Consider the following 56,429-nt stretch of genomic DNA (forward strand, 5'->3'; position numbering starts at 1 on the left):
TGGGGTTGGCCAGCCGCCTGCCGGCGGTGGGACCGGGTATGTCAGGTCTTGTCAGAGCGCAGCGCCACGTCCGTGGTCAGGACACCAGGCGTTTCGGTTCGGTTTGGTTGACCTCCGACCACAGGGTGTCGAGGGAGAGGCCGAGGACGTCGGCGATCGCCGCGATGGTGGGGAAGGCGGGCGTGGCTACGCGGCCGGACTCGATCTTGCGGAGGGTTTCGGGGGAGACGCCGGCGTCGAGGGCGGTCTGGAGCATGGAGCGCTCGCCGCGGGCGCGGCGAAGTAAGGTGCCGAGGCGCTCGCCGCGCTCGACCTCCGCGGGGGTGAGCGGGAGCCGGACCATGATCCGATGATAGTACCGGGATAATATGGCCGGTATAGTTATTGGATGCACACGAGAGGCCGCGCATGATCGAGATCCTGGACTCCCGCCAGCTGGCCCAAGCCAAGGAATCGGGCGCTCTGGTCGGTGGGATTCTGCAGACGCTGAAGAGCCGGACCGCGGTCGGCACGAATCTGCTGGACATCGACCAGTGGACGAAGGCACTGATCGCCGACGCCGGTGCGCAGTCCTGTTACGTCGACTACGAGGCGTCGTTCGGGCGCGGGCCGTTCGGTCACTACATCTGTACGGCGGTCAACGACGCCGTACTGCACGGAAAGCCGTCCGACTACCAGCTCGCCGACGGGGACCTGCTGACGCTCGATCTCGCCGTCTCCCTGGGAGGGATCGCAGCGGACGCGGCGATCAGCTTCATCGTGGGCGAGTCCAAGGCGCCCGAGGACGTCGCGATGATCAGCGCGACCGAACGCGCACTGGCCGAAGGGATCGCAGCCGCCGTTCCCGGGGCCCGGATCGGTGACATCTCGCGGGCGATCGGCACCGTGCTCGGCGCGGCCGGGTACCCGATCAACACCGAGTTCGGCGGTCACGGCATCGGTTCGACGATGCACCAGGACCCGCACGTCTCGAACACGGGCCGCCCCGGCCGCGGCTACAAGCTCCGCCCCGGCCTGCTGCTCGCCCTCGAACCGTGGGTCATGCAGGACACCGCCGAACTCGTCACCGACGACGACGGCTGGACCCTCCGCAGCATCACCGGCTGCCGCACCGCCCACACCGAACACACCATCGCCATCACCGAGAACGGCCCCGAAATCCTCACCCTCCCGAAGCAGACCCAGGCGTAAGCTCCGGTGCCGTGCTGACGCCGATCCTTGCGACCTCCGACCCGTACACGGCCGCAGACGAGTTCGTCGCCAACGGGTGGACGCTCGTCTACGCGACACCGAAGGACTCCGGTGACCCGATGGCGGTCGTCGAGCTGCACGGCGGGCAGGTGATGCTCGGCGTGGACTCGGAGCAGTTCCTGCCGGCGGCGGCGCGGGACCATCGCGGAGCGGGCGTCCAGTTGTATGTCGAGGTACCCGCTGACGCGATCGAGAAGATTCACGCGGCACATCAAGAGCCGGGGCCGATCGAGCAGCGGCCCTGGGGTGTGCGGTCGTTCGTGGTGCGGTTGGCGGCGTACAACTTCATGATCGCGACCGCGCAGGGCTGACTGTCAGTGGGAGTTCGCGATCTGCTGGGCGGCGTCGTGGACGAGGGTGATGAGTTCGGGTGGGGCGATGACCTGGGCGGCGCCGGCTTGGGCTAGGACGGCGGCTTGGGCTTCGTAGCGGTTCTCGAGGTCGGTGTGGATGATCCACCAGTTGTCGTCCGCGGGGAGCATCGGGGCGGTCGGGCGGAATCGGCGGACGGCGTGGTCGCGAACCTTCAGAACGATCGGGTACGACGGGCGCGAGGCCTGGAACTCGCGCTGGGACTGGGCCCAGTACGCGGCCAGGTCGAAGTCGGCGGGTCTGGTGAAGACGTCGTTGGTGAGCTCGGCCGAGGTCAGGCGGGACAGGCGATAGGTGCGGAGGCGGCCGTCGGTGCGCGCGGCGACCAGGTACCAGGTGCGCGCCTTGGCGACCAGCCCGAGAGGCGAGATCGCGAACGGCCCACGCCGCCGACCGTCGTCGCTGTCGGGCCCGGTGCGATCTCCGGCGGTGGTTTCGCCGTACGTGATTTCCAGGCGGCGTTCCTCCCAGAGGGCTTGGCGGCAGAGGTCGAGCCAGCGTGGGGTTTCGCGGCGGTCGTCCCAGCCGGCGTGGTCGATCAGGAGTCGTTGGCGGGCGTACTCTGCTTCGCGGCGAGTGCCCTCGGGAAGTGATGCGATCAGTTTGGTGACGGCGAGTTCGCTGGAGGCGTCGAGGCCGAGGTCGGCGAGTACGTGGGCGGTCGCGCCGACGAACACCGACATGACCTCCGACGGCGTCAGGCCGGTCAACCGGCTGCGGTAGTCAGGCAGCAGCGTCCACCCGCCGGCGCGCCCGCGGATCGAGTACACCGGGACGCCGGCAAGGCTGAGCGGATCCAGGTCGCGCTGGATCGTGCGCGGCGACACGTCCAGCGCGGCGGACAGTTGCGCGACCGTCGACTGACCGCGGGTCTGCAGGTGCAGCAGCAGTCGGAGGAGCCGTTCGGCGCGCATCCTCCGACTATCTCAAGAAAACAAGCCAGAAGCTGGCGTCTTTTCCTGCCATGGTCGCCACCATGAGTGCAGTTGAGGTGGAAAACCTCTCGATGTCCTACAAGGCTCCGGTTCGCAAGAGCGGGTTGCGGGCGGCGTTCGGTTCGCTGGTACGCCGCGAGTACAAGACCGTCCAGGCCCTCGACGAGGTGTCGTTCACGATCGCCCCGGGCGAGGTCGCGGGGTTCATCGGCCCGAACGGCGCCGGCAAGACCACGACGATGAAGATCCTCTCCGGGATCCTCCACCCGACCAGCGGCGCGGTCCAGGTCCTCGACACGGTCCCGTGGCAACGCCGCTCCGCCTTCCTCAAACGGATCGCGTTCGTGCGGGGCAGCCAACCGGTCGGCGGTTCGCAGGAGCTGACCGTGATGGATTCCCTCGAGTACCAGCGCCTGCTGTACGACGTCCCACGCCCCACGTTCCGCCGTACCCTGGCCGACCTCGAGGCGCTCCTCGAGCTCGACCCGCTGTTCGAGCGCCAACTCCGCGCTCTCAGCCTCGGCGAGCGGATGCGGGTCGGGCTCGCGATGGCGCTGATCTACCGCCCCGAGGTGCTGTTCCTCGACGAGCCGACGATCGGTCTCGACGTCACCGCAGCGGGCCAGATCCGCGAGTTCGTGCGGGAGTACGTCGAGCAGACCGGCGCGACCGTACTCCTGACCAGCCACTACATGGCCGACGTCGAGTCCCTCTGCCCGCGCCTGATCCTGATCGACAAGGGCAAGGTCCAGTACGACGGTCCACTCGCGGAGCTGTCCGCGCGGTTGTCGCCGTACAAACTGATCCGGATCTCCACGCAAGGCGACCCTTCGCCGTTCGGTGAGGTGGTCGACAAGGCGGACGGGCAATGGGTGCTGCGGGTGCCGCGGGACGAGGTCGCTGGTACGACGGGCCGATTGCTGCAGGCGTTGGAGGTCGTGGACCTTGCGGTGGAGGAGCCGCCGTTGGAGAAGGTCATCGACCAGGCGTACCGCGAGGGGCTGCGATGAGAACCGCCGTACTGCTCGGATTCCGGCTCCGTCAGGAGGTGCTGGAGTGGTCGGGCGCGTGGTGGTTCCTGATGACGCTCGTGGTGCAGGCCGTGGTCGCGCCGCTGATCGGGTTGTTCGTGTGGTCCGCGGTCTATCCGGACGATCCGGCGATCGCGCGGTACTACGTCGCGGTCATCCTGGTGACGCTGATGACCGAGTCGTTCGAGCAGCACACGTTTTCCGAACGGATCTACAACGGGACGCTCAGCCACGAGTTGCTCCGCCCACAGCCGGTGGTGGTCGGCGTGATCGGTATGAATCTCGCGATCCGCGCCTGGTTGACGTTGCTCGGGGCACCGATCGTGCTGCTCACCGGGATCGCGTTGCAGGTCGGGTTCGACTGGTGGGCGGTGGCGCGGAGTGCGCCGTACCTCGTGCTCGCCGCCGTGCTCGTTTTCCTGTGGACATTTCTGTTGTCGTTGACGGCGTTCTGGACGGATCGGGTGCATGCGGTGGTGGGGTTCGGTAGCCAGTTGGTGTTCCTGTTCGGCGGTACGGCGGCGCCGATCGGGTTGCTGCCCGACGGGTTGCGCCGGGTCGCGGAGGTGTTGCCGTTCTACGGGATGAGCGGTCTGCCGGCCGAGATCGCCGCCGGCACGCGTGGCGGCGGCGCGCAGGGCTATCAGTTGGTGTGGGTTGTCGTGCTGGTCGGCGTGGTCATGGTCCTGTGGAGAGCCGGCGTCCGTCGGTACACGGCGGTGGGCTCGTGAAACTCCTTCGTTTGCTGGCGGCCGGCTTCTCGATGTCCCTGCGCCGGAGCGTGGCCTTCCGCGTCAACCTCGTCTTCGACGTGCTGCTCGCGTTCACAGGTCTGGGTACGGCGATCGCGGCCGTGCTGATCGTGTTCACCCGCGCCGATACGTTGGCGGGCTGGTCGAAGGCGGAGTTCCTGGTCCTGATCGGCACGTATCAGCTGATCACCGGGCTGCGCACGACGTTCATCGATCCGAACCTGTCGTGGTTCCCCGAGACCGGCATCCGCGAGGGGAAGCTGGACGGCTACCTGTTGCAGCCGGCTCCGAGTTTGTTCCTGTCCAGCTTGTCGTTGTCGTCGCCGCTGCAGCTGATCCAGGTTGTCCTCGGGGTCGGCGTGCTGGCCTGGGGGATCGGGGTCGCTGATCGGTCGCCTGGTGCCGCTGGGGTGATGAGTTGGTTGGTGCTGGTTGTGGCGGGGACGGTGGTGACGTGGGCGTTGAGCGTGCTGCTGGCGTGCTTGGCGTTCTGGGCGCCGAAGCTGCAGTTGGACGTCTTCTACCACTCAGCCTGGCAACTCGGCCGGTACCCGACGGATGTCTTCGCCCGCCCCCTCCGCATCCTCCTCACGTACGTCTTCCCGATGGCGCTCATTGCAAGCGTCCCGTCAACCGCACTGCTCCGCGGCCCTCAATTCGGCGTACTGCTCGCCGGAGTTGCGGCAGCAGCCGGCGCGGCTGCGCTAGCAGCGCTAGCTTGGCGGGCCGGGTTGCGGCGGTACACCGGGGCGACCTCCTGAGTGTGCGCTAAGGACAGGAGGTGTGCCTGATTTGAGGGCGATCCACCGTCTGGGCAGGCGTGCGGGCCGCTATACGTAGACATGTACGTCCTGTTCCTAGCGCCAAAAACAGTGGCTGGACCGAGGGCAGCGGGTTACGGTCGCGGGCATGGTTGATGCCTTGTTCGGGGAGCCTCGATTGGTGGCGGTTTATGACGCGCTGGATCCGGATCGGGGCGATCTGGAGCACTACGCGGCGATCGTGGAGGAGTTCGGCGCCACACAGGTGCTGGATGTGGGGTGCGGGACGGGTGAGTTGGCCTGTCTGCTCGCCAAGGGTGGAGTGGACGTCGTCGGAGTGGATCCGGCGGAGGCTTCGTTGGAGGTTGCTCGGGGCAAGGAGTTTGCGGATCGGGTGCGGTGGATCCACGGGGATGCGACGACGTTGCCGCCCTTGCAGGTGGACCTTGCACTGATGACGGGGAACGTGGCGCAGGTGTTCCTGACGGACGAGGAGTGGTCGGCGACGGTGCGTGGGGTGCATGCCGCATTGGAACCACAAGGCCGGTTCGTGTTCGAGACGCGGGATCCGGCGCGGCGCCAGTGGGAGGAGTGGACCCGCGAGCGCACCCATCAGGTGCGGCAGGTTGCGGGCGGTGAGACGGTGGAGGCCTGGAGCGATCTGCTGTCGGTGGAGCTGCCGTTCGTTTCCTTCCAGGGCACGTACGTGTTCTCGTCGGACGGCGCCGTACTCACCTCGCAGTCCACTCTGCGGTTCCGCGAGCGGGACGAGGTCGAGGAGTCGCTCGTCGCGGCCGGGTTCGTGGTCGACGACGTACGGGAGGCTCCGGATCGGCACGGGAAGGAATGGGTGTTCGTCGCTAGGGCGATGTGAGCAAAGCGGTCAGGGTGTGGTGCGCGGTGCGGGACATGACCGGGTTGGTTTCGACGTAGTACCAGAGGCAACCGATGGCCTGGGCGAACGACCAGCCCATGCCGCGGCGCCACTCCGCGTAGTCGCTGCCGAGCGCGCTGCGGAACGCCTCGCGGGCGGTGGGATCGAGGAGGTTCCACGCCGGCTGCAGATCCATCGCGGGGTCCGAGACCGTGAAGGTGCCGACGTCGATGATGCCGGCCAGGCGGCCGCCCTTCGCCAGCAGGTTGCCCGGCATCAGATCGCGATGCGTCCAGGCGTCCGGTTCGGTACGCGGCGTCGTTCGCAAGTCGGCCCACAGCCGGGCGAGCTCGTCCACGTCGATCATCCCGCGGCTGCGCTCCAGCCCTTCCGCGACGTACTCGTCCTGCGAGGTCAGCACCCCGCCGCGCCACGAGCCCGTGAACACCCGCCCCTCGGTCGGCTGCGCCCGCAGCGCCAGCACGAACCGCGCGAGATCCTCGGCGAAGGCGGTCGACCCGGCGACGTCCGCGTCGTACGCGATCGTGCCGTCAACCCAGGTCTGCACCGCCCACGGCAGCGGATAACCCGAGCCCGGCGCACCGATCGCGATCGGCTCCGGAGTCGGGTACGGCGACATCGCGCACAACCGTCGCGCGGCCTCCGCCTCGTCCTCGAGCTCCTGCCGCACTGTCGTCGCATCACCCGGCAAGATCGGGAACCGGGCGACCAGTCCGTCGCCGATCCGGAACAACGCGTTGACGGTTCCATTCGACGGTACGGCGCGGACCGTGAGCCCGCTCCACTCCGGGAACTGTTCCTTGACGAGCCCTTCGACCAGCTCGACCGTCACGTCCAGTTGCCCCTGATGCATCACGCCCAGAAGTATCCGGGAGTTCCCAGAGCGCCGCACACGATTTAGTTCTCAGTGGGTTGCGAGTGGGCGGGCGCGGTCGGTGGCGAGCCGGATGGCGAAGACCGCCAGGGCGGTGCCGGTGAGGTAGCGGTGGATGCGCATCCAGGTCGGACGGCGGGCGAGGAACACGGCGACCGAGCCTGCGGTGATCACGAAGACGGCGTTCATGGCCACGCCCACCGTGAGTTGGCCCAGGCCGAGGATCAGGCTCTGCAGGCCGAGGTGACCGCGGGACGGGTCCAGGAACTGGGGGAGCAGTGAGATGTAGAGGATCGCGATCTTCGGGTTCAGCAGGCACGTGAGCAGGCCCATGCCGAACAGTTTGCGCGGGCGGTCCGGCTCGAGCTCCTGGGTGGCGAAGACCGACGTACCACCGGGGCGGAACGCGTTCCAGGCGAGCCAGAGCAGGTACGCCGCGCCGGCCAGCTTCAGCGCGACATAGATCTGGGGGACCAGCGCGAACAGGGTCGCGAGGCCCGCGCTTGCCGCGAGCAAGTAGGTGAGGAAGCCGAGCCCGACGCCGGCCAGCGAGATCAGGCCCGCACGGCGGCCCTGGGCGATCGAGCGGGAGATCAGGTAGATCATGTTCGGTCCCGGCACGATCACCAGACCCAGCTCGACCAGAGCGATCCCGAGTAGTGCCTCGTTGCTGACCAGCATTCCGTGTCCCTCCCTCGACGTACTCCGAACCTAACAGCGCTGCCCGATCCGCCGCGGGGGATTCCCGCGAGCTGGAATCCATTCGCCGGTAACACTCACCCTCGGTTAGCGTGGGTGCGTACGCCTATGGTTTGAAGGAGACGGTATGAGCGACAAGTCCAGCGAGCCGGCGGACGATCTGCAGAAGAAGTTTCGGGAAGCGCTCGAGAAGAAGAACGCCGGGAAGCACTCGCATCCGGGATCCGGAGTGCGGGGGCAGGGCGTCGGCGACGCGCACAACGACAAGCAGAAGCGCCAGTTCCGGCGCAAGTCCGGCAGCTGAGTTCCGCCAAACTGTCCATCCATCCGCATGAGCCCCGGGTTGCCGCCCGGGGCTCGACCTTTTCCTCGGATCCCCAGGCCATCACAATCGCCCTCTCCAGGGCGATTGCCGCGGAGGACGTCCGCGCGAAAGCAATTGTGATGGCCTGGCGGTCCGACGACCGCCGTTATCCTCGGTCGGCTGCGGGGTCGGGCCGGCGTGCGTTGAGCAGCTCGACCAGCCGGAGCACCTCCGGATCCCAGCCCATCCGGTGGTTCGCGGCGTCCTCGGCGTTCGCGAAGCCGGTGTGGCTGAGCAGCATCCGGGTGCCGTCGAGCGTCTCGGTCAGCTCGACCTCTACTCGCGTCGGTTCGTCCTCGGTGCCGTCCCACTTCCAGCTGAACACCAGGCGGTGCGGCGGGTCGACCTCCAGGTACGTGCCGCGCACCACATGCGGCCCCATCTCCACGACATAGGAACCACCGGTGCGCACGTCGGCCTGCACCTTCAGTTCGAGTTCGGGGTTCGGGCAGTACCACTGAGCCAGGAGATCGGCACGCGTCCAGGCGTCGTACACGCGACCGATCGTTGCCGGGAGCACCCTTTCGATCCGGATCTCAGTGTCCATCGCCGTCCCCTCGCAGGAGTTCTTCCAACCGGTCCACGGTGCTGTTCCAGTACGTCGTGAGGTCGCCGAGCCACTGCTCCACCTCGGAGAACGCCTCCGGCCGGAGCGAGCACACGACGGTGCGGCCGACCCGACGCCGGCTCACGAGACCGGCGTCGACCAGCACCGTGACGTGCTTGGTCATCGCCGGTGGCGTGATCCGGTGCGGCTCGGCCAGCTCGCCCATCGTCGCGTCGCCCCGACTCAGCCGGCCCACAACAGCCAGCCGAGTCGGGTCCGCGAGCGCTCCGAAGGTCCTCGTCAGCACACGGAATACTTCACCAGTTGGTGAACTGTTGTGTCAAGGACGGACCTCGAACACCAGGTTGAACGGCGTCTGGGCGACCGTGCGGAACCTGCTGAACCCGGCCGCCGTGGTGACGTCCTGGATCCGCGCCGGGCCGGCCTGGGTACCAAGAGCGAGACCAACCGGCTGGGACAGCGAGGCCGGCGTGCACAGCAGTGTTGAGAAGCCGTAGTACGCGCGGCCGACCGGGTTGAGGTTGTCCTCGACTTGGTCGCCGGCCATCGGCTCGACCAGCAGCCAGGTGCCGTCCGGAGCGAGCGCCTCGCGTACGTGCCGGGCCGCGCCGACCGGATCACCCATGTCGTGCAGGGCGTCGAAAGTCGTCACCAGGTCGTACCCGGACCCGCTGAACTTGTCGGCCGCCGCAACCTCGAACGTCACCCGTTCGCCGAGGCCCGCGGCCCGCTGCCGGGCGGTCTCGATCGATGCCTGGTGGTAGTCCGAGCCGGTGAACCGGGACTTCGGAAACGCCTCGGCCATCAGGATCGTGGACGCGCCGTGCCCGCAGCCGATGTCGGCCACCTTCGCGCCACGCTCCAGTTTGGCCACCACGCCGTCCAGCGCGGGCAGCCAGCTGGACAGCAGGTTCGCGTTGTACGACGGCCGGAAGAACCGCTCGCAGCCGACGTGCACGTCGGACGTGTGTTCGTGCCACCCGACGCCGGCGCCGCTCCGCGCGGCCTCGATCGTCTCGGTGGTGTGCTGCACGGTGCCGAGCGCGATCTGGAAGAAGCCGGGCAGGTACGCCGGGCTGTTCGGATCGGTCATCGCCACGGTCTGCTCGGGCGGCAACGTGTAGCGGCCGGTACTCGCGTCGTACTCGACGAATCCTCCCGCGGCCTGCGCGTTGAGCCACTCGCGCGTGTAGTGCTGATCGGTGCTGGTCCGCTCGGCGAGCTCGGCCGGCGTGCTCGGACCGTGGTCGGCAAGCGCCTGGTAGAAGCCGAGCCGGTCGCCCATCACGACCAGTGCCGCGTTCAGCGTCGCCCCCACCTCGTCGACCGCCTTGAAGACGAAGCCCATCAGTTTGTCGCTGTCGATTGCAACAGTCATTCGCTTTCTCCCCCTTGCGATGTGGTACGGCGAACTTAGGCAGCAGCGCCGGACCATCGCATCAGGTGGGGTTCCTGGTGCACACTGCGAGACATGCTCATCGGGCGGGAGGCAGAGCGCCAGGTGATCGAGCAACTGATCGCGGGGGCGCGGGTCGGAGCCGCAGGCGTGCTGCTCATCACCGGCGAGCCTGGCATCGGCAAGACGACGCTGCTGGACGAGGCCGCTGCCCTGGCCGGCGGACTGCAGGTCCTGAGAGCACGCGGTACCGAGGCCGAACGTGAGCTGCCGTTCGCGGCCCTGCTCCAACTCCTACGCCCTGTCCTCGCCGGCCTCGACCGTATCCCCGGACCGCAACGGACAGCGCTCGCATCGGCTTTGGCGCTCGGATCGGGACCCGAGGCAGCCAGCCCGGCGGACCGGTTCGCCGTCGGCGCCGCAACACTCAGCCTGATCTGCCGGTACGCCGAGGACACGCCGCTGGCACTGATCATCGACGACGCGCACCTGCTGGACCGACCATCCGCAGAGGCCTTGTTGTTCGCAGCCCGGCGCCTGGTGGCCGACCCGATCGTCATGCTGATCGCGGCGCGCGTCGACGAACCGCATCCGTTCGAGGCCGACCTGCCCCGGCTGCAACTGGAGGGCATCGGGCTCGAGGCCGCACGGCAGGTCGTGCAGCATCTCCCGAGCGACCTGGTCGAGCAGCTGCACCAGACCGTGGCCGGTAACCCGCTGGCTCTGCTGGAGCTCGCTGATGATCCGGCCCGCTTGCACCGGATGCCACCAGGCGTACCGTTCCCAGTCCCCGCGATGCTCGCAGAAGCCTTTGCCAGCAGGGCAAACCGGCTGAGCCCGGACGCACGCACCGCACTGCTTGTAGCGGCATTGGACGCTGACCTTGGAGCGGTGTCCCGAGTGTGCGCTGAGCTCGGCGTGGACGTCGCCGCGCTGGAGGAGGGCGAGGCAGCCGGTCTGATCGCCATTCGCGACGGTGAGGTCCAGTGGCGGCATCCGCTGGTCCGCTCAGCGATCTACACGAGTGCTGACCCGGCAGCACGTCGTACGGCGCATCGCGCGGTGGCTCTGGCCACACCGGACCAGGACCGGCGGGCGTGGCACTTGTCAGAGGCAGTCCTCGGCGCTGACGACGAGGTGGCAGCCGGACTGGTGCTTGCAGCGGAGCACGCGGCTGCTCGTGGAGCACATGCCGTCGCAGCAACGGCGTACGAGCGTGCTGGGCGGTTGAGCCAGGGACTGCCGGACCGTGCGGTCAGACTGGTCGCGGCGGGGGAAGCGGCCTGGTCGGCGGGACTGGCGGAGCGAGCAGAGGCCTTGCTGGATGATGCGCTGATCTTGCAGCCGCCGTTGCCGGTGCGGATCCGCGCGCAGGAGATTCGTGGCGACATCGAGGTGAAGTGCGGGTCGCCGCGCCGCGCCCGCGACATCCTGGTCGCGGCCGCGGCGGAGTCCACGGACCCGGTCGTCGCCACTGGTCTGCTCGCGGATGCAGTCGCGGCCTGTTTCCGGCTGTGCGACGCCGCAGGCGCGCTGGAGGTGGCGTACGACCTCGACAGCCTGCTGCCGGCGGTCGACCGGCCTGGCCCGCGCATCATCGGCATGCTGGCGAGCGGCGTCGCCAAGGTGCTCGCCGGGAGCGGTGGTACGGACCAGATCCGTGCAGCGATCGCGCTGGCGCCCTCCGACGAGCTGGACCGGGACCGCCGTCGTCAGGTGTGGATGGTGCTGGCTGCGTTGTTCCTCAGGGAGACAGGTACGGGCCGAGCCCTACTGCAGCAGGCCATGCTCGAAAGACGCGAGCAGGTCGCTCTCGGGACGCTGCCGGGTCTCCTGTTCGTGCTGGCCCGCGACGACGCGACAACCGATCGGTGGCCCGATGCGGAGACGTCGTACGACGAGGGGATCCGGCTGTCGCGGGAGACCGGTCAAACGACTGAACTGGCGATGAACCTGGCCGGACTGGCGTGGCTGATGTCCCACCAGGGCAGACCGGAGTGCCAGGAGCTTGCTGTCGAGTCTCTGCGGATCTGTGCGGAGCATGAGATCCGCCTCGGCACGGTGTGGTCGCTGTTCGCGCTGGGAGACCTGGAGTTGGGACGTGGCGATCCGGCGGCGGCGCTACCGCAGTACGAGCGGTTGGTCGACGTACTGGCTGAGTACGGGCTGAAGGATCCGGACCTTTCGCCCGCACCGGAGCTGGTCGAGGTCTACCTGCGCTTGGGGCGGTCGGGCGACGCGAAGCGCGTAGTGAGCGAACACTCGGCACTTGCAGAGGCGAAAGGCCAGCCGTGGTCACTGGCGCGAGCAGCACGCGCGCGGGGTGTCGCCGGTGAGAGCGAGTCGGACTTCGCTCTGGCGCTTGGCTGGCACGAGGAGACGCTGGACGCGTTTGAGCTTGCCCGCACTCGGCTGGCGTACGGCGCTTGGTTGCGACGGGGGCGGAGGCGTGTGGATGCGCGTACGCAGCTGCGGCTCGCTGTGGAGGGTTTCGACGCGCTGGGCGCACTCGGGTGGGCAGACCAGGCGGCAGCGGAGCTCAAGGCGACCGGTGAGACCGCACGGCGTCGTGTTCCGAGCACTGCGGACGACCTGACGCCACAGGAGCGGCAGATCGCCGTACTGCTCGCGGACGGGAACAGCATCCGTGAGGCCGCGGCCAGACTGTTCCTGAGCCCGAAGACCGTCGAATACCACCTCCGCAAGGTCTACGCGAAGCTCGGCATCCATTCGCGCACCGAACTGTCCGAGCACCTCGGACCGTAGGCTGGCTGCATGAGGCAGCCGTTCACGGAAGTCAGCGGAATCGCCCGCCACTGGGGCTTCGAGGACCTCGCGTCCACCGGCCCCGTGCAGCGCCTCACGCTGTTCACCGGCGTACCCGTCCAGCTAGTCACCGGGTACGCCGAGACGCGCGAGCTGCTTGCCCATCCCGACGTGGTGCGCTCGCCGCTGGACGGGCCGCACCGCGACAGCGTCATGGACGACCTGATCGCACGCACCGAGCAGCACATGCTGGGCGCGAACCCGCCGGACCACACGCGGCTGCGCAAACTCGTCGCGGCCGCCTTCACCCGACGCCGGATCGAGGCGCTCGAACCGCGGATCCGGGAGATCGCTACCGGCCTGCTCGACGAGATGGCCGCCGCAGACGAGCCTGTCGACCTCGTGAACGCGTACAGCTACCCGCTCCCGATCACGGTGATCTGCGAGCTGATCGGGATCCCGGCCGTACGGCGGGACGACTTCCGCCGCTGGTCGTCGGTGTTCGTGAACGCCGCCGTGTACACCGCCGAGGAGTACATCGAGGCGATCACCTCGATGCTCGCCTTCGTCCACGAGCTGATCGTGCAGAAGCAGCAGGCGCCGACCGACGACCTGCTGTCCGCCCTGATCGCGACGCGCGACGGCAGCGACCGGCTCAGCGAGGACGAGCTCACCTCGATGGTCTTCCTGCTGCTAGCCGCTGGCCACGAGACCACGGTCAGCCTGATCACCAACGGAGTACACGCTCTGCTCAGGCACCCAGACCAGCTCGAGTTGCTGAAGCGCGAGCCGGAGCGCCTGCCGACGGCCGTGGAAGAGCTCCTTCGGTACGACGGTCCGCTGCAGGCCGCGATCCCGTACGTCGCCCGCGCGCCGATCGACATCGCCGGGCGCCGGATCGAGGCCGGTGAGGTGATCGTGTTCGCGTTGCTCCCGGCGAACCGCGACGTACGAAAGGTCGAGCGCGCGGACGAGCTGGACATCACCCGCACCGATACCGCGCACCTCGCGTTCGGGCATGGCATCCATCACTGCCTCGGCGCCCCGCTCGCGCGGCTGGAGGGCCGGATCGCGCTCGGTCTGCTGTTCGAGCGGTTCCCGCGGCTGCGGCTCGCCGTACCCGAGCAGGATCCGCCGCGGCATCCGAGCCTGCTGATGAACGCGATCCGCGAACTCCCCGTGCTGCTCTGACCCCGGTCAGTCGCATCGCCTGAACATCGGGTGAACGGGCCCGAATCACATCGGTGGGATTGCGGCTCGCTTGACAATCAATGACATCCTTTCCGGGTGACGGAGTTGATGGAGGTCGCGCGACACCTGCTCGGCATTGCGATGGCCTCGCATTGGCTGCTGCTCATCCTGTTCGCCGCCGCGGCGATCGACGCAGTGTTCCCGGTGGTGCCCAGCGAGGGCATGGTGATCACCGCCGGCATGGCCGCGGCCGCCGGTCACCAGAACCTGCTGCTCGTCATCACGGTCGCGATGGCCGGCTCGGTCATCGGCGAGTCCGTCTGCTACTTCCTGGGCCGCGGCTCCGGACCGGCACTGCACCGCTGGATGAAGCGGCAGGAGCGCCGCCAGCGGCTCTACGAGAAGGTGTCGGCCGCGCTGCACTCCCGCGGTGGGCTGATCCTGATGACGGTCCGCTACATCCCGGGCGCCCGGATGGTCGCGACGCTGACTGCGGGCGCCACGCGGTACTCGTTCAAGAAGTTCATCGTCTTCACCTTCGCCGGTGTGACGGTCGCCTACACGTACGTCGCCCTGCTCGGGTACCTCGGCGGTGACGCGTTCGCGCACGACCAGTTGAAGGGGCTCGCGTTCAGCCTGAGCCTCGCCGCGGTGATCGGTCTCGTCGTCGAGACGTCCCGGCGGATCGTCGTGAAGCGCCGCGCGGCGAAGGTCACGGCCGCTTAACGATCCCCGCCCCGGTTTCCGCGCGAGCGCGTGTCCCGCGCGAACCTTTGCAGGCGTTTGTGCGTCAGTAGACCCGTGGTGAGGCCTGGGGCGAACCTCGCGGCCGTCGCGCTTGTAGTCGCGGCGGTGCTGGCCGGATGCGCCGACGTACCGCTGGAAGGCGCTCCCAGCCCCAGCAAATCCACGCCCACCAAACCCACCGTCGCCAAGCCCACGGGTAAGCCGACGCCCAAGCCCAGCACCCCGGCACCTACCCCGAAGCCGCCAGCACCTTCGACGCCGCCTCCGATGAAACCGTCGACGACTCCGACGGGGAAACTGCCCGCAGCGGCTCCGGTACTGCGGTCCTTCCCGGGACGGCTGCCCAACGGCAAGCCGCCGCTGTTCGTCGTCGTCTCCTTCGACGGCGCGGGCGATCTCGCGCTGTGGGCCCGCTGGCGTGCCGTCGCGAAGCAGGTCAACGCGAGGATGACGTTCTTCCTCTCCGGCCCGTACCTCTACCCCGGCGACCGGCGCACCGACTACAAGCCGCCGTACAAGAAACCCGGCGCCTCCGACATCGGCTGGGGTGACACGGCCAGCATCCTCGGCCGGACGAAGGTCCTGCGGGAAGCGATCGCCGAGGGCCACGAGATCGGCACCCACGCGAACGGGCACTTCTGCGGCGCAACCGGCATCGGCCGCTGGACGACCGCGCAATGGACCGCCGAACTGGGCGCGTTCGACAGGATGGTGCGGACCGGCCCGGCACTGGCGGCGGGCAAAGCGGTCGAGCCGCCGTTCGACCCGGCCACCGTGAAGGGCATGCGGACACCGTGCCTCGAGGGCAACCGCCCCGCGTACAGGCTCGCGATGGCGCAGCGCGGCATGCTGTACGACGCCTCTGCGCCCGGGTACATCGCCTGGCCGAAGAAGGCCGACGGCCTGTGGAACTTCCCGCTGGAATCGGTGACGCTGGCCGGCACGGCCAGGAAAACGCTGACGATGGACTACAACCTGTGGTTCGCGCAGACCGAGGCGCGGAAGGCGCCGATCGCCGAGGCGCCCGCGCTGAAGGCACAGGTGCTCGCGACCTACCGGCAGGCGCTCGCGAAGTCGCGCGCGAGCGGCAACCCGCCGCTGTTCCTCGGCAACCACTTCAACCGCTGGAACAACAGCGTGTACTCCGACGCGCTGACCGCCTTCGTGACGGAGACGTGCAAGCAGCCCGACGTACGGTGCGTGTCCAACATGGAGCTGGCGAGCTGGCTCGCGAAGTACGGCGTACCTAGCGGTCAGAACCGCCCGTCATAGCTTGAGGTAGCCGTACGCGCTCTGCCAGGTGCCGCCGTCCTTGATCCGGCCGACGACGAGCCGTTGCAGGCGGGTGTCCTGCGGTAGCTCGTCGAGGTGGTCGGTGCCGTGGGTGCGGAACGTGAAGAAGATCGCGCCGTCCTGGCTGTCGTTCGGCGTCCCGTACGGCGTGAAGCGGCGGCCGAACTTCACCATGTTCGAGTCCTGCGGGAGGTTGTCGAGCAGGTACGGGTCGAGCAACCAGGACCACAGGTTCGCCGTACGCACCGGGTACTCCGGGAAGTACCGCGGGAAGAACTCGCGGGCCTGCTGGAGGCTGTCGTCGACCAGGTCCGGCGTCAGCGGACCGGTCTCCGGGATGTGGACGCCGATGATCCACTCACCGGGCTCGGTGCCGGGCACCGGCTTGTCCTCCGGGACCTGGTGCAGCAGGTACTGCAGACGGCCGAGCGCGTAGATCTGGCCGGTCCAGTGGATCGTCATCCACCAGTGCGTCTCGAGACCGTAGTCGCCGTGGGTACGCCGGTTCACCTTGATCTGCTGCCCGAGGTCGGCGAGCGTCGCCCAGCTGATGTCGTCCGGGATCCCGCGCTCCGCGTGGAACCGGCGGATGTCCGGAACCGTGTCGAGGAACGCCTGGATCGAGTTCCGCGGGTCCTCCGGCATCCGGAACTCCGGCTCCTTGCCGAGCTTCCCGATCGCACCGCGGATCTGGTCCGCGAGCTCCTTCACGACAGCCTGGTCCGGCACGAACGCCTCGGCCGCCTCCCGGTCGACATCGGCGAACCCCAGCAGGCGATATTCCTCGACACTCGTCACTCGTCAACGGTAACCGATCTCAATGAGCCAGAGACTTACGATCTGATGCGCGGACCTCCGCCACTCACCAACCACTGAGAGTTCAGACTGTCTGCGCTCAGCCAGGCGGGCGGAGCGGGCTCTGGCGTGGGTTGGTGAGTGGCGCAGGTCCGCCGCGCCTCAGCGCTCCTCGGCGAGGCCCAGGTAGAGGATCTTCGGGTTGGCGGGGTTGAAGGCCAGCGACGGGATGCCGTCGAAGGTGTTGTGGTTCTTGGTGAGGGCGCCGGTGGAGGGGACGAAGCGGTAGAGGTCGGCGCCGAAGTTCAGGAGGACGTGCCGTAGCTGAAGTAGAGCAGGTCCGGGTCGACCGGTGAGGCCCACATCTTGTTGCCGTTGACCAGGTCGGCCCGGCTCTGGTCCAGCACCTCGCGGAACTTCTGCCCGCCGTCGGTCGACTCCCAGATGAACCGGGTCGACCGGTCCCGGTCGTACCCCTCCATCCACACCTTCGACGGGTCGGCCGGCGACATCGCCAGGCTGAACGCGTTCACCCGCTCGACCGGCCGCGACCGGGTCCACGTCCGCCCGCCGTCGAACGTCACGTACACGCCGTCCGACATGACGCCGGCCACCACGTGATCCGGGTTCCGCGGATCCACCACGGCGTCGTACAGGAAGAGATCAGGCGCCGCCGGTCCGCCGACACGCTGCCAACTCGTGCCGTCGTCGATGGAGTCGTAGAGCTGTCCGTCGCCCGCGACGGCCCGCAGTCGTCCAGGTCGCGCGTCCAGCGCCGCCAGTCCGCCGCCGGCGACCGGCCCGAGGACTGTGGTGACCTGCGAGCCGTGCACGCGATGGATGGGCTGGTCGTTGACGCTGTAGACGTACGCCGAGTCGCCCGGACCCGGCTGTACGTCGTACGTACTCAGGTCGTCCGGTGTCTTGTCGAGCAACTGCCAGCTGCAGCCGGCGTCACTCGAGCGCTGGATCGTCTGCCGGCCGATGCCGATGAGCGTGTTCGGTTCCTGCAGCGCGGCGACCTTCGCGTAGGTGACGGCGCGCAGCGTGCCCGTCGTACCCGCGAGAACCTGGCCGTCCGTCTCGGTGAACGTCACCGATCCGTCGCCGTACACCTTGCCGCAGTGTGGCCGGTTCCAGGACGGGTCGGGGGTTGCGACGGCAGGTGTGGAGAGAACGCTGAGCAGGGCGACGGTCGCGGTGGCGAGGGCGTAGCGGCGTGAGGTCATGCCCTTAGGTGTAAGGGCTGTGACCTCACGGCCACCAGCGCTTGCCGTGGCCGACAAGCGCCATGACGGAAAGCGGTCAGCCGGCGCCTAGCCTGCAGCCGTGTCGATGTGCCGCGCGAGGACCAGGTCGTCGTCGGTGATGCCGCCGGCCTCGTGGCTGCTGACCCGGAACGTGATGGTGGTGTAGCGGATGTCGATGTCCGGGTGGTGGTTCATCGACTCCGCCAACTGCGCGACGGTCGCCACCAGGCGGATGCCGTCCAGGAATGTGTCCCTCTTGACGCTTCGGACCAGCTCGTTGTCGACGACCTTCCACTCCGGGAGGTGGTCGCGCAACGCGAGGTCGATCTGGTCGTCGGTCAAGAGCTCACTCATGCGCTCACTCTAGACCCCCGATGGCGGTGAGAGTGGCGATGACGTCGGTGCGCCAGGCGCGGTAGCGCGCCGGGTCCTCGGTGAACGTGCGCTGGTTGGTCACCACGGCGTCCGCCGTGAGCAGTTCGGCGGCGTGGGCCTTCAGCGCCGCCGGGAGGTCCGGGTTGCTCTGTACGTCGTGCTGCAACTGCCACAGGAGGTTGTAGTCCTCCATTCCGTCGCGGAAGTTCTCCAGCCGGATCGACGCCATCGGGCCGCTCGGTCCGGGGTAGAACATCGACCCGTCACCCGCCGTACCGTTGAACGTCGCTGCCCTCCACGCGGAGAGGATGCCGTCGTTCACCAGCAGTTGGTTGGCGTGGTCGGAGCGGAGCCAGCGGTTGGTCGCGTAGTACAGAACGCCTTCCACACCGGCCTTGTAGGACATTGGCCCGACCAACGTCCGGGCGTCGATCGGCGGGTAGCCGTTGAACCAGTTCGGCAACGGCGAGCCGGTGGCGATGTCCGGGTACCACCAGGCCTGGTCGCCGCGGGCACGGGTTCGCTCGGCGACCGCCTGGTCGTACAGATCCTGCTGCGGCGCCCAGATGTCGACGAGGCCGGCCAGTCCGGTGTCGACGCCCATCGAGTTGTCCCGCAGCGTCGTGAGGATCGGCAGGTCCGGGAACGCCTGCTTCACCGCGGCGAAGGTCTGCTTCGCCGCCTGCAGCAGCGGGCCGTTCGCCTCGTCGAAGCCGTACACATATGCATATTTGTCGACACCAGCTGCGCGGTAGCGGTCCATCGCGGTCCGCAACTGGGCGATCCACGTGTCGATCTGTGCCTGCCAGGTCTCCGGCTTGGACGGGTTGAGCAGACCGGCCCACAGGTAGAACGCGTTGAAGTCACGCAGTCCGTAGTGGTCCCGGATGTACAGAACGTCCTCGACGGGGGTCGGCACGATCACCGGGTTCGCGTTCGAGGGGATGCAGGCGCAGGTGTAGAGCTGGTCCGGCTCGATCTTGTAGTCGTGCAGGAAGGACCAGTACTGGTGCTTGGCCGCCTCCTGCGCCGCCGGGTCGGTGATCCCGTAGAGGTCGTTGACGATCGCGGGCGTGAACTGGAACGTGGTGTTGAGCTTCGGCGCGTCGGGCACCGTCACGGGCCAGACCTTGGCGGCCACGGTCATGGTGCGGGTCCGCTTGCCGGCCGCAGAAAACGCAACCGTCACGTGGTACGTGCCAGGTGCGGCTGTCGCCGCTGCCTTCAGCCGGATCCAGTACGGCTGGAACGTGTCCGCGGGTACGTCGACCGACGTCAGGTCGTCACGGATCGGGTCGGGCGTCCAACCGGCGTACGTGGGTCGGTGGTACACGTTCGTCGGCGTCACGTTCAGCGAACCGACCGGAGCGACCGTGGCCTGCAGCGCGCCTTTGCCGGACACCGACGTGACCTTGGCCTGTACGCCGGTCAGCGGCTCGGCGAACGGCAGTACGACGGCCTGAACGTTCTCGTACTCACCACGGGTCAGCGACACCGTCGGCGCCGTACCGGTCGAGGTGAACGGCAGGTCCTTCGGGTACACCAGCGCCATCGAGTCGGCGGACTCCACACCGAAGTCGGCGCCGCGGTCGTGCGCCCGTGCCTGGATGGTGTTCGACAATCGCGGCACGGTCCGCTGCAACGCGGTGACGCCCGCGTTGAACGGCTGGTACTGCGCATACGTCATCGGCCCCCCGGCGAGCTTCTCCCGCAGGTCCGCGCACTGCGCCTCCGCGGCCCGCACCTGAGTCTTGAGACGCTCGTCCGCCGCCTCATGCCCCAGCGACCGGTCGAGTCCCTTGATCTGGTCCGCAAGCCTGGTCAGTACGCCGTTGAAGTCGACCAGCCGCAGTAGCTGGGCGGCTGCCATGTCGCCGTACGGCGTTTGGTCGTACGGGTAGCTGTCGACGAGCCGGAAGGCGTCGTAGTGACCGATGACGGGCGTCTTGGATCGCGGCATCGAGAAGCTGAGGTAGGCGATCCGGGTGATGTCGACACCGGCGGCCGCGATCGTGCTCATCCGCAGCGTGATCGGCGTCCAGTCGCGGGCCCGGATGGGGTAGTCCATGCCCCACGCCTTGTTCGACTGATCCCGGACGGTGATCCGGCCGACGGTCGTGTAGTCCTGCTCGGTGAAGAAGTCGAAGCCCAGCACGGTGTGGCCGGACCAGTCCGACACCGGGAGGCTCGGCGTTCCGGCGTACAGGTTGATGCCGGACGACGCACTGGCTCCCGGAGTGTTGGACGGGCCAACGGTGAACTTCAGGCCGGAGCTGCCGTGCGTCGGGTCGGCGGTGCGCTCGATCCTGTCGACCTGGGGCAGGGTGACGGTCGCGCCCTGCAGGTCGGTGTCGGACTCGAAGTCCTGGAACACGCCGGCCGGCGCGGCGGCCTGGGCCGTGCCCACCTGAATCAGGCCCGCAAGCACAGTGATTGCTACGAGCAACGAACCGGTCTTCCTCACGAGCTGCTCCTCTCGCCGGAATTACGGTCCTCACCGTAAAGCTGGAGGATGAGCGCGTCAAGGCGTCGCGTGCTGGAAAATGACCGATTGATCGCAGCTGTGCGCAGCTTCGATCAAGGCAGCGACTGGTCCCGGTTACTGGGAGCGACGGGCGCGGGGTGCGGCGAGGTATCCGAGCAGGGCCAGGACCGATCCCGCGGTGACGATCGCGCCGAAGACCCACGGCTGCGGATCGTCGGCGTTGAACGCCAGCAGGGTGCCGCTGATCGCCAGCGCCGTGGCGATACTCATCGTCGCGGCCATCTGACCGGCGCTGGTGTTGCGGCCGGAGTTGCTCTGGTCGGAGAGATCCAGGGTGAGCACCGACAGGCTCGAGGAACTGAGCCCCATGCCGACGCCCGCGAACCCCCAGCCGATCAGGCCGATCCAGGTGGTCGCGTCCGTCCACGCGAGCAGGGACGTCACGGCCAGTCCGAGCGTCATGAACGCCAGTCCGGTCCGCAGTACGGTGACCCGTTCGATCCCGTGCTCACGACCCTGCAACCACGATCCGAACGCCCAGCAGACGCCGGTGATCGACAGCGTCACGCCTGCCCGCGACGGGCTGAAGTTGTGCTGGAGCGTGAGCAGCAGCGGGAGGTACGCGCCGACTCCGGCGAACGCGGCCCCGCCGAGTCCACGGACGGCGACGACCGCGGGGAAGCCGCGTCGTGCGGTGAACGTGCCGGCCGGCATCACGCGTACGGCGGCCCGTCCTAGCACTGCTAGCGCCACGGCAACCGTCGTACCGCCGAGGAAGGGGTGCGCTTCCAGGTGGTCGCCGGCCAGCGTCATCGAGAACAGGGCGACGGATGCGGCGAGGGCCCAGGGGAGTGCGGCACGCCATGCCGCGAGCTCGGCCGCGTCCTCGGCGGTGCGCTCCGGCGCGGGGGCGTCTGCCGATTGACGCATCGCCGGGCGGAGCAGCAGCCAGCTCGGGATCAGCAGGACGAGCGCGCCCAGGAAGACCCAGCGCCACCCGAACTGCTCCGTCACCACACCGGTCAGCACCGGTCCGAGGACCGACGGCAGGATCCACATCGCGGCGAACAACGAGAACATCCGCGGCCGCAGTACGGCGGGCAGCGCGCGGGCGACGAGCACCATCAACGAGACGTCGAGCAGACCTTCGGCCAGACCGCTGAGCAGCCGTCCCGCGATCACCATCGGCATCGCGGTCGCCGTACCGACCAGGAGTTGCGCGAGGGTGAACGAGATCGCGCCCGCGCGCAGGGTCGGGATCGGCCCGCGGCGGTCGGACCAGAGACCGGCGATCGCGAGCGAGATCAGGTAGCTCGCGTTCGGCGCCGCGTTCGCGAGCCCGAAGCTGCCGAGCGCGTCGAACTCACGGACCATCGTGGGCAACGCCGTACCGACCGCGCGGTTCTCGAACGCGCCGAGCGTGACGAGACCGATCACCCCGAGCACCAGCGGCAGGTGCTGTCCGGTGAACAGCTTGGGGCGGGCTTCAGCCGTCGTTATCATGCACGCTATCGTCGAAGTTCAAGTTAGGTTGAAGTCAAGTCGCCCGGTTGCCGGGCAGCCGGAAGATCAGGACCAGGACGCGGAGCACGAGGACCGCGCAGATCACCAGCAGGTTGTAGCCGAACAGCTGGAACAACGTCATCGAGTCGGTGACCTTCGGGCCGCCCGGCGTACCGAGCAGCAGGACCGCCATGATGCCCGCGGTCGCACCTAGCACTGCCAGCAGCGCTTGGTGGAGCAGTCCGGTGAAGTGCCGGCGGTCGCGTTCGTCGGCGAACAGGCGGACATTCACACCGAGCCGGCCGCTCTCCGCCGCGGCCGCGATCCGGTCGATCCGGCGCGGCAGGCGGCGCAACATCGGGAGCAGCGTGGCGAGCTCCTCGGTCGCCGTACGGCGGAGCGCGTCGGGCGCGAGCCGGTCGGTCACGTGCTCGCTGGCGAACTGGCGGGACGCCGCGACCAGGTCGAAGCTGGGGGAGATCCGGGAGATGGTGCCTTCGATCGTGGCGAGTGCGCGGAACACGGCGGCGACCTCGGGCGGTACGCCGAGCTCGTGCGACGTGATGATCTTGAACAGGTCGTTGAACATCGCCGGGCCGAGCGTCACGCCGGCTGCGAGGTGTCTGGTCATGAACTGGCCGACGGAGCGCTCCAGCGCGCGTTCGTCGATGACGTCCGGGCGGTAGACGATCTCCAGCAGGGCATCGGTGGCCGACACCGGGTCGCCGTGGTCGACGGCGAGCAGGAAGCGTTGCAGGGCCTCGCGGGTCGCCGGGTCGAGGCGGCCGACCGAGCCGAAGTCGAGCATGCCGATCCGGCCGTCGGTCAGCAGCAGGAAGTTGCCCGGGTGCGGGTCGGCGTGGAAGACGCCGTCGATCGCCACCTGGCCGAGCAGGCACTCGAACAGCGCGCGTCCGAGGCGGACCGGGTCGAGGCCGCGGTCGGCGATCGCCTCGCCGGCGTTGCCGAGACCGATGCCGTCGAGCCGTTCCATGGTGAGGACGCGGCGGGTGGAGCGCTCCGGATACAGCCGCGGTACGACGAGGTCATTGCTGGCAGCAACGGACTTTCCGGCGGCCACCGTGGTCATGTTGCCGGCCTCGACGGTGAAGTCGAGCTCCTCGCGCATCGCGTCCGCGAACCCGTCGGCGAGCGCTCGCACTCCCATCGAGCGCCCCCAGTCGGTGTTCCGGTCCAGCAGCCTGGCGAGCCTCCGAACGATGTCGAGGTCCCGGTCGACAAGCCCGGCGATCCCAGGCCGCTGAACCTTCACCACTACGTCCGTGCCGTTCGTGAGGCGGGCGGTGTAGACCTGGGCGACCGAGGCGGCGGCGAGCGGTTCTGTGTCGAAGGCGGCGTACAGCTCGGACGGCCGGGCGCCGAGTTCTTCGGTGAGGATCTCCTCGATCTGCGGCCACGGCGCCGGGGTGACCTGGTCCTGGAGACGGCTGAGCTCGGTGGCGACCGACTGGGGGATGATGTCGCTGCGCGTGGACAGCACCTGGCCGAGCTTGACGAACGTGACACCGGCCTCGTCGAGGGCGAGCCGCAGGGACCTGGCCAGCTCGGCCTGGCCAGCCGCGTTCTCCCGGCCGGGACGGCGGCGGCCGCGCAGGTACGGGCCGAGCCCGTGCTTGATCGCGATCCGCAGGATCTGCAGGTACCGCCGGGTGCGCGCGATCCGCCCGCTCAGGTCCCGCCGCAGATCACGGGCCCGCGGCAACGACCCGGTCGGTACCAGCGCCTCCGCCAGCACCAGGAACACCAGGCCGGCGAGCATCGAGCAGAGCACGATCAGCGCCATGAACGCGATCGCGGCGCCGCCTGACCCGGTCCACGGCGGCGTACCGATCATCGCGATCGCCAGCGGCCCGGAGATGCTCAGCGTGATCAACGCACCGACCGCGAGCCGCCCGAGCCCGAACCGCACCCCGAGCAACCGCTGCGAGATCGGCACGAAGACCATCATGAAAATCACGAGATTGACCAGCCGCAACACCACAACGTCCATGTCCGGCACCCTAAGCGCCCAACCGCCCCCACCGACTCACCCACGCGAGTGACCCACCCCCGAGAGCCGAACTTTGAGAAGCCACCAACCGTTTCGGAGCAGTGAAAACGGTTGGTGGCTTCTCAAAGTTGGGCAAAGCGAGTCCCCTGGCTCCGGGTGGGGCCAGGGGGCTCGTGGTGGTGCTGGGGTCAGGCGGGGCGGCGGCGGATCTTGTTGCCCAGCCAGACGATCGGGTCGTACTTGCGGTCGACGACGCGTTCCTTCATCGGGATCAGCGCGTTGTCGGTGATCTTGATGTGCTCGGGGCACACCTCGGTGCAGCACTTGGTGATGTTGCAGAAGCCCAGACCGTGCTGCTCCTGCGCGGCGTGCTGCCGGTCGGCGGCGTCGAGCGGGTGCATGTCCAGCTCGGCGATCCGCATCAGGAACCGCGGACCGGAGAACGACTCCTTGTTCTCCTCGTGGTCACGGATCACGTGGCAGGTGTCCTGGCACAGGAAGCACTCGATGCACTTGCGGAACTCCTGCGAGCGCTCCACGTCCTGCTGCTGCATCCGGTACTCGCCCGGCTTCAGGTCCGCCGGCGGCTTGAAGGCCGGCACCTCGCGCGCCTTCTGGTAGTTGAACGAGACGTCCGTGACCAGGTCCCGGATCACCGGGAAGGTGCGCATCGGCGTGACCGTGACGACCTCGTCCTCGGCGAACGTGTTCATCCGGCACATGCACATCAGCTTCGGCATGCCGTTGATCTCGGCGCTGCACGAGCCGCACTTGCCGGCCTTGCAGTTCCACCGGACCGCCATGTCGGGGGTCTGGGTGGCCTGCAGCCGGTGGATGACGTCGAGGACGACCTCGCCCTCGTTCACCTCGACCTCGTAGTCCTTGAGCTCACCGCCCTCGGAGTCACCCCGCCAGACGCGGAATTTCCCTGTGTAACTCATGTGGCGGGCAACTCCTCTTCAGTCAGGTACTTCTTCAGCTCGTCGAGTTCGAACAGCTCCAGCAGGTCCTCGCGCATCGGGATCTGCTCCTTCTCGGTGACGTTGACGACGCCGTCGGCGTCCAGCGCGCACACCAGCAGCTTCTTGCGCCACTCGGGGTTCATCCCGGGGAAGTCGTCGCGCGTGTGCCCACCACGCGACTCCTGCCGCATCAGCGCCGCCCCGGCCACACACTCCGACACGGTCAGCATGTTGCGCAGGTCGAGCGCGAGGTGCCAGCCCGGGTTGAACTGCCGGTGACCCTCCACCGTCATCTTCGCGATCCGGCTGCGGAACTCGGACAGGCGGCCGAGCGCCTGCTCCATCTCCTCTTCCTTGCGGATGATGCCGACCAGGTCGTTCATCGACTGCTGCAGTTCCTGGTGGATCGTGTACGGGTTCTCGCCGCCCTCGAGCTCGAACGGCGCCAACGCGTCCGCGGCCGCCGCGTCGACGTCCGCCTCGTCGATCTTCGGCCGAGCCGCTCCGAGACCGTCGACGTACATCGCGGCTCCCATCCCGGCCCGCCGCCCGAAGACCAGCAGGTCGGACAGCGAGTTGCCGCCGAGCCGGTTCGAGCCGTGCATGCCGCCGGCAACCTCACCCGCGGCGAACAGGCCCGGTACGACGGACGACGCGGTGTCCGGGTCGACCTCGACGCCGCCCATCACGTAGTGACAGGTCGGACCGACCTCCATCGGCTCCGCGGTGATGTCGACGTCCGCCAGCTCCTTGAACTGGTGGTGCATCGACGGCAGCCGCCGGGTGATCTCCTCGGCCGGGAGCCGGGAGGATACGTCCAGGAAGACACCGCCGTGCGGCGTGCCGCGGCCGGCCTTCACCTCGGAGTTGATGGCGCGGGCGACCTCGTCCCGCGGCAGCAGCTCCGGTGGGCGCCGGTTGTTGTCCGGGTCCTTGTACCAGCGGTCCGCCTCGTCCTCGGTCTCGGCGTACTGCGCCCGGAACACGTCCGGCACGTACTCGAACATGAACCGCTTGCCCTCGGAGTTCTTCAGTACACCGCCGTCGCCGCGGACCGACTCCGTGACCAGGATCCCCTTCACCGACGGCGGCCAGACCATGCCCGTCGGGTGGAACTGGATGAACTCCATGTTGATCAGCGTCGCGCCGGCCCGCATCGCCAGCGCGTGCCCGTCACCGGTGTACTCCCAGGAGTTCGAGGTGACCTTGAAGGACTTGCCGACGCCACCGGTCGCCAGTACGACGGCCGGCGCCTCGAACAGGATGAACCGGCCCGACTCGCGCCAGTACCCGAACGCGCCCGAAATGGCGTCGCCGTCCTTCAGCAACTCGGTGATCGTGCACTCGGCGTACACCTTGAGGTTCGCCTCGTAGTCGCCGGTGGCCTCGAAGTCCTCCTGCTGCAGCGAGACGATCTTCTGCTGCAGGGTGCGGATCAGCTCCAGGCCGGTGCGGTCGCCGACGTGCGCGAGCCGCGGGTAGGTGTGACCGCCGAAGTTGCGCTGGCTGATCCGGCCGTCGGGCGTGCGGTCGAAGAGCGCGCCGTACGTCTCCAGCTCCCAGACCCGGTCCGGCGCCTCCTGCGCGTGCAGTTCGGCCATCCGCCAGTTGTTCAGGAACTTCCCGCCGCGCATCGTGTCGCGGTAGTGGACCTGCCAGTTGTCGTTGGAGTTCGCGTTGCCCATCGCGGCCGCGCAACCGCCCTCGGCCATCACCGTGTGCGCCTTGCCGAACAGCGACTTACAGATGATCGCGGTCTTCTTGCCCTGCTCGCGGGCCTCGATCGCCGCGCGCAGGCCGGCGCCGCCGGCCCCGATCACGACGACGTCGTACGAGTGTCGTTCCAGCTCAGTCATGAAATCCTCAATTGATGATGCGCAGGTCGGAGAACCACCCGGCGGAGACCGCCATGATGTAGAAGTCGGTCAGGATCACGGTGAACAGCGACGTCATCGCGAAGGTGCCGTGCTTCGGGTTCAGCTTGGACACGAAGGTCCAGTACCGGTAGCGCATCGGGTGCTTGGAGAAGTTCTTCAGCCGGCCGCCGACGATGTGCCGGCAGGCGTGGCAGGACAGCGTGTACAGCCACAGCATCACCAGGTTGATCCAGATGATCACCGTGCCGAGACCGATCCCGAAGCCGCCGCCGTCACCGTGGAAGGCCTGGACGCCGTCGTAGATGTTCAGCACACCGAAGACCAGGGCGCCGTAGAAGAAGTAGCGGTGCAGGTTCAGCGCGATCAGCGGGAACTTCCGCTCACCGGTGTAGTTCTTGTGCGGCTCGGGGACCGCGCAGGCGGCCGGCGCGAAGAACAGCGACCGGTACCCCGCCTTGCGGTAGTAGTAGCAGGTGCCGCGGAAGCCGGCCAGGACCACGAACGTGATCAGGCTGAACGGCAGGAAGCGCGGGAAGTTCCCGAACCAGGTGCCGAGATGGCTGGAACCCTCGACACAGCTGCTGGTCACACACGGCGAGTACAGCGGCGTGAGGTAGTGGTACGCGTCGACCCAGTACCACTTGTTCATGAAGATCCGGATCGTCGCGTAGACGATGAAGAAGAGCAGGATCACGCCGATACGCAACGGCGCGAGCCACCATCGATCCGTTCTTGCAGTCTTGAGGCCTACTTGAGCGCGGCCCGGCGCACTAACTCCCGTGGCCATCAGGGAGCGTGCCTGTCCGGCGCGCCGAAGCCTTCGTGTTCCGCGTCGGTCCACATGGACGCGTCATATTCCACGTCGGGAATCTCCTCGAGTTCCTCCGGAACGGGTCCGGGCCTGTGCCTGGGGTCGGGCGGGCCGAGCTCTGCGAGATCGTCGCTCAGCCGGGCCACATCGGACACCAGGCGGCGGATGCCGAGGGTGTCACCGTACTCCTGGCTGAGTTTGCCGACTGTGGCGTGCAACACCTCGAGAGCGCGCTGCACGGCCGCCACGGTGCTGTTGCCGTCACCCATGCCGACTCCAGTGATGGTTTTGTAGCTGTCAGTATGGGCACACTTTGCCCCTGCCGAGCGCCCAACGGAAGACCCCTCGGTACGGCGTGTTTCCAGTTAGGCTTACCTCAGTTGCGAGTGCGCCGACGGGTGGAGTAATGGAGCGAATCCGGCCTGTAGGACAACGAGATTCGCGGGCGGCGTGAGGACCTCGACCTCGCGCAGACCGGGTGGCCGCAGCCCTTCGCCGTACCCCTCCCACGACCACGGCAGCACCTGCTGATCGAGCACCAGCGCAGGTCTGCCGTCGAACCGCACCATGGCGCCGTCGGGCAGGCCGGAGAAGTCCTGGACGGTCGTTCGCTGCCGTCTGGTGCGCGACTCGACCCGCTCATGGTGCAGTACGGCGTCCAGCTCGGCGGCCCGTGGACGTTCGGACAGGCCGCGGCCGCTGGCCCACGCACCGGCGTACAGCAGGAAATCCCTGCGGCGGCAGTAATGACAGGGCCGATGACCAGCGGCGAGCGCGACCGCCTCGTCGAAGAAGAACAGTGCGGTCCAGCGGCCGGGTGGCATCGGATCGCGGCGGATCCCTTTCCAGTCGAGGACACAGCAGATCCACGCCTTCGACCGCCAGCGGGTCGTGCCGAGGCGGCGGTCGGGGCCGTGCAGGCTGCCGCGATTGCCCATCAGCAGACCGCGGCCGGGGTCGGCGACGATCTCCTGGGTGGGCAGAACCCTGTTCTGCAACGGCATACCGGGATCATGTCTGACGGGACGGACAGTTTCTGGCAGAGTCGCCCTGACCGGGGCGGAGGGGTGGGAAGGAATCGACGCAGTGCAGCAGATCGTGGTGGGTGTCGCGGTGGTACGGGACGGCCTGGTGCTGGCGGCGTACCGGCCGGGGCCGGACGGCGGCTGGGAGTTTCCGGGCGGCAAGGTCGAGCCGGGGGAGACCGACGAGCAGGCCGCGGTCCGGGAGATCCGCGAGGAGCTCGATCTGGAGATCAAGGTCGGCGAGTCACTCGGACCTGGCGTGGACATCTCGGAGGCGTTCCGGCTGCACGTCTACCGGGCGGTGATCGTCGCCGGCGACCCAGTACTGCGTGAGCACTCGGAGTTGCGCTGGTTCGCGCCGGAGGAGCTCGACGAGAGTGACTGGCTGGTAGCCGATCGGCCGTTCGTCCGGGCGCTCCGAACCCGCCGGTAGTGGCGGAAGTCACACCGGTCACGATTCGGTGACTAGCGTCGGCTTCCCATGGCGTCCACACTGCGAGATACGTAGGGTTCCCGGCAACCCGGCGAGCTCGGGTCAAAGGTGCGGGGTGCATCACCATGAAGGACGGGTGACGGCGATGACGCTGGGGGTATCGGAGACGCAGTCTCCCGATGAGGGGCTGCCGACAGATGCTCTGGTCGAGACTGCCGAGGCGAAGGAGATCGAAGGCCGGTCGCCTGGCGAGATCGCGTGGACACGGCTGCGGCGTGACAAGATCGCGATCATCAGTGCGATCGTGATCCTGCTGATCATCGCGGTGGCGCTGCTCGCGCCGCTGATCGTGAAGCTGAACGGGTTCCCGCCCGATCAGTTCAACAAGGTCGACGCGAACGGGAACCCGTTGCTGAACACGCGCGACGGCGGCATCCCGATCGGCGGGTTGTGGGGCAGCGGCACGAGCTCCGAGCACTGGCTCGGCATCGAGCCGCAGAACGGCCGCGACATCTTCTCGCGGCTGGTCTACGGCACCCGGGTCTCGCTGCTCGTCGCGCTCGGCGGCACCGTCATCGCGGTCGTGCTCGGCACGGTGATCGGAATGGTGTCCGGGTACTTCGGCGGCTGGGTCGACACGCTGCTCAGCCGGCTGATGGACATCATGCTGAGCTTCCCGTCGCTGCTGTTCGTGATGGCGCTGACACCGGTGGTCGCCTCGCGCGCCCAGGATCTGTTCGGCACCCCTGACAACAACACGCTGCGCATGGGCGTGCTGATGTTCGTCCTCGGCTTCTTCGGCTGGGCGTACTTGGCGCGAATCGTCCGTGGTCAGACACTTTCGCTGCGTGAGCGCGAGTTCGTGGAGGCGGCCAGATCACTCGGCGCCGGCCCGAACTACGTGCTCTTCCGGCAGGTCCTGCCGAACCTGGTACCGACGCTGCTGGTGTACACGACGCTGCTGCTCCCGACCAACATCACCGCGGAGGCGGCGCTGTCCTTCCTCGGCGTCGGCATCAAGGAGCCGACCGCCTCGTGGGGCCGGATGATCTCCGACGCGTCGAACTGGATCGAGGGCAACCCGCTGTACCTGTTCTTCCCGGGGATGGCGCTGTTCATCACCGTGCTGGCGTTCAACCTGCTCGGCGACTCGGTCCGAGACGCCCTCGATCCGCGCGCCGGAAGGAGCTGACCCCGGTGGGCCGTTATCTCGTCCGCCGCCTGATCCAGGCGGTATTCGTCCTGATCGTGATCAGCGCGATCACGTTCTTCCTGTTCTGGGCCACGCCGGCGAACCCCGCGTTGCTCATCTGCGGCCGGAACTGCAACGCGGAGACAGTCGCCCAGGTCAACGCGACGTACGGCTTCGACCAGCCGCTGGTCGTGCAGTACGGCCACTACATGCAGGGCCTGGTGAGCCCGGGCGGGCGGACGATCGGATCCGAGGGCAACGAGCGCAACTGCCCGTGGCCTTGCTTCGGTGAGTCGTACCAGAACGGCATCCCGGTCTGGAACTCGATCAAGGACGCGTTCCCGTCGACACTGTGGCTGGCCCTCGGAGCCGCCGTCCTCTGGCTGTTGGCCGGCGTGCTGCTCGGCCTGATAGCGGCGCTCCGCAAGGGCAGGTTCATCGACAAGTTGAGCGTCGGCCTGGCCCTGTTCGGGGTGTCCTTCCCGACGATCGTGTTCGGCTACCTGCTGCTGTTCCTGTTCATCGTCAAACTGAAATGGATCCCGTTCCCGGACACGGCGAACGCCGCCTTGTTCACGGTCGGGCCGGTGAAGTGGCTGCAGTTCTACATCCTGCCCTGGATCACTCTCGCGCTGGTGTTCGCGGCGCTCTACACCCGGATCACCAGGGCCAACATGATCGACACCATGAACGAGGACTACATCCGGACGGCCCGGGCCAAGGGCCTGAACGAACGGACCGTGGTCTTCAAGCACGGGCTGCGGTCCGCGCTGACCCCGATCGTGACCATCTTCGGCCTGGACGTCGGCGGCCTGCTCGGCGGCGCGGTGATCACCGAACAGATCTTCAGCATCACCGGGCTCGGAAAGTTCTCCATCGACTCCGTGCTCAGCAACGACCTGCCCGCGATCATGGGCGTGGTGCTGTTCGCGGCGATCTTCGTGGTGCTCGCGAACATCGTCGTCGACGTCCTGTACGCCGTCATCGACCCGCGCGTGCGGCTGTCCTGATCAGGTGAGGTGAGATGACCGAATCCGTGACCAGTGCGCCGCCGGCGGACACCCGCGCCGGAAAGCCGTTCCTGGAAGTCAAGGACCTGCAGGTGCACTTCCCGACCGACGACGGGCTGGTGAAGGCCGTCAACGGCCTGAACTTCACCCTCGAGCGGGGCAAGACGCTCGGCATCGTCGGCGAGTCCGGCTCCGGCAAGAGCGTGTCCAGCCTGGCCATCATGGGCTTGCACAAGGGCAGCAAGGCGAGGGTGAGCGGCGAGATCTGGCTGGACGGCGCCGAACTGGTGGGGATGTCCGTGCCCGAGATGCGGGCGCTGCGCGGCCAGCAGGTCGCGATGATCTTCCAGGACCCGCTGTCGGCGATGCACCCGTTCTTCCGGGTCGGTGACCAGCTCACCGAGGCCTTCCTCGTGCACAACGACACGCCGAAGGCGGTGGCCAAGAAGCGCGCCATCGACCTGCTCGACCGGGTCGGCATTCCGTCGCCGGACAAGCGGTTCTACGACTACCCGCATCAGTTCTCCGGCGGTATGCGGCAGCGCGCGATGATCGCGATGGCGCTGATGTGCGATCCTGCGCTGCTGATCGCCGACGAGCCGACCACCGCGCTCGACGTCACCGTCCAGGCCCAGATCCTGGACCTGATGAAGGATCTGCAGAAGGAGTTCAACTCCGCGATCATCCTGATCACCCACGACCTCGGTGTGGTCGCCAAGATGACCGAGAACGTGGTGGTGATGTACGGCGGCCGCGTGGTCGAGTCCGGCAGCGTCCGGGACATCTTCTACCGGCCCGAGATGCCGTACACGTGGGGTCTGCTGGGCTCGATCCCGCGGGTGAACCGCAGCGGCGACGGGCGGCTCAAGTCGATCCGGGGTACTCCGCCGTCGCTGATCAACCTGCCCAAGGGCTGCCCGTTCCAGCCGCGCTGCGACTACCAGGACCACGTCGAGGGGGCGAACTGCTCCACCGAGCTCCCGGAACTGCTGCAGATCGGCCAGGAACAGCATCGGGTGCGGTGCCACATCAGGTCAGAGCAGCGCAAGCAGCTGTTCATCGAGCAGATCAAGCCGAGCCTCTGATGGCGGGGGAGTGCTGGTGAGTACGACGACATCTGCCGAGCAGACGGCCGGCAAGCAGCCCGAGCGCGGCGAACTGCTGCTCGAGACGCGCGGGCTGCAACGCTATTTCCCGGTGACGCAGGGGATCATCTTCCAGCGGCAGACCGGCGCGGTGAAGGCGGTCGACGGCGTCGACCTCAGCATTCACGCCGGCGAGACGCTCGGCGTGGTGGGTGAGTCCGGCTGCGGGAAGACCACCACCGGCCGGCTGGTGACCAGGCTGGACGAGCCGACCGGCGGCTCGATCTCGTTCATGGGCTCGGACATCACGCACCTGAACCGGGCCCGGATGCGCCCGTTCCGGCGGGAGGTCCAGATGATCTTCCAGGACCCGTTCTCGTCGCTGAACCCGCGGCAGACCGTCGGCACCATCATCGCGGCGCCGTTCGACATCCAGAAGGTGAAGAGCGAGAGCGGGACGAAGAAGGCCGTCCAGAGCCTGATGGAACGGGTCGGGCTGAATCCCGAGCACTACAACCGCTATCCGCACGAGTTCTCCGGCGGCCAGCGACAGCGGATCGGCGTCGCCCGGGCGCTCGCGCTGCGGCCGAAGCTGATCGTCTGCGACGAGCCGGTGTCCGCGCTCGACGTCTCGATCCAGGCGCAGATCGTCAACCTGCTCGAGGATCTGCAGGACGAGTTCGGCCTTGCCTACCTGTTCATCGCGCACGACTTGTCGGTGATCCGGCACATCTCCGACCGGGTCGCGGTGATGTACCTCGGCAAGGTGGTCGAGACCGCCGAACGCGACGAGCTCTACAACCACGCCCGGCACCCGTACACGCACGCGCTGCTGTCCGCGGTGCCGGAGGCCGACCCGGACGCCGAGGAAGCGCGCGAGCGGATCCGGCTGACGGGCGACGTACCGAGCCCACTGAACCCGCCCTCGGGGTGCCGCTTCCGGACCAGATGCTGGAAGGCACAGGAGATCTGCGCGGCCGAGGAGCCGCCGCTGCTGCAGATCGGAGCCCCGGGCCATCAAGCGGCCTGCCACTTCCCCGAGGAACGGGACGTGGTCTGACGACTACACAGAGCGTTGGTCGGGTGTACCGACGGCATTGAAGGGATCACGATCCGGTCAAGCGGCCCAAACCGCATTGCGCAGTTTGTGAACACGTGAGTTGATGACCGCCATCTGACGTAGATCACTTTCTTCGAGCCGCCGCGACCCGGCGACAAGTGTCAACACAAGGAAGGAAACACTGGCCATGGATCACCTCAAACGAACCGGAGTGGCGATCGCCGTTGGGTTCGGACTGAGCCTGACCGCGGTTGCCTGCGGCGGGGGAAACAGCGATACGCCGAGCGGGCAGGCTTCGGCCGGTGCCAAGGGGGGCACCGTCACCGTCTACCACGTCAGCGACGTGGAGCACCTCGACCCGGCGCGGAACTTCGTCACCGACTCCCAGATGATCGGCAAGCTGATCACCCGGACGCTGACGGACTACCGGTACGACGCCAAGGCGAAGAAGATCATCCTCGAGAAGGACCTCGCGGAGAGCTACGAGGCGAGCCCGGACTTCAAGACCTGGACCTTCAAGCTGAAGGACGGGCTGAAGTACGAGGACGGCACGCCGATCGTCGCCGCCGACATCAAGTACAACGCCGAGCGGTCGTTCGCCGCGGACATGGCCGAGGGTGCGCCGTACGCGCACGAGTACCTCGACTGCAAGGGTTACAAGGGCCCGTACGTCGGGGACAACAACGGCGGCAAGGGCTGCACCGCGATCGAGGTTCCGGACGAGAAGACGATCACGTTCAAGCTGAACCGCCCGGTCGCGTCGTTCGACGGTACGGCGAGCATGAAGGTCTTCGCGCCGGTGCCGAAGGCGAAGGACACCAAGACGCAGTACGACAACCACCCGGTGTCGAGCGGCCCGTACAAGATCGAGACGTACACCCGCAAGAAGCAGCTGGTGCTGGTCCGCAACACCAACTGGGACCAGAAGACCGACCCGCTGCGCGACGCGCGGCCGGACAAGTTCATCTTCAAGTTCGGTGACGCCGAGGCGACCGTCGATCAGCGGCTGATCGCGAACGGCGCGGCGGACCAGAGCTCGCTGAGCTTCGCCGGTGTGCAGCCGGAGAACATCGCCAAGACGAACCAGCCGAACGTGAAGGACCGCGTGGTCGAGGGCACCGACATCTGCCGCCGGTACATCGCGTTCAACCAGCAGAAGCCGTTGCTGAAGAACCAGAAGCTCCGCGAGGCGCTGTACTACGGTCTGGACCGGACGAGTTACCGCGACGGCCGTGGTGGCGAGCGCTTGTCCAAGGTGGTCGACTCGATCATTCCGCAGGACATGGAGGGCTACAAGAAGGAAGAGACCTTCAAGGTTCCGGACGCGGGCGACCCGGCGAAGGCCAAGCAGTTGCTGACCGAGGCCGGCTACAAGGGCGAGAAGCTCGTCCTGGGTACGGCGGACTCCGGTCTGGCCGTCAAGGCCGCAGAGGCTGCCCAGGCGTCCTGGAAGGCGATCGGGGTCAACGTCGAGATCCAGAAGATCCCGGGTGACAACTACTACTCGACGCAGCAGCAGGACACCGCGGCGACCGACCTGATCACCGCCGGCTGGTGCTACGACTGGGCGAGCCTGACGACGATCGTTCCGTCTGTCTTCGGCCCGGACACGACCGCGCCGAACAAGCCCGCGCAGAACAACTACGCACGCAGCCAGGCCGGCTGGGACAAGATGAAGGCTCTGCAGTCCGAGACCGACAAGAACAAGATCGAGTCCGGTCTGTCCGACCTGTACGTCGAGATCATGAAGACGGCTCCGCTGGTGCCGACCGTTCAGGACCTCAACGTGTACGTCGTGGGCTCGAACCTCGACAACGTGGTGGGCGACCCGAACACCGGTGGGTTCCCCGACCTGACCCAGATCGGTGTGAAGAAAGTGAGCTGATCGCAGCACACTTCTGAGGAGGGCGGTGCCTACGGGCGCCGCCCTTCTTGCTGTTCACGCACCGCAACTGTATGGGTGGTTTGTACGGGTTGTACCTGGCACGTGGTCCGGCCCGGGGACGAGAATCCTTTCCTGAACTCTTGGGGAGGAGTGACGCATGTCGGTGTATCCGGCAGTTGAGGCGGTGCGGCTCGAGGCCATTCAGGACCGGGACGGCGCACCAGAGGTCGTCTGTGAGGTCTACGAGCTCGGATCGCACCGGCGGACTCCCGCCGCGGTGAAGGAGCTGACCAGCCGCCAGGTGACGATCGGCCGGATGATGTCGACCGGTGCGAAGGACGCCGCGATCGCGCGCGATCTCGGTCTGTCGCTGCGGACCGTGCGCTCCGAGATCAGCGCGCTGATCGCCGGCCTCGGCGCCAAATCGCGGTTCCAGGCGGGCTGCCTGCTGGTCCGCCGCTTCGGCTGACCCGCTGCCGGGAAACTGTCCGGGGGCCGACGTAGGCTTTCGGCATGGTTGAGCTTGCTGAGCGCCGGCTGCTGCTGGTGCACGCCCACCCGGACGACGAAACCATCAACAACGGTGTGACGATGGCGCGGTACGTCGCCGAGGGCGCCCACGTCACCCTGATCACCTGCACCCTCGGCGAGGAGGGCGAGGTCCTCGTCCCCGAGCTGGCCCATCTGGCCGCCGACCAGGACGACGGCCTCGGCGAGCACCGGATCGGTGAGCTCGCGAACGCGATGGCCGAGCTCGGTGTCACCGACCACCGGTTCCTCGGCGGCGCGGGCAAGTACCGCGACACCGGGATGATCTACAACGCCGAGGGCAACGCGGACGTCCCGCCGGAGACCCGCAAGGACAGTTTCTGGCAGGCCGATCTGCTGACCGCGGCCGACGACCTGGTCCCGATCATCCGTGAGGTCCGGCCGCAGGTGCTCGTGACCTACGACCAGTACGGCAACTACGGGCATCCGGATCACATCAAGGCCCACCGAGTGGCGACGTACGCCGCTGACCTTGCCGCCTCCCGGTCGTACCGCGAGGATCTCGGACCGGCGTGGGACATCCCGAAGATCTACTGGACCGCGATGGCCGAGTCACGGATGCGGCAGCAGCTCCGGCTGCTGCGCGAATCCGGCGACACGACCACCTTCGAGGGAATGGACCCCGAGGGCCCGCTCGGTCCGTTCGTCACGCCGGACCGGCTGATCGACTGCGTGATCGAGGGGGAGGAGTTCATCGACCGGAAGATGAACGCGATGAAGGCGCACGCCACCCAGATCACCGTCGACGGCCCGTTCTTCGCGCTGTCGAACAACCTCGGCAACCAGATCTGGAGCTCCGAGCCGTATCGCCTGGTCAAGGGCACCCCCGCCCCCGGCCCGGACGGCCTGGAGCACGACCTGTTCGCGGGCCTGTAGACGATTCAGCCGGGCCACCTGTGAGGTGACCGTTCCCACACGCTCGGTTGAGGCATCAACCTGTCAGCGGGCATAACCTGCTGAGGTGTCCTCAACCGAGTCGAGTGGGAGCGTCCCGCCTGCGGAGTTCCGTGCTGCGCTCGGGCAGTTCGCCTCGGGGATCACGATCATGAGCACGCTGCAGGACGGCGTCGCGCACGCCATGACCGCGAATGCGTTCACGTCGGTCTCGCTCGATCCGCCGCTGGTGCTGGTCTGCGTCGACAAGGGCGTCCGGATGCACTCCGCCGTACTGGACTGCGGGTACTGGGCCGTATCGGTGCTGTCGGGGGTGCAGCAGGCGATCGCGGAGCGGTTCGCGCGGTCCGGGCGCGACCTGTACAGCCAGTTCGACGGCATCGGTACGACGGCCGGCCCGAAAACCGGCTGCCCGACCGTCGACGGCGCCCTGTCGTGGCTCGAGTGCCGGACCTGGGCGACGTACGACGGGGGAGACCACACGATCGTGGTGGGTGAGGTGCTCAGCCTCGGGACGGGCGATCCGAGTGACCCGAGCGCGTTGATCTACCATTCCAGTCACTACCGGGAACTGCCTGGAAACTGATCGTTACTGCCGGGGCATCACGGGGCAGCCCCGACGGTCGGTGAGGCCTGTCCCGTCCCGTAAGATGTGCGCTTGTGCCCTGACCAAGCGCTCGAGCGGGAGGACTCTGTCCGGTGGGGAGAAAGCAGCTCGCGGGGATCATCGCCGCCGCGGGGCTCGGTGTTGTCGTCGTGGGGTACGGCGCGGCGTTCGCGTTCGCCGGAGCCAAGATCCCGACCGACACGACCGTGCTCGGCATCCCGATCGGCGGCCTGTCCGAGGACGACGCGAAGACCAAGCTGACCGCGGGCCTCAAGGACCGCATCAGTGCGCCGATCGCGCTGCAGGCGGGCGACTCCAAGTTTCAGGTGCTGCCGGCCGACGCCGGACTCTCGGTCGACGTGGACAAGACCGTCGCCGCCGCGGGGGCGGGCCGTAGCCTGGCGCCCGGCCGGATCTGGCATGCGCTGACCGGCGGGGACGCCGTCGAGCCGGTCGTCACGAAGGACGACGCGAAGCTGAAGGCCGCCGTCGACAAGCTGGCCCGCCAGGTGAACCGCAAGGCGACCGAGGGCACCATCACCTTCAAGGGCACGCAGCCGGTGAAACACGATCCGGCCGACGGCCTGCAGCTGGACACCGCGAAGGCGGTCGACGCGGTGTTCGCGGCGTACCCGTCGGACGGGACCCCGAAGGAACTGCCGGCCGGCGTGACCAAGCCGCAGGCCGCCACCGAGGCGATCGACAAGGCGCTGAAGGAGTTCGCCGAGCCCGCGATGTCGGGTCCGATCCGGCTGACCGTCGGGTCGAAGTCGGTCGAGCTGGAGCCGGCCGAGCTCGCACCGGCGCTGTCCGTGAGCGTGCAGGAGGGCAAGGTCATCCCGGCGCTGAACACCAAGTCGCTGGAGCCGCTGTTCCTGCAGCGGTTCAAGTCGCTGGAGACCCTGCCGAAGGACGCGACGGTGCAGATCGTCGGCGCGGGCCCGAAGGTGGTACCGGCGGTCAACGGCATGGTCGTCGACCGGGCGAAGGTCGGCGCGGCGATCCTGGCGATCCTGCCGAAGCCGACCGGTGAGCGGCGGGCCGCCGTACCGCTGACGGCGACCCCGGCGAAGTTCACCACCGCGCAGGCGGCCGCGCTCGGGATCACGCAGAACATCGGCGACTTCAAGACCGAGTTCCCGCACGCGCCGTACCGCAACACCAACATCGGGACGGCGGCGGCCAAGATCAACGGCACCCTGCTGAAGCCGAACGAAGAGTTCAGCCTGAACAAGATCGTCGGTGAGCGGACCAAGGAGAACGGGTTCGCCGAGGGCTACATCATCAGCGGCGGCAAGTTCGAGAAGGACTTCGGCGGCGGTGTCTCGCAGTCGGCGACCACCACCTTCAACGCGGCGTTCTTCGCCGGGCTGAAGATCGTCGAGCACAAGGCGCACAGCGTCTACATCAGCCGCTACCCGGTCGGCCGTGAAGCGACCGTGGCCTGGCCGAACGTGGACCTGAAGTTCCTGAACGACTCCGGGCACGGCCTGCTGGTGCAGACGATCTTCAAGGCGTCGACGCCGGGCAGCAAGGGCAGCATCAGGGTGATCATCTGGGGCACCAAGTTCGTCGACGTCACCGCCGGGCAGTCGGAGAGGACGAACTTCCGGCAGCCGAGCGTCGTCTACAACACGGCCGCGAAGTGCGAGCCGCAGGCGCCGACGCCGGGCTTCGACATCACCATCTACCGGTATCTCGCGAAGAACGGCGTACGGCAGAAGACCGAGTCGTTCACCACGAAGTACAACGCGGCCGACGACATCCGCTGCGGGCCGAAGCCTGGCACCACGGTCACGCCGCCGCCGGGCGGGATCACCACCCCACCCGGCCGGAAGCCGGGTGTCACCACGACGACCCGCCCGCCGAGCTGATCCTTCAGCCGCGGTGGAGGTTGTGCAGGCCGGCCGCGACCTGATCGAAGATCGCTTTCTCGATCACGGCGCCTTCGCGGCGGACCTGTCGCGGGTCGATGCGGAGGACCCGGTCCAGGCGGACCTCGCTGGGCCGGGCGTTCTTGTCCCAGGGCCCGCTGCCGATGTCCAGCCACACCCGGCCCCAGCGCGCCTCGTCGGCCGCGTCGCGGTCGTGGTCCTTGCTGGTGAGGATCAGCGCCAGCAGGTACGGCTCGTCCCAGCCGACGACCAGCACCGGACGGTCCTTGCCGCGGCTGAAGTCCTCCTCGAACGGCACCCAGGTCCACACGATCTCGCCGGGATCCGCGACCCCGTCGTCCGGGTGCGGCGTGTACTCCACCCGCACCGTGCCCTCGAAGTCCCCCGCGTACTCCGGCCGCTCGATCACATGATCCGCCATGCCACCGGAGCCTAATGCCCTCACATCTCGGCCACCTCACACCGTTCCAGTGACGTGCTCACCTCGCAGACACGAACCGTCCATCGCGGTGCGATCCTGGCCGTCCTGCTCACCGGTCAGTTCATGGCCAATATCGATACCGCGGTCGCCAACATCGCGGGTCCGTCGATCGGCGCCGACCTGCACGCCTCCGAGGGCGCCGTCGGCCTGGTCGTGTCCGGGTACGTCGTCGCGTTCGCCGTACTGCTGATCACCGGCGCCCGCCTCGGCTCGTCGCTCGGGTACCGGCGGACGTTCCTGCTCGGCCTGACCGTCTTCACGGCAGCATCCCTCGCCTGTGGCCTCGCCCCCGGAACCGTCACCTTGGTCGTGGCCCGTTTCGTCCAGGGCGCCGGCGCTGCGCTGATGGTCCCGCAGGTGCTCAGCGGCATCCAGATGCACTTCCAGGGTCGCGACCGGCTCAAGGCGCTCGGCTACTTCTCGATCGCGCTGTCCGGCGGTGCGGTGGCCGGCCAGCTGCTGGGCGGCATCCTCATCGCCGCAGATCTCTTCGGCACCGGTTGGCGCCCGATCTTCCTCGTCAACGTGCCGATCGGCATCGTCCTCGCCATGGCCGGCCGTCGCCTGCTACCCACCGACCCGCCCGGGCGCCGTGACCGCCTGGATCTTGGCGGGGTACTCGCGTTGTCCACAACGGTTCTGCTCGTCATCGTCCCGCTCCTGCTCGGCTCCGAACGCGGCTGGCCCACCTGGTCCTGGCTGTGCCTCTTTCTCAGCGTCCCGGCGCTGGCCCTCTTCGAGTACGGCGAACGTCGCGCAGCCGCCCGGGGTGGTCGCCCACTGATCGCACGTCCGGTCCTCGCCAATCCGTCCGTCCGCGCCGGTCTTCTCGCCCACGGCTGTACGTCGGGCACCTACTTCGCCCTGCTCTTCGTGCTCGCCCTCTACCTCCAAGGCGGTCTGCACAAGGGTCCGGCGTACTCCGGCTTCGCGATGCTCGTTTGGGTCGCCACGTTCGGTCTGGCCGGACCGATCCTGCCCCGACTGCGACGGGGAGTGCGGTGGATGCCCCTCATCGGCTGCCTGGTCCTGGCGGGCGGCTACCTGTCCGTGCTGACGTACCTGCTGCTTGGTGGCAGCACAGGGCCGCTTCTGTTCGCGCTACTCGGCATAGGCGGGCTGGGGCTCGGAATCACCTCCAACACCCTCATCGGCGCCGTCACATCCAGCATGTCGTCGCAGTACGTCGCTGACCTGTCTGGAGTGCTCGCCACGAACGTACAGCTGGCTGGCGCGCTGGGTGTCGCGATAGCCGGTTCTATCTACGCTGCGCTGGCTGAGGACCCCAGCCGCGCGTTGGGGGTCGTACTAGCGGGATTCATCGTGCTGACGCTTGTTGGCGCGCGTGCGGCTCACCGACTGGTCAGGTAGCGGTAGCGATAGGCCTCGCGGTAGCCAAGACGGGTGTACGTCGCCATCGCGGCGGTGTTCTCGACGAGCACCTCCAGATAGGTACGCCGGCCGCCGTGCGGTCCCGCCCAGCGCGCCAACCCCTGCAGGATCGCCGTACCGAGTCCCCGGCGGTGGTAGTCGTCCGCCACGCGGATCGCGTCCACACCGAGCCAGTGCCCGGTCATGGATCCACGCCCCACCGCGACCACGGCGTCGTCCAGCACGATCGACGCGAACGCCGTCTTCGGTGCACCTTCGAGGACCTTCGGTGCCACATCCGGCACCGGGCCGTCGAAAGCAGTCCCGTACCACGCGTCGTTCGGCGCGTCGGCGAGCTGTACGTCGTACTCGGGCGAGCCGTTCACGTGGTCGAGCGTGGTGTGCATGACGAGTACGTCGGACTGCTCCGGGCGGGCGTCGACCCAGCCGCAGGCGCGAATCTCCTCGTCGTACGGGCTGCCGACGCGGACCAGGGCCTGCGGCCGGAGGCCGTGCTGCTCGTAGAACGCGATCGCCTGCTGGAGCGCGTCCGCAACCGGCATTCCCGGGTCGCCCGCGGGCAGGAGCGAGTTGCCGCGGCCCGTCCAGCCGGACGATGCCCGCAGCAACCAGTGGCCGACGTACGCCGTCTCGACGGCCGGGCGGCCCAGTGCGGTGGTGAGGAAGAGCTGATCGACGTCCACCGGGCGGAGCGGCATCTCGGGGATCGTCTTGGCGGCAGTCACGTCGGCGGCCGGGATCTCGTGGATCGCGCTGTCGGCGTGGCGGAGAGTGACGAGTTCGGGGGTCCACGCCTGCAGAACGCCGATGACGTCGGTCAGACCGCCCGGTATCCGGTGCCGAACGACGACACGGTGGCCGATATCACGGGTATCCAGGCCTGACACGATCCGGACTCCTGGCACAGTGGGCGACGTACTACCGTGATACTAGAGACACCGTGCACCACCGCATCGCAGCACCCCGGAATCCCGCTGCGCTTGCCTGCCATAGGAGGAGTAGCAGTGACCTACGTCATCGCGCAGCCGTGTGTTGACCTGAAGGACCTCGCCTGTGTCGAGGAGTGCCCCGTCGACTGCATCTACGAGGGCAACAGGATGCTGTACATCCACCCCGACGAGTGCGTCGACTGCGGAGCCTGCGAGCCGGTCTGCCCGGTAGAGGCGATCTACTACGAGGACGACACCCCGGAGCAGTGGAAGGACTACTACACCGCGAACGTCGACTTCTTCAACGACCTCGGCTCGCCGGGCGGTGCGTCCAAACTCGGCAAGATCGACAAGGACCACCCGTTCATCGCCGCGCTCCCGCCGCAGGAACACGACGAGTAAAGAAGAAGAAGAAGAAAAGCGGTGGTGAGGCGGATCGCCGCGCTCCCGCCGCAGGAACACGACGAGTAAAGAAGAAGAAAAGCGGTGGTGGGGCGGATCGCCGCGCTCCCGCCGCAGGAACACGACGAGTAAAGAAAAGCGGTGGTGAGGCGGATCGCCGCCCTGGCGCCGCAGGAACACGACGAGTAAAGAAAAGCGGGTGGTGAGGCGGATCGCCGCCCTGCCGCCGCATGAGCACGACGAGTAAGCAGTCGGTTGCAGCATGAAGCGGGGTGTCCCAGGGGCACCCCGCTTTGCTATTGCTCGAGGACGTCTACGTGGACGTGGTCGAGGTGGCGGAGGATCTTGGGGTCGCCGGAGCGCTCGGGCGGGGTGTAGTCCCGCCAGCCCGAGTCCGACCGGCCGCCGGCGGTCCAGATCTTGTCGCTGAAGATGACCGTCTTGATTTTCAGCAGGTCCGCCCGGGCGACCAGGTACTGCGCCATTGCCCAGCCCCTCGTGGTGTTCGCCGCCGAGATAGGCCGCACGAACACGTCCACCGCCCGCCCGTCGTAGTGCGCCGACCCTTCCATGTGCCCGGTGCTCACCCCGCCCGCGGCATACCCGCCGGTCGACACCTTCCCGAACGTCCGGAGCAGGTCCTTCCGTACGGCGTCCGCACGCGGCGTCAGCCCGTTGCTGCCCATCGCCTCCTGCGGCACCGCGTCGGTGTTCACGGTGCAACTGAAAACGCTCTTCGACTGCCCGGTCAGCGCCGACGCCAGGACGCGGGCGTCCGCCTCGTGATCGGCGTACGCGTTCGGGAACGCGCTGCGCTGCACCTTGTCGGCTGCGACCGTGATCGCGAGCTTCTGGTAGTTCTTGATCTTCACGAGCGCGTCGTAGAACTTCCCGGCCGCGTAGTGCGGGTCCCGCACCTGGGCCGCCGTACCCCAGCCCTGTGACGGCCGCTGCTGGAACAACCCGAGCGAGTCCCGGTCACCGTGCGCCAGGTTGCGCAGGCCGGATTCCTGGTACGCCGTGGCGAGCGCGATCGTCGCCGCACGAGCCGGCAGACCCCGCCGTACGGCGACGCCCGCGATGATCGCCGCCGACTCGGCCTGCTCGAAGTCGACCACGACCGTCTGCCCGCCGACCGACGCCGTACATTCCTCGGTCGGCGGCAGGAGGTTCCCGACGTGCTTCCCGCCGAGCCAGACGATGCCGACCCCGACCGCCAGCGCGAGCACGCCGATGCCCCCCACGGCCACGAGGGCACCACGCTTCACCGGCATACTGCTCCCAACGCTCGGGGGCGGGCGACAGGTTCCTGTTCGTGCGTCACGAACTGGTGGACGTGTGCAGCCTCACGATGGTTGGGAAAGTCATACTTTCGGACGGTCAGGCGTTGGCGTGCAGCGCCTCGTTGAGCGTGATGCCTTCGCCCTTGCGCGGACGGACCTCCACCGCGCCGGTGACCGAGTTGCGGATGAAGAGCAGGCCGGGCTGTCCGGACAGGTCGCGAGCCTTGACCACGTTGCCGTCCGGGAGGGTGACCTTGGTGCCGGCGGTCACGTACAGGCCTGCCTCGACCACGCAGTCGTCGCCGAGCGAGATGCCGGTGCCGCCGTTCGCGCCGAGCAGGCAGCGCTTGCCGATCGAGATGACCTGCTTGCCGCCGCCGGACAGCGTGCCCATGATCGACGCGCCCGCGCCGATGTCGCTGCCGTCGTCGACCACTACACCGGCGACGATCCGTCCCTCGACCATCGACGTCCCGAGCGTGCCCGCGTTGAAGTTCACGAAGCCTTCGTGCATGACCGTCGTGCCTTCCGCGAGATGCGCTCCCAGACGGACGCGGTCCGCGTCGCCGATCCGCACCCCGGACGGTACGACGTAGTCCGTCATCCGCGGGAACTTGTCCACGCTCGTGACGCTCAGGTGCAGACCCGCCGCACGGGCCCGCAGCCGCACGTTCTCGATCTCCTCGACCGGGACCGGGCCGTGCGAGGTCCAGGCGTTGTTCGGGAGGGCGCCGAAGATGCCGTCCAGGTTCACGCCGTGCGGGCGGACCAGGCGGTGGCTCAGGAGGTGCAGCCGGAGGTACGCGTCCGCCGTACCGCTCGGGGCTGTGTCCAGCGCGATCTCGGTCGCCACGACTTCACGCCGTACCTGTCGGAGCTCGTCCTTGCCCTCGGCCGCGACCAGCTCGGACGGAGCCTTCGCGTCGTCCGGCTTCGTCCCGAGTTCGGGCGCCGGGTACCAGACATCCAAGACATCCCCAGCGGTCGTAACGGTGGCGAGGCCGAAGCCCCAGGCGTGCGTGGCGTTCTCCGTCATACCCACACCCTAATTCGGCGGCGCCCGGCGGTCGGACCATGGTCTACTTTTCGGATGCTTCCTGCGTGGCTCGATGTCGTGTCCGATCCGGTTCTGGAAGCCACCAAGGCACCCGCCGTCGCGGAGCTGCACGGGGAGTTGCTCCGGCGATGGGGATCGTCTGAGGTGTGGCGGTTGTCGTTCGGCTTGAACAGCGTGATCGTCAAGCGGGGCACCGACGGGCAGGCCGACGAGGCAGCGGCGTACGAGCGGTTCGTCGTACCGCTGGAGCTGCCGGCACCCGCTTTGATTCACCGGTATCGGTCCGACGGGGCCGGCATGATCGTGCTGGAGGATGTCGGTCGGGTGACGCTGGAGCAGGAGCCGACCGCCGAAGGGTTCGTGGCGGCCGCGGAGCTGCTGGCGACGATCCGGAGCCGGCCGGTGGACGGGCCGAGCGAGTTCCAGCCGGAGCGGGTCAAGGAGCTGGCGGACCGGATCGGGCGGATCGGGTTCGATCTCGGACCGCTCACCGAGGCATTGGCCGGGCTGCACCGAGATGCGCCGACGGCGGTCGTGCACGGCGATTACGTGCCGAAGAACCTGGTCACGGACGGCACGCGGTGGACGGCGATCGACTGGCCCGGGGCCTATACGGCGCCGCATCTGAGCGATCTCTACACGCTGGTCCGCGATGCCGTTGCCCTCGGCCACGACCGCGCGCCGATCGTTGCGCACTACCTTGACGCGGCCGGCGGGAATCCGGCGCTGGTGGAGCGGCAGATGCTCGTCGGTGGTGGCTGCTTCTACCTGGTGGCGCTGCGATTCATCGTCGAGGAAGGTCTGCGGACGATCCCCGAGTCCGCGGGCTGGATCGACGGGCTGCTCGGCGAACTCGAGGACGTCGTCGGGGCGCTGGCATGAGGCTGCTCGTGCTCGGCGGCACCAAGAACCTCGGGCGCCATGTCGTGGAGGCGGCGCTCGCGGACGGTCATGAGGTGACGCTGTTCAACCGCGGGCGGACGAATCCGGGGCTCTTCTCGTCCGTACGCCGGATCGTCGGCGACCGCGCCGCGCCCGAGGCCCTCGCCGCCGGCGAATGGGACGGCGTGATCGACATGTCCGGCCTCCTGGTCCGGGACGTCACACTCAGCGCGTCCGTACTCCGCGACCGCTGCGGCCACTACACGTACATGTCCTCGATCGCCGTCTACGCGAGCAAGACCACACCCGATATGACGGAATCCGCGCCGCTGCTGCCGTGGCCCGCCGGCGCCCCCGAGGACCACTTCACGATGGACCTCTACGGCCCGTCGAAGGTTCGCAACGAATCGTTGCTCACCGCCACCTTCGGCGCCCGCACCGCCGCCGTACGCTCCGGCTTCGTCGTCGGCCCCTACAACCCCGACTTCGGCAACTGGGGCTGGGCCCTGGCCCACAACCTCCCGATGGAATGCGCCGCCCGCCCCGACCAGCCCATCCAGTACATCGACGCCCGCGACCTGGCCGCCTTCCTCCTGCACCTCACGGCCAACCGCATCCCCGGCCCCTTCAACGCAGTAGGCCCCACCCACACCATGACCCACCTGGCCGACGCCTGGCGCACCGCCGTACCCGATCCACCACCGATGGACTGGTCCCCGGCCGTCGATCGTTTCCACCTACCCCACGACGGCTCGAACGACGGCACCTTCCAACTCAACAACACCCACGCCCGCACATCTGGCCTCAACCTCCGCCCCGACCAACAAACCGCCCACGACTACGTGACTTGGGTAAAAACCGGCAACGTGCCACCGCCCCCACCACACTGATCTTCGGGGCAACCCGGGGCATTTCGGGGCAGATATCCACAGGTGCGCTTCGTGACCCGTAGTGCCTGGTTCTCGACACCTAGGTTGTCGGTCCATGTACTTCGAACGACCGCTGGTACGTGCCTACGTCGACGAGACCGGCGACCGTGGACTGTCTCCGCGCTCATCGCGGTACTTCGGCATGGTCGCGGTGGTCGTCGCCGACGAGGACGACGCGGTCCTCCGTCGGGCGATCGCTCAGTGCCGTCGACAGTTGTCGGTGCCTGCCGGCAAGCCGCTGCACTGGACCGAACACGTGAGACGGACGAGTACGGCGGTTTCGAAGAGCATCACCTGATGGCTGTGCGACACCAGATCCGGCAGCCGGACGGATTCGGGGGGATCGTCCTTCCCGGCACGATGGCGGCCTACCCGTGGTGGCCGGCGGGTGGGTTGTGATGAGACGAGGCCTTCGATGGTCCGGAGCGCCGCACCTGATAGGCGGGTCTGGCAGCAGACCTGGCGTTCTCTCCGCGGCCATCGAAGGCCTCGTGTTCCTGAGAATAGCAGCTGGTAGGTCGAGTCCGGGATGGAAACATGGTGACGGGGGTGGTGTGGTGGTTCGTAGGATTGCGGCGTGATGATTGAGACTGGTGGCGGGCCCGGCGGAGCGACCAGCCCGCGGGCGGGGTTCACGAGCGTTGACGGGACTCGGTACTCCGGGACGACGGGTGGGCGGCGCGAGGTTGAGCTGCCTGGTGGGGGACGGGTGGTCGCGGCGGGGGATCGGTTGCGGTACAAGGTCTATCCGGAGCTCGACGCGGGGCTGAGTTACTCGGCGACGTACGTGGCGGTCGAGGTGGTGTTTGCGGACGGGACGCGGCTCGAGGGGGCCCGGGATCAGTACGGGAAGGCTGCGGACGCCGCGGGGGAGGGCGCCGCGAAGATCCTGTACGCCGACCAGTGGAACGACGTACAGGTCGATCTGACCGCGGCCGCGGGGAAGACGATCGCGCAGGTCGTGCTCGTGGTGGATGCGCCCGAAGCGGGCCACGAGTTCGCCGGGTGGATCGACGACGTCGAGATCGGCCCGGCGCCGGCGGAGCCTGATGGGTCGGACCTGGTGGCGTACGTCGACACGCGCCGCGGAACGAACGCCAGCCACGACTTCTCCCGCGGCAACACGCTACCGATCACCGCCTGGCCGAACGGGTTCAACTTCCTCACGCCGGTCACGAACGCCTCGACGCACCGCTGGCCGTACGAGTACCACCGCGCCAACAACGCGGACAACCGTCCCGAACTGCAGGGTCTCACGTTCTCCCACCAGCCGAGCCCGTGGATGGGCGATCGCGATCAGCTGACGATCATGCCGGTCGCCGCCGCCGAGCCGCTGGGCGATCCCGCCGAACGCGCCGCCGCGTTCAGCCACGACGACGAGACCGCCCGCCCCGACCTGTACGCGGTCGACCTCGCGAGCGGTGTTCGCGCGGAGCTCACCCCGACCGACCACGGCGCGATCTTCCGCTTCACGTTCCCCGAGGACGCGCCCGGACGGCACCTGATCTTCGACACGATCGACGAGAACGGCGCCTTCGAGTACGACGGGAACGCCCTCACCGGCTGGGTCGAGAACGGCTCGGAAACCGGTCGCACCCGCATGTACTGCTACGGCGAATTCTCGACGGCTCCCACAGCCTTCGGCGAAGCGCACGGTGGTCGTGCCAACGCCCGCGCCGCGACGTTCGACGTACCTGAAGTGACGTTGCGGATCGCGACCTCGTTCATCGGCGTCGACCAGGCTCGTCACAACCTGGAGCTCGAGCTCCAGGGGCGATCCTTCGAGGAGATCCAGGCCGCCGCCAACGCCGTGTGGAACGAGCGCCTGCAGGTCATCCGGCCGGAGGGCGCGACGCCGCCGCAGTTGCGGACCGTGTACGGCAACCTGTACCGGCTCAACCTCTACCCGAACTCACACTTCGAGAACGCGGGTACGCCGGACGCACCGGAGTACCGCTACGCGAGCCCGGTCCTGCCAACGAACGGTACGCCGACCGCGCGGGAGACCAATGCGGTCGTCAAGACCGGCAAGATGTACGTGAACAGCGGGTTCTGGGACACGTACCGGACCGCGTGGCCGGCGTACGCGTTCTTCTACCCGGCGCTGACCGCGGAACTGGTCGACGGGTTCGTGCAGCAGTACCGCGACGGCGGCTGGATCGCGCGCTGGTCCTCGCCCGGGTACGCGGACTGCATGACCGGGACGAGCTCGGACGTGTCCTTCGCGGACGCGTACCTCAAGGGCGTGGCGTTGCCCGACCCGTTGGCGACGTACGACGCCGGGCTGCGCAACGCGACCGTCGCGCCGGAGGCGACCGAGGTCGGGCGGAAGGGCGTCGAGACCGGGTTCTTCGCCGGGTACGTGAGCACCGACACCGAGGAGAGCGTGTCGTGGTCTCTCGAGGCGTACCTGAACGACTTCGCGCTGGCAGAGATGGCCACGCGCCTGGCCGACGACTGTCCCGAGCGTCGTGATCAGCTACTCGAGGAAGCGGAGTACCTGCGGCGCAGGTCGCTGAACTACGTGCTGCTGTTCGACAACGACATCAACTTCTTCCAGGGTCGTCGGCCGGACGGGACGTTCGCCAAGGCCCCCGCAGACTTCGACCCCGAGGAGTGGGGCGGCGACTTCACCGAGACCGACGGGTGGAACTTCGCGTTCCACGTCGCGCACGACCCGCGCGGCCTGGCCAACCTGTACGGCGGACCTCGGGGTCTGGAGGCGAAACTCGACGCGTTCTTCGCGACTCCCGAACTCGCGGTGAAGAAGGGCACGTACTCGATCGTCATCCACGAGATGGTCGAGGCCCAGGCCGTCCGGATGGGCCAGTTCGGCTTCTCGAACCAGCCCGCGCACCACATCGCCTGGATGTACAACTACGCCGGTGCGCCGGCCAAGACCCAGGCGATCGCCCGCGAGGTCCTCGACCGGCTGTACGTCGGTGAGCAGATCGGGCAGGGGTACCCGGGCGACGAGGACAACGGCGAGATGTCCGCGTGGTACCTGTTCGCGGCGCTGGGCCTCTACCCGCTCCGGGTCGGCGCCCCCGAGTACGCGATCGGCTCGCCGCTCTTCTCGCGGGTCCTCGCTTCCCCGCTGGGCGGCCGTCCGCTCACGATCACTGCTTCAGGCGCTGAACACCCTTATGTACAAGAGCTCCAGGTCGACGGCAAGCAGGTGCCCGTAGCATCGATCACCCACGCGGACCTGACCGCCGCCGATCGACTCCACTTCACCCTCGGCGCCGAACCGTCCGACTGGGCGACCCTGGAACTCCCACCGGCGCTCACCTCCGGCGACGCCGTCGCCACGCCCCTCGTCGACCTGATCCCGATCGACCCGAACAACCCGCTCTTCGACGACACCTCCACCACCGAGACCACCATCGAACGAGCCGTCTGGTCCCTCCCCGCTCCCGGCACCCCGACCCTCTACACACTGACGTCGGGCTCGGGAGAGGCCCCCAGCACCTGGCAACTGGAGGCCTCCACCGACGGCAGCACGTGGACCGTCCTCGACGAACGCACCAACGAAACCTTCCGCTGGCCCCGCCAAACCCGCCCCTTCACCATCAAAACCCCCGGCGAATACCAGCACTACCGCCTAACCACCCCCACCCCGACAACCCTCGCCCAACTAGAACTCCTCCACTGACGCGCAGGACAGTTCGTCGAGTCGTGGAATCTGGTTGCCGACACGCCGTCTACGGCGACCCCGATCCACGACTCGAGTTTCCTGGCCCCAGCCAATCGCCACGACTCGGCGGGCTACTTCTTGGGGGCGGAGGTGGCTCGGATGTGGAGTTCGGTGCGGAGGGTGACGGTGGAGGGCGGGCGGCCGGGGGCGGCGGTGCGGTCCTTCAGGAGCATGCCGGCGGTGCGGCCCAGCTCATAGGTGGGTTGGGCGACCGTGGTGAGGCTGGGGATGACGAGGTCCGCCCACGGGATGTCGTCGAAGCCCACGATCGCGATGTCGTCGGGGGCGCGGAGGCCCTTCTTCGCCAGGCATTCCAGGGCGCCGACGGTCATCAGGTTGTTGGTGGCGAACAGCGCCTCGGGCGGATCGGGGAGCTCGAGCAGGGTTTCCATCGCGGCGTACCCGCCGGCCTCGCGGAAGTCGGCGTGCCGGACCAGGTCCTTGTCGTACCGGATCCCGCCGGCCCGCAGCGCCGACCGGTACCCGGCCAGCCGGTCCATCGCCGTCGACACCTTGCGCGGCCCGGTGATGCAGGCGATCCGCCGGTACCCGCCGTCGATCAGGTGCTTGACGCCCTCGAAGGCGCCGTGCTCGTTGTCGACCAGCACGGTGTCGGTCTCGACGCCCTCGACCCGCCGGTCGATCATGACGAGCGGGATCTTCGCGTTCGCGAGCAGGTGCACGCCCTCGGCGGTCGACGTCGGGGAGATCACCACGCCGGCCATCTGGTCGGTCAGGACCGCCGACGCGTACGCCGCTTCCTTCGCGGGATCCTCGTCGGAGTTGCAGAGTACGACGTGGTACCCCTCGGTCTGCGCGACGTCCTCGAGCCCGCGGACGAGCGAGGTGAAGAACGGGTTCTCGATGTCCGAGATGACGACTGCCCAGAGGTTCGTCGAGGACTTGCGCAGGTTCCGCGCGACCCCGTTCGGCCGGTACCCGAGCTCCGCGACCGCGGCCCGGACCTTCTCGGACAGTTCGGGGTCGACGTTGCGCCGGCCGCTCAGCACGCGTGACACCGTGGCCGGTGACACTCCCGACCTACGCGCTACGTCGTAGATCGTCGTCATACCCGCTCCCCGCTGGAGATCCGATGGTCGTCTGGATCGCACTCTAACTCCGATCCTGGCCAAAGGATCTCATGGTGCCGACGTTGCACCTTCCAGTAGTGCCAGCGCTGCGGCCTGTGAAGGGGCGGAGTCGGCGGCGCCGTTGACCGTGGTGGACAGGGCACCCGCCGCGTTCGCCAGTCGTACGGCGTCCACCAGGTCGGCCCCGTGTGCGAGCGACGCGGCCAGCGAACCGCAGAACGCGTCGCCGGCGCCGACCGTGTCGACGGTGTCCACCTCGTGCGCGCTGATCCGCTCCTCGAACCCGCCGACCCGGTCCAGGACGTAGGCGCCCCGGGACCCGAGCGTCACCACACAGGCGCGCAGGTCCCAGTCCTCGGCGAGTTTGCGCGCGATCATCGGCACCTGCGACTCGTCGTCGCAGTTCAGCCCGGTGAGTGCTGCCGCTTCTACCTCGTTCGGCACCAGAATGTCGACGTACGTCGCCAGTGTCGGGTCGACCGGTCCGACCGGGGCCGGTGTGAGGATCGTGGTGACGCCGGCGGCCGAGGCGAGCCGGAGGGCGGTGTGGCTCGCCTCGACCGGGAGCTCGAGTTGCACGCTCAGCACCTTGCTCACGGTCAGTACGTCGGTCGCGGCCTCGACGTCCAGCGCGGTGATCGCCGCGTTCGCGCGGGAGACGATGATGATCGAGTTCCCGCCGTCCGGCAGTACCAACGGGAGTCCTACCCCGGTGCCGAGCGACGGGTGCCGCACGACCCAGGAGGTGTCGACCCCGTTCGCCGACAGGAGTTCCAGGAACTCCTCGCCGTACCGGTCCTCGCCGATGGTCCCGATGATCGCCGTCCGCGCACCCATCCGGGCCGCCGCGATCGCCTGGTTCACGCCCTTGCCGCCGAGGAACTCCGCGAACCCGGTGCCGTGCAGCGTCTCGCCCGGCAACGGCCGCCGCTCCGCCGACGCGACCAGATCCTTCATGAACGATCCGAGCACGCACACATCGTTCATTCCTGGTCCTCCGAGAGACGCTTGCCGAGGGCACCGGACGGGTGGAACTGCGCGAAGTCGTGATGGCTGAATTCCCGCAGTACGACGAGTGCGCACGCCAGCGCGTCGCCCATCGCCAGGGAGGCCGTCGTCGAGGCGGTCGGCGCCAGATTCAGCGGGTCCGCCTCGCGGAGCACCATCGTGTCCAGCGTGTACGTCGCCAGTTGGGCCAGCGTCGACTCCTCGCGCCCGGTCATCGCGATCACAGGGATCTGGCGATCCCGCAACATCCGGGCGAACGCGCACACCTCGGCCGTCTCTCCGGACGCTGACAGTGCCAGGACGAGATCGCGGGGCGTCACGGCGCCGGAGTCCCCGTGCAACGCGTCAGCGGAGTGGATGAAGGTGGCCGGCGTACCTGTGCTCGCGAGCGTCGCGGCGATCTTGCGTCCGACCAGGCCGGACTTGCCGAGGCCGGTCACCACGAGATGACCTTCGCAGCGGGCGACCGCGGTCAGTACCTCGAGGAAGACCCCGTCGAGGCGGTCGGCGAGTGCCGACACGGCGGCGGCCTCGGTCTCGATGGCGTCCCGCGCCGCCTGCAGTCCCCGTGCCACCAGGTCTCTGGACAGCTCGTCGGCCGTGCGGTGGGCGGACGCACGGTTCGGCACAACTGGCATCCCAGCGCCTCTCATCTCAGAAATCGATTTCCGCAGATTAGGCAGTGAGGTCGGGTGGTGTCAACGGCTGCGCGCCGGTCGAAACCCTTGTGTACACGCGGGAATTGCGCAGGCGGCTGACATCATCACGACGTCGCCCCTTGACCGTCCCGATCGGCGCTCGTAGATTTTGCGAGAAATCGATTGCCCTTCTCACTTGGCAAGGGGGTGCCTGATGGGTCCGCGCCTACTGCGGGGCACTCGGCCCGGCACCAAACCTTGAAGGGATCGCTCATGAAGCGTGGGGCCTTGCTCGCTGTCCTGCCGCTGGTCTTCGGAACGGCGACACTCCTGACCCAATCCTCGAATCCCCAGGAGGCCGCCACCGTGAACGCGATCGGCACCGCCCAGGTGGAGTCCAAGGGCATGCCCAGCCAGAGCGACGGCGACCTGTGGCCGTCGTGCTGGGCCGGTAACGACAAGCTGTACGCCGCGAACGGCGACGGCAAGGGGTTCAGCCTCGACGGCGATTTCGCCGACATCGCGGTCAGCGAGATCACCGGTACGCCGGGAAACTTGTCCGGGGCAACGATCTCTCGAGGAGACCAGGTCGGATCGATCTGGAGCGGCGCCGGGTACAACCGGAAGCCGACGGGGATGGTGTGCGTCGGCGACACGCTGTATCTCGCCGTCCAGGACCTCGCGCTCGACTTCAACGACGTACCGGCGGCGACGATCCTCAGGTCGACCGACCACGGGCGGACGTGGACGTGGGACAAGTCGAAGCCGATGTTCTCGGACCACGTGTTCACGACGATCTGGTTCGCGGACTTCGGCAAGGGCGGCGCCGCGGCGCCCGACGGCTATGTGTACGCCTACGGGCTGGACGGGAACTGGCGGGACTCGTTCGACGACACGGTCCCCGATCCGCAGTCGGTGTTCCTGGCGCGGGTGCCCAAGCGTGACGTGCAGGACAGGAGCGCGTGGAAGTTCTACACCGGGTCCGGGTGGTCGGCGAAGATCGCCGATCGCAAGCCGGTGCTCGACGACCAGCGGCGGTTGTACGCGCAGACGTACGGGACGAACACGTCCAACCTCAGCGTGATCAGTCAGGGTGGCGTGACCTATCTGCCGCAGCAGAAGCGGTACGTGTACACGTCGTGGACGGAGTACACCTTCGAGTTCTACGAGTCGCCGACGCCGTGGGGGCCGTGGAAGCACTTCCTGTCCAAGGACTTCGGCGGGTATCCGTGGTCGACCTCGAAGTACGGCGGGTACGGCGTGACGATCCCGTCGAAGTTCGTGCAGCCGGACGGCAAGACGATGTACCTGCAGGCGAACGTGTGCCCGTGCGGTGGAGGCGGGATCGGTACGTCGGTCTACAACTTCAACCTGCGCAAGCTCGTGCTCACTCCGTCCGTTGACACGCCGGCGTCGAACCTCCCGGGATCGGACAACCTCGCTGCTGCTTCGACTGGTGCGGTGGCGATCTCGAAGTCGACGCAGTCGGGCAGTCTCGCGTTGCTGAACGACGGCTCTCGCACCGGGAGCGAATCCGACTTCGACGATGAGGTCAAGGGAGCATCGTGGTGGGGATACGAGTGGCCTGCGCGGCACAAGGTGAACAACGTGGAGTTCACGTCCGGCGCGGTGTCGGCCGAGGGCGGGTACTTCACGGGGCGGCCGCGGGTCCAGGTACGCCAGAACGGGCAGTGGGTCGAGGTCGGATCGCAGACCGTGTCGCCGACGTACCCGGGCGACGCGTCGGCCGGTGCGAACACGACGTACACGATCACCTTCCCGGTGCAGGAGACGGACGGGGTCCGGGTGATCGGTCTGCCCGGCGGGACGCGTTCGTACTCGACCGTTTCCGAGGTTGCTGTTCGGTACGTGTCGCAACTCGCCGACGGCGGATTCGAGGGCACCGGCAGCGGCAAGCCGGCATGGCTCTTCGAAGGTACGGCGGCCAACGGCGTCGACCGCGGCCTCGGCTTCGCACACTCCGGAGCCAACAACGGGTGGATCCGCTGCACGTGTACGGGCTGGAGCGCGCTCTACCAGAACGTCCCTGTTGTCCCCGGTACGACGTACACCTTCGGCTCCTGGATCAACGCATCAGCGAACCTCCCCGCCGGCCAGGGCCGCTTCGGCGTCCGCACCGGCACGACCGACCTCGCGACCACCACCTTCGGCGCGGGCACCGGCTACGTCCACCACGAGGTCACGGTGAAAGTCCCTGCAGGCGTCCACGAACTAACCGTCTACGCCGGCTTCAACGCCCCCAACAAAGACACCTGGATCCAAGTAGACGACTTCACCGTCAACTAACCCCCTTTCCGGAAAGAAGTCGCCACCCACAGGCAATTTCTTTCCGGAAAGCCAACCCCCACCTGAGTGCTGCAGGTGCCGTTCTACGGCCAGGGGAGGAGGGGTGGTGTTGGGCCGTTGATTGGGCCGGGGGTTGGGCGGCCGGCGTACCAGGCGGTGAGGTCGGTGAAGGTTCCTTCGAGGGTGATGTCTGTGCCGGTGCCGTTGTCCCAGGTGAGGGTGGGGGACTTGAGGATGAGGTGGGTGTTGTCGGGGGTGCGGGCTCGGAGGAAGTCGAGTAGGTGGAGGCAGAAGTCGTCGGACCAGGTGCTGGCGGTGATGCCGAGGTCGAGGTCTGTGGTGTGGATGGTGAGCTCCCGCCACGTCGCCTGCAGGCCCGCGGAGAGGTTGCTGTTGCGGTGCAGGATCGGGAGCGGCCAGTCGGTGGGGCTCACCTTGTCCCAGGAGGCGAGCAACGTGGTGATGGCCTGCGTCAGGTGGGACCGGAGTTCGGCGGCGGGGCGGTCGGCGCCGGCCTCGATCGCGGCATCGCGCGCCGGGCGCCCACCGTCGTACACCTCGACGAGCCGACCCTGCAGCGCTTCGTCGACCTGACGCGTCATCGCCTCGGAGAAGTTCGCGATGTGGGTGATCACATGACCGCGCGACCACCCGGGCAGGGCGGAGCCGGCGCGTGCGGTGGCGTCGTCGAGGTCTGCCGTTACGGCGAGCAGCTGGTCGGCGATCGCACGTAC

At 68.0% G+C, this 56,429-nt stretch carries 55 protein-coding genes (1 of these 55 cut by a window edge); 28 read left to right on the top strand and 27 right to left on the bottom strand.

Annotated features, from left to right (window positions below; genetic code table 11):
- Positions 1 to 76: 76 nt before the first annotated feature.
- Positions 77 to 343, bottom strand: coding sequence for a helix-turn-helix domain-containing protein (locus EV647_RS24640; protein WP_134006730.1), 267 nt, complete (start codon positions 341 to 343; stop codon positions 77 to 79).
- Positions 344 to 408: 65 nt separating this feature from the next.
- Between EV647_RS24640 and map the strand changes: the two genes are divergently transcribed.
- Together map and EV647_RS24650 are read left to right on the top strand one after the other, a co-directional pair.
- Positions 409 to 1,191 (top strand): type I methionyl aminopeptidase, encoded by a 783-nt coding sequence (map, locus tag EV647_RS24645; RefSeq protein WP_134006732.1) that lies wholly within the window; start codon positions 409 to 411, stop codon positions 1,189 to 1,191.
- Between the two features lie 11 nt (positions 1,192 to 1,202).
- On the top strand, positions 1,203 to 1,562 hold the full coding sequence (locus tag EV647_RS24650; protein WP_134006734.1) for a hypothetical protein: 360 nt from the start codon (positions 1,203 to 1,205) through the stop codon (positions 1,560 to 1,562).
- Between the two features lie 3 nt (positions 1,563 to 1,565).
- Here EV647_RS24650 and EV647_RS24655 read toward each other — a convergent pair whose 3' ends face one another.
- Positions 1,566 to 2,537, bottom strand: coding sequence for a YafY family protein (locus EV647_RS24655; protein WP_134006736.1), 972 nt, complete (start codon positions 2,535 to 2,537; stop codon positions 1,566 to 1,568).
- A gap of 62 nt (positions 2,538 to 2,599) precedes the next feature.
- Between EV647_RS24655 and EV647_RS24660 the strand changes: the two genes are divergently transcribed.
- From EV647_RS24660 to EV647_RS24675, 4 genes are all read left to right on the top strand, one after another.
- Positions 2,600 to 3,568: an ATP-binding cassette domain-containing protein gene (locus tag EV647_RS24660; protein ID WP_166680428.1), complete on the top strand. Its 969-nt coding sequence runs from the start codon at positions 2,600 to 2,602 to the stop codon at positions 3,566 to 3,568.
- Positions 3,565 to 4,320, top strand: a complete 756-nt coding sequence (locus EV647_RS24665) for an ABC-2 family transporter protein (RefSeq protein WP_134006738.1) — start codon at positions 3,565 to 3,567, stop codon at positions 4,318 to 4,320. The genes EV647_RS24660 and EV647_RS24665 overlap by 4 nt, the downstream gene beginning before the upstream one ends.
- Positions 4,317 to 5,102, top strand: coding sequence for an ABC transporter permease (locus EV647_RS24670; RefSeq protein ID WP_238175563.1), 786 nt, complete (start codon positions 4,317 to 4,319; stop codon positions 5,100 to 5,102). Before EV647_RS24665 ends, EV647_RS24670 begins: the two co-directional genes overlap by 4 nt.
- A 148-nt stretch (positions 5,103 to 5,250) precedes the next feature.
- Complete coding sequence (locus tag EV647_RS24675) at positions 5,251 to 5,976, top strand: bifunctional 2-polyprenyl-6-hydroxyphenol methylase/3-demethylubiquinol 3-O-methyltransferase UbiG (protein WP_134006740.1); 726 nt, start codon at positions 5,251 to 5,253, stop codon at positions 5,974 to 5,976.
- On the opposite strand, the gene EV647_RS24680 is transcribed toward EV647_RS24675, so the two are convergent.
- On the bottom strand, positions 5,963 to 6,850 hold the full coding sequence (locus EV647_RS24680) for an aminoglycoside phosphotransferase family protein (protein ID WP_134007606.1): 888 nt from the start codon (positions 6,848 to 6,850) through the stop codon (positions 5,963 to 5,965). The two genes, EV647_RS24675 and EV647_RS24680, sit on opposite strands and share 14 nt — an antisense overlap.
- Before the next feature lie 51 nt (positions 6,851 to 6,901).
- Positions 6,902 to 7,552, bottom strand: coding sequence for a LysE family translocator (locus tag EV647_RS24685; RefSeq protein WP_202871158.1), 651 nt, complete (start codon positions 7,550 to 7,552; stop codon positions 6,902 to 6,904).
- A 145-nt stretch (positions 7,553 to 7,697) separates the two neighbouring features.
- Here EV647_RS24685 and EV647_RS42165 point away from each other — a divergent pair, with 145 nt between their 5' ends.
- Positions 7,698 to 7,874, top strand: a complete 177-nt coding sequence (locus EV647_RS42165; protein ID WP_157996243.1) for a DUF5302 domain-containing protein — start codon at positions 7,698 to 7,700, stop codon at positions 7,872 to 7,874.
- Positions 7,875 to 8,040: 166 nt separating this feature from the next.
- On the opposite strand, the gene EV647_RS24690 is transcribed toward EV647_RS42165, so the two are convergent.
- The 3 genes from EV647_RS24690 to EV647_RS24700 are packed head-to-tail and all read right to left on the bottom strand — an operon-like array spanning position 8,041 to position 9,880.
- Positions 8,041 to 8,481, bottom strand: a complete 441-nt coding sequence (locus EV647_RS24690; RefSeq protein ID WP_134006742.1) for an SRPBCC domain-containing protein — start codon at positions 8,479 to 8,481, stop codon at positions 8,041 to 8,043.
- Positions 8,471 to 8,788, bottom strand: a complete 318-nt coding sequence (locus EV647_RS24695) for a helix-turn-helix transcriptional regulator (protein WP_134006743.1) — start codon at positions 8,786 to 8,788, stop codon at positions 8,471 to 8,473. The genes EV647_RS24690 and EV647_RS24695 overlap by 11 nt, the downstream gene beginning before the upstream one ends.
- A gap of 33 nt (positions 8,789 to 8,821) precedes the next feature.
- The gene (locus EV647_RS24700) at positions 8,822 to 9,880 is read right to left on the bottom strand and encodes a class I SAM-dependent methyltransferase (protein WP_134006746.1); all 1,059 of its coding nucleotides are present in this window, start codon (positions 9,878 to 9,880) and stop codon (positions 8,822 to 8,824) included.
- A 93-nt stretch (positions 9,881 to 9,973) separates the two neighbouring features.
- Here EV647_RS24700 and EV647_RS24705 point away from each other — a divergent pair, with 93 nt between their 5' ends.
- The 4 genes from EV647_RS24705 to EV647_RS24720 all read left to right on the top strand — a co-directional run bounded on the left by EV647_RS24705 (position 9,974) and on the right by EV647_RS24720 (position 15,874).
- The gene (locus EV647_RS24705) at positions 9,974 to 12,664 is read left to right on the top strand and encodes a helix-turn-helix transcriptional regulator (protein ID WP_134006748.1); all 2,691 of its coding nucleotides are present in this window, start codon (positions 9,974 to 9,976) and stop codon (positions 12,662 to 12,664) included.
- A gap of 9 nt (positions 12,665 to 12,673) precedes the next feature.
- Positions 12,674 to 13,855: a cytochrome P450 gene (locus EV647_RS24710; protein ID WP_134006749.1), complete on the top strand. Its 1,182-nt coding sequence runs from the start codon at positions 12,674 to 12,676 to the stop codon at positions 13,853 to 13,855.
- 96 nt (positions 13,856 to 13,951) lie between these two features.
- The gene (locus tag EV647_RS24715; protein ID WP_134006751.1) at positions 13,952 to 14,581 is read left to right on the top strand and encodes a DedA family protein; all 630 of its coding nucleotides are present in this window, start codon (positions 13,952 to 13,954) and stop codon (positions 14,579 to 14,581) included.
- A gap of 75 nt (positions 14,582 to 14,656) precedes the next feature.
- Positions 14,657 to 15,874 (top strand): hypothetical protein, encoded by a 1,218-nt coding sequence (locus EV647_RS24720; RefSeq protein ID WP_134006753.1) that lies wholly within the window; start codon positions 14,657 to 14,659, stop codon positions 15,872 to 15,874.
- Here the strand turns inward: EV647_RS24720 and EV647_RS24725 are convergent.
- The 12 genes from EV647_RS24725 to EV647_RS24780 all read right to left on the bottom strand — a co-directional run bounded on the left by EV647_RS24725 (position 15,869) and on the right by EV647_RS24780 (position 28,968).
- Positions 15,869 to 16,693, bottom strand: coding sequence for an acyltransferase domain-containing protein (locus EV647_RS24725; RefSeq protein ID WP_134006755.1), 825 nt, complete (start codon positions 16,691 to 16,693; stop codon positions 15,869 to 15,871). The two genes, EV647_RS24720 and EV647_RS24725, sit on opposite strands and share 6 nt — an antisense overlap.
- 159 nt (positions 16,694 to 16,852) lie before the next feature.
- A complete protein-coding gene (locus tag EV647_RS24730; protein WP_134006756.1) occupies positions 16,853 to 17,053 on the bottom strand; it encodes a hypothetical protein in 201 nt (66 codons plus the stop codon).
- Positions 16,996 to 17,919, bottom strand: coding sequence for a hypothetical protein (locus tag EV647_RS24735; RefSeq protein ID WP_134006758.1), 924 nt, complete (start codon positions 17,917 to 17,919; stop codon positions 16,996 to 16,998). The genes EV647_RS24730 and EV647_RS24735 overlap by 58 nt, the downstream gene beginning before the upstream one ends.
- Positions 17,920 to 18,006: 87 nt before the next feature.
- The gene (locus EV647_RS24740; RefSeq protein WP_134006760.1) at positions 18,007 to 18,294 is read right to left on the bottom strand and encodes a 4a-hydroxytetrahydrobiopterin dehydratase; all 288 of its coding nucleotides are present in this window, start codon (positions 18,292 to 18,294) and stop codon (positions 18,007 to 18,009) included.
- Positions 18,295 to 18,298: 4 nt separating this feature from the next.
- A complete protein-coding gene (locus tag EV647_RS24745) occupies positions 18,299 to 20,779 on the bottom strand; it encodes a DUF4091 domain-containing protein (RefSeq protein ID WP_134006762.1) in 2,481 nt (826 codons plus the stop codon).
- Between the two features lie 135 nt (positions 20,780 to 20,914).
- Complete coding sequence (locus EV647_RS24750) at positions 20,915 to 22,303, bottom strand: MFS transporter (protein ID WP_134006764.1); 1,389 nt, start codon at positions 22,301 to 22,303, stop codon at positions 20,915 to 20,917.
- 34 nt (positions 22,304 to 22,337) lie between these two features.
- Complete coding sequence (locus tag EV647_RS24755) at positions 22,338 to 24,314, bottom strand: AarF/ABC1/UbiB kinase family protein (RefSeq protein WP_134006765.1); 1,977 nt, start codon at positions 24,312 to 24,314, stop codon at positions 22,338 to 22,340.
- A gap of 188 nt (positions 24,315 to 24,502) precedes the next feature.
- The gene (locus EV647_RS24760; protein WP_134006767.1) at positions 24,503 to 25,255 is read right to left on the bottom strand and encodes a succinate dehydrogenase/fumarate reductase iron-sulfur subunit; all 753 of its coding nucleotides are present in this window, start codon (positions 25,253 to 25,255) and stop codon (positions 24,503 to 24,505) included.
- Entirely contained in the window at positions 25,252 to 27,132 is a 1,881-nt protein-coding gene (locus EV647_RS24765) for a fumarate reductase/succinate dehydrogenase flavoprotein subunit (protein WP_134006769.1), read from the bottom strand. The genes EV647_RS24760 and EV647_RS24765 overlap by 4 nt, the downstream gene beginning before the upstream one ends.
- Positions 27,133 to 27,139: 7 nt before the next feature.
- Positions 27,140 to 27,859, bottom strand: coding sequence for a hypothetical protein (locus EV647_RS24770; protein ID WP_238175562.1), 720 nt, complete (start codon positions 27,857 to 27,859; stop codon positions 27,140 to 27,142).
- 80 nt (positions 27,860 to 27,939) lie between these two features.
- A complete protein-coding gene (locus EV647_RS24775; RefSeq protein WP_134006773.1) occupies positions 27,940 to 28,233 on the bottom strand; it encodes a hypothetical protein in 294 nt (97 codons plus the stop codon).
- Positions 28,234 to 28,335: 102 nt separating this feature from the next.
- Positions 28,336 to 28,968, bottom strand: coding sequence for a hypothetical protein (locus EV647_RS24780; protein ID WP_134006775.1), 633 nt, complete (start codon positions 28,966 to 28,968; stop codon positions 28,336 to 28,338).
- An 82-nt stretch (positions 28,969 to 29,050) separates the two neighbouring features.
- On the opposite strand from EV647_RS24780, the gene EV647_RS24785 reads away from it, so the two are divergent.
- The 10 genes from EV647_RS24785 (at position 29,051) to EV647_RS24830 (ending at position 39,578) form a co-directional block, all read left to right on the top strand.
- Positions 29,051 to 29,422 carry a (deoxy)nucleoside triphosphate pyrophosphohydrolase gene (locus EV647_RS24785; protein ID WP_134006777.1) on the top strand — a complete coding sequence of 124 codons (372 nt, stop codon included), beginning with the start codon at positions 29,051 to 29,053 and terminating at the stop codon, positions 29,420 to 29,422.
- A 145-nt stretch (positions 29,423 to 29,567) separates the two neighbouring features.
- Complete coding sequence (locus EV647_RS24790; RefSeq protein WP_134006779.1) at positions 29,568 to 30,614, top strand: ABC transporter permease; 1,047 nt, start codon at positions 29,568 to 29,570, stop codon at positions 30,612 to 30,614.
- A gap of 5 nt (positions 30,615 to 30,619) precedes the next feature.
- Complete coding sequence (locus EV647_RS24795; protein WP_134006782.1) at positions 30,620 to 31,624, top strand: ABC transporter permease; 1,005 nt, start codon at positions 30,620 to 30,622, stop codon at positions 31,622 to 31,624.
- Positions 31,625 to 31,638: 14 nt separating this feature from the next.
- The gene (locus EV647_RS24800; protein ID WP_134006784.1) at positions 31,639 to 32,709 is read left to right on the top strand and encodes an ABC transporter ATP-binding protein; all 1,071 of its coding nucleotides are present in this window, start codon (positions 31,639 to 31,641) and stop codon (positions 32,707 to 32,709) included.
- A gap of 16 nt (positions 32,710 to 32,725) precedes the next feature.
- A complete protein-coding gene (locus EV647_RS24805) occupies positions 32,726 to 33,769 on the top strand; it encodes an ABC transporter ATP-binding protein (protein WP_134006786.1) in 1,044 nt (347 codons plus the stop codon).
- 187 nt (positions 33,770 to 33,956) lie between these two features.
- Complete coding sequence (locus tag EV647_RS24810) at positions 33,957 to 35,654, top strand: ABC transporter substrate-binding protein (protein ID WP_134006788.1); 1,698 nt, start codon at positions 33,957 to 33,959, stop codon at positions 35,652 to 35,654.
- Between the two features lie 157 nt (positions 35,655 to 35,811).
- Positions 35,812 to 36,123 (top strand): LuxR C-terminal-related transcriptional regulator, encoded by a 312-nt coding sequence (locus EV647_RS24815; protein ID WP_134006790.1) that lies wholly within the window; start codon positions 35,812 to 35,814, stop codon positions 36,121 to 36,123.
- A gap of 44 nt (positions 36,124 to 36,167) precedes the next feature.
- Positions 36,168 to 37,079, top strand: coding sequence for an N-acetyl-1-D-myo-inositol-2-amino-2-deoxy-alpha-D-glucopyranoside deacetylase (gene mshB, locus EV647_RS24820; RefSeq protein ID WP_134006792.1), 912 nt, complete (start codon positions 36,168 to 36,170; stop codon positions 37,077 to 37,079).
- Positions 37,080 to 37,164: 85 nt separating this feature from the next.
- Complete coding sequence (locus tag EV647_RS24825) at positions 37,165 to 37,683, top strand: flavin reductase family protein (protein WP_134006794.1); 519 nt, start codon at positions 37,165 to 37,167, stop codon at positions 37,681 to 37,683.
- A 113-nt stretch (positions 37,684 to 37,796) separates the two neighbouring features.
- Entirely contained in the window at positions 37,797 to 39,578 is a 1,782-nt protein-coding gene (locus EV647_RS24830; protein ID WP_134006796.1) for a VanW family protein, read from the top strand.
- A 4-nt stretch (positions 39,579 to 39,582) separates the two neighbouring features.
- Here the strand turns inward: EV647_RS24830 and EV647_RS24835 are convergent, their stop codons facing one another.
- Positions 39,583 to 40,020, bottom strand: coding sequence for a type II toxin-antitoxin system PemK/MazF family toxin (locus EV647_RS24835; RefSeq protein WP_134006798.1), 438 nt, complete (start codon positions 40,018 to 40,020; stop codon positions 39,583 to 39,585).
- Between the two features lie 54 nt (positions 40,021 to 40,074).
- Here EV647_RS24835 and EV647_RS24840 point away from each other — a divergent pair, with 54 nt between their 5' ends.
- Positions 40,075 to 41,451: an MFS transporter gene (locus tag EV647_RS24840; RefSeq protein WP_238175561.1), complete on the top strand. Its 1,377-nt coding sequence runs from the start codon at positions 40,075 to 40,077 to the stop codon at positions 41,449 to 41,451.
- Here the strand turns inward: EV647_RS24840 and EV647_RS24845 are convergent.
- The gene (locus EV647_RS24845) at positions 41,433 to 42,359 is read right to left on the bottom strand and encodes a GNAT family N-acetyltransferase (RefSeq protein ID WP_134006800.1); all 927 of its coding nucleotides are present in this window, start codon (positions 42,357 to 42,359) and stop codon (positions 41,433 to 41,435) included. The genes EV647_RS24840 and EV647_RS24845 overlap by 19 nt on opposite strands.
- A gap of 117 nt (positions 42,360 to 42,476) precedes the next feature.
- Here EV647_RS24845 and fdxA point away from each other — a divergent pair, with 117 nt between their 5' ends.
- On the top strand, positions 42,477 to 42,803 hold the full coding sequence (fdxA, locus tag EV647_RS24850; protein WP_012923087.1) for a ferredoxin: 327 nt from the start codon (positions 42,477 to 42,479) through the stop codon (positions 42,801 to 42,803).
- 296 nt (positions 42,804 to 43,099) lie between these two features.
- Here fdxA and EV647_RS24855 read toward each other — a convergent pair whose 3' ends face one another.
- Together EV647_RS24855 and dapD are read right to left on the bottom strand one after the other, a co-directional pair.
- On the bottom strand, positions 43,100 to 44,077 hold the full coding sequence (locus tag EV647_RS24855; RefSeq protein ID WP_134006802.1) for a hypothetical protein: 978 nt from the start codon (positions 44,075 to 44,077) through the stop codon (positions 43,100 to 43,102).
- 106 nt (positions 44,078 to 44,183) lie between these two features.
- Positions 44,184 to 45,122 (bottom strand): 2,3,4,5-tetrahydropyridine-2,6-dicarboxylate N-succinyltransferase, encoded by a 939-nt coding sequence (gene dapD, locus EV647_RS24860; RefSeq protein ID WP_134006804.1) that lies wholly within the window; start codon positions 45,120 to 45,122, stop codon positions 44,184 to 44,186.
- Positions 45,123 to 45,176: 54 nt separating this feature from the next.
- Between dapD and EV647_RS24865 the strand changes: the two genes are divergently transcribed.
- From EV647_RS24865 to EV647_RS24880, 4 genes are all read left to right on the top strand, one after another.
- Positions 45,177 to 46,025 carry a phosphotransferase gene (locus EV647_RS24865; protein ID WP_134006806.1) on the top strand — a complete coding sequence of 283 codons (849 nt, stop codon included), beginning with the start codon at positions 45,177 to 45,179 and terminating at the stop codon, positions 46,023 to 46,025.
- A complete protein-coding gene (locus tag EV647_RS24870) occupies positions 46,022 to 46,915 on the top strand; it encodes an NAD-dependent dehydratase (RefSeq protein WP_134006808.1) in 894 nt (297 codons plus the stop codon). The genes EV647_RS24865 and EV647_RS24870 overlap by 4 nt, the downstream gene beginning before the upstream one ends.
- Before the next feature lie 94 nt (positions 46,916 to 47,009).
- Complete coding sequence (locus EV647_RS24875; protein ID WP_134006810.1) at positions 47,010 to 47,252, top strand: DUF3800 domain-containing protein; 243 nt, start codon at positions 47,010 to 47,012, stop codon at positions 47,250 to 47,252.
- A 282-nt stretch (positions 47,253 to 47,534) separates the two neighbouring features.
- Positions 47,535 to 50,609 (top strand): GH92 family glycosyl hydrolase, encoded by a 3,075-nt coding sequence (locus EV647_RS24880; protein ID WP_134007612.1) that lies wholly within the window; start codon positions 47,535 to 47,537, stop codon positions 50,607 to 50,609.
- A gap of 113 nt (positions 50,610 to 50,722) precedes the next feature.
- Here EV647_RS24880 and EV647_RS24885 read toward each other — a convergent pair whose 3' ends face one another.
- From EV647_RS24885 to EV647_RS24895, 3 genes are all read right to left on the bottom strand, one after another.
- Positions 50,723 to 51,721: a LacI family DNA-binding transcriptional regulator gene (locus EV647_RS24885; RefSeq protein ID WP_134006812.1), complete on the bottom strand. Its 999-nt coding sequence runs from the start codon at positions 51,719 to 51,721 to the stop codon at positions 50,723 to 50,725.
- Positions 51,722 to 51,790: 69 nt separating this feature from the next.
- A complete protein-coding gene (locus tag EV647_RS24890) occupies positions 51,791 to 52,729 on the bottom strand; it encodes a ribokinase (protein WP_134006814.1) in 939 nt (312 codons plus the stop codon).
- Positions 52,726 to 53,388 carry an SIS domain-containing protein gene (locus EV647_RS24895; protein ID WP_238175560.1) on the bottom strand — a complete coding sequence of 221 codons (663 nt, stop codon included), beginning with the start codon at positions 53,386 to 53,388 and terminating at the stop codon, positions 52,726 to 52,728. The genes EV647_RS24890 and EV647_RS24895 overlap by 4 nt, the downstream gene beginning before the upstream one ends.
- Before the next feature lie 273 nt (positions 53,389 to 53,661).
- On the opposite strand from EV647_RS24895, the gene EV647_RS24900 reads away from it, so the two are divergent.
- Complete coding sequence (locus tag EV647_RS24900; protein WP_134006816.1) at positions 53,662 to 55,695, top strand: DUF4185 domain-containing protein; 2,034 nt, start codon at positions 53,662 to 53,664, stop codon at positions 55,693 to 55,695.
- A gap of 83 nt (positions 55,696 to 55,778) precedes the next feature.
- Here the strand turns inward: EV647_RS24900 and EV647_RS24905 are convergent, their stop codons facing one another.
- A protein-coding gene (locus EV647_RS24905) for a maleylpyruvate isomerase family mycothiol-dependent enzyme (RefSeq protein ID WP_134006818.1) crosses the window boundary here: on the bottom strand, positions 55,779 to 56,429 show its 3' portion. 15 nt of this gene lie beyond the right edge of the window; only the last 651 of its 666 coding nucleotides appear in the window; its start codon lies beyond the right edge, outside the window; its stop codon occupies positions 55,779 to 55,781.

The organism is Kribbella sp. VKM Ac-2566 (genome assembly GCF_004366005.1).
Lineage (GTDB): Bacteria > Actinomycetota > Actinomycetes > Propionibacteriales > Kribbellaceae > Kribbella > Kribbella pratensis.

Excerpts from the sequence above, each read along its gene's own strand:
- EV647_RS24640 (WP_134006730.1), bottom strand. The coding sequence starts at position 343 with ATGGTCCGGCTCCCGCTCACCCCCGCGGAGGTCGAGCGCGGCGAGCGC.
- map (WP_134006732.1), top strand. The coding sequence starts at position 409 with ATGATCGAGATCCTGGACTCCCGCCAGCTGGCCCAAGCCAAGGAATCG.
- EV647_RS24655 (WP_134006736.1), bottom strand. The coding sequence starts at position 2,537 with ATGCGCGCCGAACGGCTCCTCCGACTGCTGCTGCACCTGCAGACCCGC.
- EV647_RS24660 (WP_166680428.1), top strand. The coding sequence starts at position 2,600 with ATGAGTGCAGTTGAGGTGGAAAACCTCTCGATGTCCTACAAGGCTCCG.
- EV647_RS24665 (WP_134006738.1), top strand. The coding sequence starts at position 3,565 with ATGAGAACCGCCGTACTGCTCGGATTCCGGCTCCGTCAGGAGGTGCTG.
- EV647_RS24675 (WP_134006740.1), top strand. The coding sequence starts at position 5,251 with ATGGTTGATGCCTTGTTCGGGGAGCCTCGATTGGTGGCGGTTTATGAC.
- EV647_RS24680 (WP_134007606.1), bottom strand. The coding sequence starts at position 6,850 with ATGCATCAGGGGCAACTGGACGTGACGGTCGAGCTGGTCGAAGGGCTC.
- EV647_RS24685 (WP_202871158.1), bottom strand. The coding sequence starts at position 7,552 with ATGCTGGTCAGCAACGAGGCACTACTCGGGATCGCTCTGGTCGAGCTG.
- EV647_RS42165 (WP_157996243.1), top strand. The coding sequence starts at position 7,698 with ATGAGCGACAAGTCCAGCGAGCCGGCGGACGATCTGCAGAAGAAGTTT.
- EV647_RS24690 (WP_134006742.1), bottom strand. The coding sequence starts at position 8,481 with ATGGACACTGAGATCCGGATCGAAAGGGTGCTCCCGGCAACGATCGGT.
- EV647_RS24700 (WP_134006746.1), bottom strand. The coding sequence starts at position 9,880 with ATGACTGTTGCAATCGACAGCGACAAACTGATGGGCTTCGTCTTCAAG.
- EV647_RS24705 (WP_134006748.1), top strand. The coding sequence starts at position 9,974 with ATGCTCATCGGGCGGGAGGCAGAGCGCCAGGTGATCGAGCAACTGATC.
- EV647_RS24710 (WP_134006749.1), top strand. The coding sequence starts at position 12,674 with ATGAGGCAGCCGTTCACGGAAGTCAGCGGAATCGCCCGCCACTGGGGC.
- EV647_RS24735 (WP_134006758.1), bottom strand. The coding sequence starts at position 17,919 with ATGACCTCACGCCGCTACGCCCTCGCCACCGCGACCGTCGCCCTGCTC.
- EV647_RS24740 (WP_134006760.1), bottom strand. The coding sequence starts at position 18,294 with ATGAGTGAGCTCTTGACCGACGACCAGATCGACCTCGCGTTGCGCGAC.
- EV647_RS24750 (WP_134006764.1), bottom strand. The coding sequence starts at position 22,303 with ATGATAACGACGGCTGAAGCCCGCCCCAAGCTGTTCACCGGACAGCAC.
- EV647_RS24755 (WP_134006765.1), bottom strand. The coding sequence starts at position 24,314 with ATGGACGTTGTGGTGTTGCGGCTGGTCAATCTCGTGATTTTCATGATG.
- EV647_RS24760 (WP_134006767.1), bottom strand. The coding sequence starts at position 25,255 with ATGAGTTACACAGGGAAATTCCGCGTCTGGCGGGGTGACTCCGAGGGC.
- EV647_RS24765 (WP_134006769.1), bottom strand. The coding sequence starts at position 27,132 with ATGACTGAGCTGGAACGACACTCGTACGACGTCGTCGTGATCGGGGCC.
- EV647_RS24775 (WP_134006773.1), bottom strand. The coding sequence starts at position 28,233 with ATGGGTGACGGCAACAGCACCGTGGCGGCCGTGCAGCGCGCTCTCGAG.
- EV647_RS24780 (WP_134006775.1), bottom strand. The coding sequence starts at position 28,968 with ATGCCGTTGCAGAACAGGGTTCTGCCCACCCAGGAGATCGTCGCCGAC.
- EV647_RS24790 (WP_134006779.1), top strand. The coding sequence starts at position 29,568 with ATGACGCTGGGGGTATCGGAGACGCAGTCTCCCGATGAGGGGCTGCCG.
- EV647_RS24800 (WP_134006784.1), top strand. The coding sequence starts at position 31,639 with ATGACCGAATCCGTGACCAGTGCGCCGCCGGCGGACACCCGCGCCGGA.
- EV647_RS24810 (WP_134006788.1), top strand. The coding sequence starts at position 33,957 with ATGGATCACCTCAAACGAACCGGAGTGGCGATCGCCGTTGGGTTCGGA.
- EV647_RS24815 (WP_134006790.1), top strand. The coding sequence starts at position 35,812 with ATGTCGGTGTATCCGGCAGTTGAGGCGGTGCGGCTCGAGGCCATTCAG.
- mshB (WP_134006792.1), top strand. The coding sequence starts at position 36,168 with ATGGTTGAGCTTGCTGAGCGCCGGCTGCTGCTGGTGCACGCCCACCCG.
- EV647_RS24835 (WP_134006798.1), bottom strand. The coding sequence starts at position 40,020 with ATGGCGGATCATGTGATCGAGCGGCCGGAGTACGCGGGGGACTTCGAG.
- EV647_RS24855 (WP_134006802.1), bottom strand. The coding sequence starts at position 44,077 with ATGCCGGTGAAGCGTGGTGCCCTCGTGGCCGTGGGGGGCATCGGCGTG.
- dapD (WP_134006804.1), bottom strand. The coding sequence starts at position 45,122 with ATGACGGAGAACGCCACGCACGCCTGGGGCTTCGGCCTCGCCACCGTT.
- EV647_RS24865 (WP_134006806.1), top strand. The coding sequence starts at position 45,177 with ATGCTTCCTGCGTGGCTCGATGTCGTGTCCGATCCGGTTCTGGAAGCC.
- EV647_RS24870 (WP_134006808.1), top strand. The coding sequence starts at position 46,022 with ATGAGGCTGCTCGTGCTCGGCGGCACCAAGAACCTCGGGCGCCATGTC.
- EV647_RS24875 (WP_134006810.1), top strand. The coding sequence starts at position 47,010 with ATGTACTTCGAACGACCGCTGGTACGTGCCTACGTCGACGAGACCGGC.
- EV647_RS24880 (WP_134007612.1), top strand. The coding sequence starts at position 47,535 with ATGATTGAGACTGGTGGCGGGCCCGGCGGAGCGACCAGCCCGCGGGCG.
- EV647_RS24885 (WP_134006812.1), bottom strand. The coding sequence starts at position 51,721 with ATGACGACGATCTACGACGTAGCGCGTAGGTCGGGAGTGTCACCGGCC.
- EV647_RS24890 (WP_134006814.1), bottom strand. The coding sequence starts at position 52,729 with ATGAACGATGTGTGCGTGCTCGGATCGTTCATGAAGGATCTGGTCGCG.
- EV647_RS24895 (WP_238175560.1), bottom strand. The coding sequence starts at position 53,388 with ATGCCAGTTGTGCCGAACCGTGCGTCCGCCCACCGCACGGCCGACGAG.
- EV647_RS24900 (WP_134006816.1), top strand. The coding sequence starts at position 53,662 with ATGAAGCGTGGGGCCTTGCTCGCTGTCCTGCCGCTGGTCTTCGGAACG.